This is a genomic window from Coprococcus sp. AF102-57 (genome assembly GCF_027686195.1).
GTDB lineage: Bacteria > Bacillota > Clostridia > Lachnospirales > Lachnospiraceae > Allocoprococcus > Allocoprococcus comes.
Map to the genome: position 1 here is coordinate 240 of NZ_JAQCSY010000026.1, position 46,392 is coordinate 46,631.

Sequence of the window (46,392 nt, forward strand, 5' to 3'; positions counted from 1 at the left end):
AAAACTATTTTGGTGAACTGTTTTATAACAGTGACCGAAAATTATAATAGCATAACTATATGATTTTGACAAGTGTTTTTTTGAAAAAAATAAAATTTTTCGGCTAAATTTTTAGCTTAAGGAGAAAATGAGGAATATCTGTGTCGGAAAGCTGAAAATTCATAAGATGAAAAAAAGAGCCGATACAAAACTGTATCGGCAGAGTAGAGAGAAGATATATATAAAAGGTATAGGTCAAAGACATATGCCTGATTTTTTAGGCGGACATCCTGATAATCTTACAGAGTTTATATCATATAGGATTACCGGCGTCCCTTAACTTTATGCATTTAGTATAACGGGAAATTATGGAAAGAATGTGACGGGCAGATAAAGAAATCCTGAAATATCTTAAAAACTTCTGAAGAAGAGATAAATTTCAGCAAAACAGTTGACGTATATAGATTACCGATATAATATGAAGGTACAAAGTATATAGATAATCGATATAAGGAGGGAGAAAGAAATGGCAGTTGATAAAAGTCTGATATCAGGGAGTACGACTCTTTTGATCTTAAGCCTTCTGGAAGAGAAGGATATGTATGGATATGAGATGATCGATACGTTGAAAGGAAAGTCAAACAATGTATTTGAACTAAAAGCGGGAACCTTATATCCGCTACTGCATTCTATGGAAGAAAAGGGATGGCTTACCGTATATGAGCAGGAGGCCGGTGGAAAGATGAGGAAGTATTACCGGATTACCAGAGATGGGAAAAAGCAGTATCAGGCAAAAAAGAAAGAGTGGAAAGAGTATTCGGAAGCTATTTTACAGGTGATCGGAGGTGTGTGTTTTGGAACGGCGTGATTATCTGGAATTGATGACCGGTCAGATCCGCTGCAAGAAAATGTGTCCGGTTATTGCAAAGGAAGTAGAAGATCATATTGAAGATCAAAAGCAGGCTTTTATGGCAGAAGGGATGAAGGAAGAAGAAGCTGAGAAGGCAGCTGTGGAGGAGATGGGTGATCCGGTGGAAGTCGGAGTGGAGATGGATCAGATCCACAGACCGAAGATGCCATGGAAAGTAATTTTTGTAATCGCTCTGATGCAGATTTTAAGTGGAATGTTTGCAGCTTTCTTTTTGAAACAGAATGAAAGTTATGGATATATCGCAGGAATCCGGCAGATATTCCGGCTTGCGATGGCATTTTCGGTTATGATCCTGGTGTGTTATATGGATTACAGCTGGATCGGGAAGCACGCAAGGCTTTTGGCAGGCAGTTATCTGTTGTTTATGGTTCTGATGAGACATTTTTTTACCCTTCAGATTAACGGTGCAGTAAGATGGATTGGAGTCGGCGGTTTCAGTGTAAGTCTTTCGCTGATGAGCTGGCTGTTTCTTCCATTGTATGGTGCAGTGTTGTATCGGTACCGGGGAGAAGGATATGGTGCTGTTCTTAAAGCCATAGTCTGGATGCTGCTTATCGCAGGGATTCTGATCACCTGTCCGGATCTTGTGATGGCAGGGACGGTTGGACTTTCCTGTGTCTTTATGCTGATGCTGGCACTGGAAAAGGGATGGTATCAGGTTGCGGTTACAAAGGTGATGACCGGAATAGGTATCAGTGTTGTTGGAGTTCCGGTTGGCATACTGGCATATTTTTTCTTCTTTGGTGCAGAATATCAGAAAAGCCGTATCCTGGCGATGTTTGCAGTGAATAAGTCACAAATGATGAAAGGGACAACGCTTGGGGCAGTACGGGAACTGCTGTCGAAATGTATGGCAGTTGGACGCGCCACCGGAGTAGAGGACTTTTGGACTGGGGACCGTATCAGTTCCGCGGATTATATGATGCTTGGAATTGCGGGGTATTGTGGAATTCTTGTGATGGTTCTTTGTATTGCAATAATTGCCGGTTTGCTGTGCTGGTTTTTAAGAAGCGCGCTGAAGCAGAAGAACCAGCTTGGTATGATGATGGGATTTGGCTGTGTGATGGTTCTGGCAATTCAGTTTCTGTTATCACTGCTGGCGAACATTGGGGTATCCAGGTTCGGTCAGGGAGCCTGGTGTCTGTTCTTCGGATATGGACGAAGTGGCCAGATGGTTTCAGCAGTATTGATGGGAATTTTGCTGAGTATTTACCGGCATCAGAATGTAACTCCTGAGCTTGTAGTTGAAAAAAGAGCGGTGGCGAGCTAAGATAGAAGAAAAAAGAGGAGGAACAAGATGCTGGTTTGTGATTATATTGTAGAGAGAATCGATGGAGATTATGCGATGCTGAAGCGGACCAATCTGCCAGAGGAAGAGGCAAAGATGGTAGCAAGAGCACTTCTTCCGGAAGAGATCCGGGAAGGAAGCCGCCTTCATTATGAATTACTTCAGTATACAATTGTTGAATAAAGGTATGGAAAATGTGTGTGCCCTGGGACTGGAAAGTGCCGGAGCACACTTTTTTCAAAGTGTAATTTTCTGTTTAGAAATTTTTCAGAAAATATTAAGGAAAATGGATGTGCATATTTAATAAAAAGAGAGTAAACTCTACTTCCGAGGTGAAGAATATGGATAAGATTTCGGTAGTAGTACCATGTTATAACGAAGAAGAGGCATTGCCTGTTTATTATAAAGAAATGTGCCGTGTAATGGACGAGATGAAGGATGTTGTATTTGAACTGATTTTTGTAGATGATGGTTCATCAGATGCGACGCTTGGTATCATGAAAGACCTGAATGAAAAGGATAGCAGGTGCAGATATCTTTCATTTTCCAGAAACTTTGGAAAGGAAGCTGCGATTTATGCAGGACTGAAAGCATCGGAAGGCGATTATGTTGCACTTATGGATGTAGATCTTCAGGATCCACCGACGCTATTACCTGAGATGTATGAGATCCTGCAGGAGGATGGATACGACAATGTAGCGACAAAAAGGGTCACAAGAACCGGAGAGCCACGTATCCGTTCTTTCCTGTCAGAAAGCTTTTACAAATTTGTCAATGCTATTTCAAAGACAGAGATTGTAGATGGAGCGAGAGATTACCGGCTGATGAAGCGGAAGATGGTGCAGGCAGTTCTGGAAATGAGCGAGTATAACCGTTTTTCAAAGGGAATCTTCGGCTGGGTTGGATTCCGTACAAAATGGCTGCAGTACGATAATATTGAGCGCTCTGCCGGAAAAACCAAGTGGTCCATGTGGAAGCTGTTTAAATATTCGGTGGAGGGAATTACTGGATTTTCAGTGGCACCGCTCTCACTGGCTTCGGTAGTGGGTGTACTGTTCTGCGTGCTTTCCTTTATTATGATCGCAGTAATCGTAATAAGGACGCTGGTCTGGGGAGATCCGGTATCCGGCTGGCCGTCACTTGCCTGTATTATTTTCATGGTCAGCGGAGTACAGCTTCTCTGTACCGGAATTGTAGGGGAGTATCTGTCAAAGACTTATCTTGAGACGAAGAAACGTCCGATTTTTATTTTAAAGGATTCCAGCGATGATAAGGAGCAGAAGCATGAAAGAACGTAGAAAAGGTCTGCTATGGGAAATGGCACTGATCCTGCTTACGGTTGCCGCCTGTCTGTACTCTACAGGCGCAGGAAATATTTTCGGGGCAAAGGTGGACTGGAGCAGTCAGCACAGTGTGTTCCCGGAATATTTCCGGCAGCAGTTTTATCGTACAGGGCAGTTTTTTCCTGAGTTTGCATTAAATATTGGCGGTGGTCAGAATATTTACAATTTTTCTTATTATGGATTGTTTAGTCCGGTCGTTTTGATCGGTTATCTTCTGCCGAATGTGAAGATGTCAGATTATATGATGGTGGCAAGTATTGTATGTCTGGCAGCAGCGGTTATAATTTTGTACCGGTGGCTGAAAAGCCGGGAATTTACAGCAGCGGTAAGCGGGATGACAGCGCTGATGTTTCTTTTCGCAGGACCTATGATCTATCAGTCGTCGCATCAGATTATGTTTGTAAATTATATGCCATTTCTTTGTCTGACATTTTTGGGAATCGACCGATATTTTGAACAGAAAAAATCCGATCTGCTGATCGGCGGAACCTTTCTGATGATTATGACAAGCTTTTATTTCAGCATCGGTGGAATACTGGCGCTTGGTCTATATGGAATTTACCGGTATGCAAGGACAAAAGAGCGGGCAGAAGAGATGATTACGGTAAAAGGATTTCTAGGTGACGGACTGCGGTTTGCAGGAAGGATTCTGACGGCAATCATGCTTGCAGGAGTTCTTCTTGTGCCGACTGCGATGGCTCTTCTCGGGAGAAGCGGAAGCAAGGGAGAAAAAACAGATATCTGGCAGCTTCTGACACCGCAGATCAATTTGGAAAAATTTCTGTATGGGGCATATGGACCGGGACTTAGCTGTCTGATGCTGATTATTTTGCTGACCGGACTTTTTTATAAAAAGGCTTATGAGAAGATCCTGTCGCTTGGTTGTCTGGTGGTACTGACAGTTCCGTTTTTTTCGTATCTGCTCAATGGTGCACTTTATATCAGACCGAAGTCGCTGATCCCGTTTTTGCCGCTTCTGTGCTATCTTACGGCAAAATATCTGGAGAAGCTGAAAAATCAGAAAATAGCGAGAATCTGGATGCTTCTTCCATGTCTGGCAATTATCATATATATTTATCTGAAGAAGGATGATGTGAAAAGCGAAGTCCTTTGGAAACTACTTTTGCTGGATGCGGTCATAACACTGTTGATCTGCGTGGCACAAGCGTATAGTGCATGGATTCGGAAGTATCTGACAGTAGCCGTTCTGGGACCGGTGATCCTGAGCCTTATTGTTACCGGAAGCTATTCCTGGGAAAAGAGTGGAAATCTGGAGAGCAGGAAAGCATATGAGGAAGATACCAGCCGGTCCATCGGGAAAGCTGTGGACAAGGCAATTACATCAGATAGTGGATTCTACCGGGTCGAGCAGGTTGGAAATGAAGAGGAAAATGCGGAAAATCTGAATCGTGTGTGGAACAGTGAGCAATATATTACATCCCTGTATTCGTCTTCCTATAATGCTGATTACCAGAATTTCCGTAAAAATGATTTTCAGGTAGAGCAGCCGTACCGAAATTTTCTGATGCAGTCGGTTTCGCAGAATCCGGTATTCAGACAGCTGATGGGAGTGAAATATCTGATCTCCAGTCAGAATATACCGGGATATGAGAAAAAGTGGATGACCGGGGGAGGGGATGTGTACTGTAATGAAAATGCAGCACCGATTGCCTATGAGACGGATCAGACGATGTCGGAAGCGGAATATGACAGACTGGATTTCCCATATAATCAGCTGGTATTTACCAGATATGCTGTGACAAAGGACGGAACTGTATCGGCAGGACAGGTGAAAGAAAAACTGGCAGAAGACATAGAGAAATGTGATTTTCGGATTCCGGAAAAGAATAACGGGATTTCACTGGTTGTCCCGACTGAAAACGGATATCAGGTGAAAATGAAAAAGCAACAGGAGTTCGAAGTGGCTGTCCCGGAACAGGAAGAGAAAGATGGAGTTCTGTTTGTACAGTTTCGAATCGAAAATAAAAAACCGAAAGAGGATATCGAAATATCCCTGGAAGGAGAGCGCAATAAACTTTCGTCAATCCAGCATGTGTATTATAACAGAAATACCGTATTTACCTATGCAGTAGGACTGGAAAAGGGGCAGAAAACGGTCTGTTTATCTCTTGGAAAAGGAGAGTATACGATTAAAGATATGAGTGCATATAACGGCGTATTAAATGAAGATACCGGCCTTTATCAGAGTGTATTCAGGGTGGATAAAGAGCAGACGAAAGGGAATCTGATCCAGGGGAGAATCAAAAGTCAGAAGGATGGAATGTTCATTACGTCCATTCCGTTTGATAAAGGGTTTGAAATGACGATAGATGGCGTAAAGGTGAAATGTGAAAAAGTGAATAAAGCGTTTCTGGGATTTCATCTGGAAGCAGGAAAACATAAAATCAGAATTTTATATCATGCGCCTGGAGTGACAGCAGGAAAGATACTGACAGGTCTTGGCGTTCTGATTGTGATCGCAGGGGCAGTAAGAAAGAAAAAATGCGCGGAGTGAATCTTTAAGATTCTGAAATAAAAAAGGATACAGTCTTAGAGCTGCATCCTTTTTTATTTGACAGAGAATTCCGAAGAAGCTTGCTTTTGCCATCCATGTATCTGCAGGTAGTAGTTTACTTCTGGCGCTTGATCTGAAAATGAACGGCATCATCAGACCAGATCTTATCGGTATATCGGATTTCGATGGTAGACCAGTTCAGTGGGACTTCCAGAGAAAGATATCCTTCCAGGGTTTCGCCGGGAGCGATCGTTCCATCGAGCTTTGGCTGGTCGCTTGTGGTTGCAAGAGCAGTAAATGCAGCTGCACTGTAGTCAAGTTTGGTATCGTCACAATAATTTTCAAAGCTTGCCATACTGCTGATGACCAGATCATCAGATGTCTGATTGACAATTGTCATGTGGACAAACATAAATTCATTGCCTTCTGTCGGGACAGACCAGTCATCTCCTTCGGATTCTACGTAGCTGTCCATCGTGATCTCAATGCCATTGTATGCGGCGGTCTCATTTTGCTTATAGATCTCTTTGGTGGCATCAGCTGTCTTCTTCGGTGTTGAAGTGCCGGAAGAATTGTCAGAAGAAGTGTGCATTTTGGAAAAAAGGAATATAACCGCAATAATGATCAGGATGAGAATCAAGATGATAAACGGCAGACTTTTTTTGTGTTTCTTTTTGGGGGTTGTTAGCTGGTCTGGTGAAGTTACATCATCAGAAGATACATCGGACTTTGTGCCTGCAGTATCGTTTTTGGAAACTGGCGTTGGTTTGGCAGCAGGTTCATCTTCCTGACCGGAGCTGATAACTGGTTCTGGAACTGGAGCATGCTCCTGTACGGAGGATTCATTTCCGGAAAAGGGTTTGTCTGTAGAAACTTTTTCAGTCTCTTTTTTTTCAGTGGCTTTCTTCTGAGCTTCTGCTTCTTCTGCTTCCGGAACATTTTTACGCATGCTGCGCATGGCAGCAGCTGTGCTGTGGTAGGTCTCCGGTCCGTTCAGGGGATCGTCGAAAAAAGCCTGCTGTCTGGCAGCCGGGCGCTTTTTTCTGGAAACAGATCCATGCTTATGGGCAGAAGATCTGGCACTTCGGGTATCTGTATCATCCGGAATCACAGCGGATGCCGGAAATCTTTTACGGCAGGTATCACAGAGATATTTGCCGGGACATTTTTTGCTGGGGCGGACTTTGTGACCGCATACAGGGCATTTCATTCTAAGTTAAGTCTCCTTTATGATTCAAGTGTTCTGTTTTTATTATAGGGGAAAATCCTGTCAAAAACAAGGAGGTATTCTTGTCGAACAGACAGAAAAGTGATATCATACTGACTAAGTAACGTGGCAGAAAGTCGAAGCTGTCAGATACAGGAAAACAAAAGAAAGCAGGGAATGATATGACATATCAGGAAATGATGGAAAACGCAAAATTATCTATGGGGCTTTACTGCAAAGCCTGTCCGGTTTGTGATGGAAGAGCATGTAAAAACCAGATACCGGGACCGGGCGCAAAAGGTGTTGGTGATACTGCGATCAGAAATTATAAAAAGTGGCAGGAGATCCGCGTGAACATGGATACGATCTGTGATGGCGGAGAGACAGACACTTCTGTGAATTTATTTGGAAAGGAATTTAAGATGCCGTTCTTTGCAGGACCGGTTGGAGCCGTGAATCTGCACTACAGTGACAAGTATGATGATGTTTCTTATAATAATGTACTGGTATCAGCCTGTGCAGATGCCGGAATCGCCGCATTTACCGGAGATGGAGTGAATGCAAAGGTAATGGAGGCTGCAACGGAGGCAATCCGTGAAAATGATGGATGCGGGATACCTACAGTAAAGCCTTGGAATCTGGATACTGTCCGGGAGAAGATGGAACTGGTGAAGAAGTCAGGAGCATTTGCGGTAGCGATGGATATTGATGCGGCAGGACTTCCGTTTCTGAAAAATATGAATCCGCCGGCAGGAAGCAAGAATGTACAGGAGCTTTCCGAGATTGTGAAGATGGCTGGAAGACCATTTATTGTCAAAGGCGTGATGACAGCGAAAGGCGCGAGAAAAGCAAAAGAAGCAGGTGCCGATGCGATCATCGTATCTAATCACGGAGGAAGAGTGCTGGATCAGTGTCCGGCAACTGCAGAAGTGCTGGAAGAGATTGTAAAAGAAGTGAACGGTTCTATGAAGATTCTGGTTGACGGAGGGATTCGCTCCGGTACAGACATTTTTAAGGCACTTGCACTTGGTGCTGACGGTGTACTGATCTGCCGGCCGTTCGTTGTAGCGGTCTATGGCGGTGGAGAAGAAGGTGTGAAGCTTTACATTGATAAGCTGGGAGCAGAACTCAAAGATGCCATGCAGATGTGCGGTGCACATTCTGTTTCAGAAATTACAAGAGATATGGTAAGATATTATCAGGACTAGAAAAATACATGCAGGAGGATAATACAATGGGAATGAGAGTGAACGCAGAGCTGCCATTACCGGCAGATCTGAAAAACGAATATCCGTTATCGGATAAATTAAAAGCTATCAAGGCGAAGCGGGATGAGGAGATCCGTGATATTTTTACAGGGAAATCAGACAAATTCGTGGTGATCATCGGACCATGTTCGGCGGACAATGAAGATTCGGTATGTGAGTATGTGAACAGGCTTGCAAAGTTAAATGACAGAGTATCGGATAAGCTGATGATCATTCCAAGAATCTACACGAACAAGCCACGTACAACCGGAGAGGGATACAAGGGAATGCTGCATCAGCCGGATCCGGAGCAGGCACCGGATCTGCTTGCCGGAATCATTGCAATCCGTAAAATGCATATCAGAGCCATGCAGGAGACTTATCTGACAGCAGCAGATGAGATGCTTTATCCGGAGAACAGAAGTTATCTGGATGATATTCTTTCTTATGAAGCGATTGGTGCGCGTTCGGTTGAGAACCAGCAGCACCGTTTGACTGCGAGCGGAATGGATATCCCGATTGGGATGAAGAATCCGACAAGTGGAGATTTATCGGTAATGCTCAATTCTGTTGTTGCAGCACAGGGACCGCACCGCTTCATTTATCGTGGGCAAGATGTGACGACAGGTGGGAATGATCTGGCACATGTGATCCTGCGGGGCGGCGTGGATAAATATGGCACAACGATTCCAAACTACCATTATGAGGATTGCAAGAGACTTCTGGATATGTATGAGCAGAAGAATTTGAAGAATCCTGCAGCGATCATTGATGCCAATCATTCCAATTCTAACAAGCAGTACAAAGAACAGCTCAGAATCGTAAGCGAGGTACTGCACACAAGAAACTATGATTCAAAGCTGAAAAAACTGATCAAAGGTGTAATGGTAGAAAGCTACTTGGTAGAAGGAAGACAGGATATCGGCGGAAATATGGTATACGGTAAATCGATTACGGATCCGTGTATTGGATGGGAAGATACAGTGAGACTGATTGATAAGATTGCGGAAGACTGTTAATTGTAAAAATACAGTGTATCAAGGTTGAAAAACTTTGATACACTTTTTTTTGCAGAAATGATTACAAAATTACAGTAAGATATATTTCCAGGGCAGATAGAATGTATGTTGTAAAAACATAAATTACGGGTTAATGAGAAAACTTTTCAAAAATTCCTATAGACAAAATCCCACTAATATAGTAGACTATAAATAGTTAGAAAAAGCTAACTAAAATAAATTTAAACAAACTCATACAAGAGGAAAACAACATGAACTGGATGCAGAAAGATGTACAGACATCTGCTCAGATGGAAATTGCATGGCAGTGTGCTCCGGTATTGACCGGTGTAAAGCCATCCAATATTCTGACCTTGAAAAATGTAAGTGAAAAGGAAGTTGCGGAAAGTCTGAAAGAGATGGGAATTTCATACAGCATGCTTTGCGACAGCGGAGTCCGAAAAGTATGGCTGATCTACAGAGAAGAAGAGATTCTTGAAATCCTTGGAAAAAAAGAATACAGCGAATTTCTTGATACACTTGGTTATCGGGGATTTGAGTTTCCACAGATGCTTCAGATCATGAATCTGAGATTTGAAGGATATCAGCATGGAAGTGCAGAGTTTCCACATGAACTTGGAATTTTCCTCGGATATCCACTTGCAGATGTGAAAGGGTTTATTGAGCACAACGGAAAAGATTTCCTTTATCAGGGATACTGGAAAGTGTATGAGAACGTAGAAGAACGCAAAAAAATGTTTTCTATCTACAACGTTGTAAAAGAGGAATTTATCAGGGAAATGCAGGCAGGGAAGGATCTGTGGCATGCAGCAAGAAGCGTGAGACAGCCATTTGACATACAGCCTGCATAAAGGAATAAAACCTGGTAGATGATAGAAAGAAAAAAGAAAGGAAGAATTTAAAAATGAGTGATATTTGTGTAGCATACTGGAGCGGAACAGGAAATACAGAAGCAATGGCACAGGCAATTGGAACAGGAATTACAGCAGCAGGGAAAAGTGCTGATGTAGTACCGATGGAAACTATTTCGCCTGCTGATTTAAAAGATCAGGCTGTCTGGGTACTTGGATGCCCTGCAATGGGAGCTGAAGAACTGGAAGACGGAACGGTAGAACCGTTTGTATCTGAACTGGAAGGATTTGCATCAGGAAAAAAGGTTGCCCTGTTTGGATCCTATGACTGGGGAGACGGCGAATGGATGCGTATATGGGCTGAAAGAATGGAACAGGCTGGCGCACAGATCGTCGGCGGAGAAGGACTTATCTGCCACGGAACACCGGGAGCAGATGCAATAGATGAGTGTGAGTCACTCGGCAGGGAGGTGGCTGGCTTATAAGAAATACGAATACCTTTTAAATAAAACAGAAAACCGAAAAAGCTAAATAATCAAATAAAATTATAATCAAATCAAAAACAAATAAAAATCAAAAATTAAAAGCTAAATAATCATCAAAAAAGAGCCGCTCCGTTTCTGCGGGGCGGCATACAAAAAAATCACAATCGTTATTAGAATGAATTAAGGAGATGGATAAGAATGAGCGTTGTAATTGTAGGAGGTCATGACAGAATGGTCTGTCAGTATAAAAAAATATGCAAACAGTTTAAATGTAAAGCTAAAGTATTTACGCATATGTCTGCCGATCTGAATAAGCAGCTTGGACAGCCTGACCTGTTTGTACTTTTTACAAATACAGTATCGCACAAGATGGTAAAAACCGCGCTTGATGAGGCAAAAAGAAGCAATGCGAAGGTGGTTCGCAGCCATACAAGCAGTGGTGCGGCTCTGACAGAAATTTTAACACAGGAAGCAGGAGCAGCAGTTTAAAGCATGAATTTATTTACCGGGATCATGATCCCTTTTATTGGAACGACGCTGGATGTGGCACTTGGATAGAATGCAGAGTGGAAAAGCGAAAAGAAATAAAATGAATGTGTCCTGGTATGAAAATTATCTGGGCACTTTTTATATGTGCCCAGCTTGGCAAATATAAAAAAGAGGTCTTTCTCACGAAAGACCTCTTACAGCGTGCGTTAGAGGATTCGAACCCCCGACCTTTTGGTCCGTAGCCAAACGCTCTATCCAGCTGAGCTAAACGCACATTTATATCGTGTGTTGAACTGTGTTGCTCAACAACAAAATCAAGTATACATCAGAAAAAATAATATGTCAAGTATTAAAATGAAAAAAGTTCAAAAAATCTTGACCTCATTTTTGAACGGGGCGATGAAAGCCGGTTTGCTGGTTCTTATTCGAGATAAGGACAGATCTGATTCCATTTGGTAAGCAGGCGTTTCTTTGACCAGGCTGCATTTGCCGGACTTGTGGATGGCAGACAGATTGCTTTTTGCTGAGTTTGTGGAAAACAGTATTTTTTATATAAGCGGTATGCAGTGCCACCGTTGGTGAAAATCTGCCGGATGGATGCCGTTTGAAGAATCTCTGAAAGGTCATTGGGAACGACATTGTGGATACTGCTGTCACTAGAGCCTTCGATATCACAAGAGGCGATCACATCCCAGACGGCAATGTGGTGTGCAAGGAGCAGTGATTTTTTTTCTTCTATGCCGACAGGAAGTGGTTCATCTGTAAGTGTGGCAATAAGATTCCAGAAACGGTTTCTTGGATGCCCATAGAAAAACTGACTTTCCCGTGATTTTACAGAAGGGAAGCTCCCAAGGATCAGAATGCGGGAGTCGGTGTTAAATACAGGATGGATTTCGTGAAGTACATGTGAAGATTCAGCCATAGGTATGCCTTCTTTCATAAATATATTCAATAAAAGGATAAGCGATACGGGAGTGAAAAGCAAGTGGGAAAAAGTACAGTCTGGGTTGCTGGTCACAGGTACTGTGAACAGTAACCAGTCTGGCAGAATGCACAAACCCTGGAATCCCTGTGACTGTCAGGAGATTATAGAAAATAAAAAGATCAGTGACTGATTTTGGAACAAAAAGTTTGTGAATTATTGAAAAAAGTTCTGCTTGTAAAGTGGCAGATGTCAGTGTATAGTGAAGTCATTCTAATTCGATTCTAATTTTATTTTATAGGAAATTGCATCCGGTATAATGAAATACTCTGAAGATACGCCGGGTGACATTCTCTGCTTTGAAACAGATCACAAGAAAAGTATATGATATCAGACACATGATTCGATGTGGCATTTTCAGGACAAGTTAATATGAATGAACAGACACAGGGAGGAACAGGATGGAAGAAAGAAGAGACTATGCGGTACTCCGTTTTGTGGATCAGAATGGCTGGAGTTATATGGTAAATGACTATGCAAAAGGCTGTTCTTTGATGGAGTATATCAAACAGGGGATCCGGGTGGAAAAAGAAACAGTATTTGAATGGATCAGACAGCTTTCAAAACAGCTGGAACAGTATTATCGTTGTGGAAATGAGGATGCGGCGTATGGATATGTGAACCCATATGCAGTGATCATAACCGGAGACGGAATGCTTTGTCTTCTGGATATCAATGAACCGGAAAACGAGGAACTTTTAAAGCAGATGAAGAAGAAAAAGCTTCGTATGCTTTTTGTAAGGAAAGAAAGGGTTCTTTCGCAGAAGACAGAACGGTCGGATGATCTGTATGGTTTGGCAAAGATAATGGAATTTACAGCAGAAAAATGTCTGGATCCAAAGGCATTTACACGGAAAGAAGAGCGAGTCTGGAAAAGAATGCTTGGAAAGTGTTATAGCAGTGGGAAAAATGCCATAAAAGTATTGAAAAATATGCAAAAAGAAATTGGTTTTCTGGAAAGGGAAATGGAAAGACCGAGGGATAATGTTTCGGCAAAAAAGATTTTGCTTGCAATTCTGGCGGTTTGTATCATGAGTGCAGCAATCATCGGAGGGACAGTGAAAAAGCCGGAAACAAAAGCGATTGCAGCGGATCAGGATCAGCCAGAGGCGGGAGTTCAGGAAGGAGTAAAGGAGAAAAAGGAGACAAAAGAGGTTGTGGAACAAAATGGGGACAGTCCTTATCTGGAAATGGGACTTATTTATTATGTAGCGTGGGAAGATTATGTGAACAGCCTGGATAGTCTCGATAAGGAAATGCAGGAGACAGAGTTTTCCGATGCATATCGGGTAGTCATAGCGAGTCTGGAAGAAGGGAGTATACAGCAGGAGGATGGATTAAACGCAGAAGATGCAGTAAAAAAAATATTAGATGAATTGGAGAAACGTGCAGAAAAAATACAGATGAAAGTGTATTTGTACCAATACCCGCTATTGAAGGTAAGTGTTCTGGAAGAGAGTGAAAAATGGCACAGGCTGACAAAGAGAATTGGTGAGGAGATGATTAGAAGACAGGCGTGGTACCGGTGGGATACAAATGGAGAAAAGGAGTGTGAGGTCAGAAAATATCTTGCAGAAAGCTATTTTAAACTTGGTGAGAATTTAAAAGCAGCTGAACAATATGAACAGATCAGAAAATTAGAATCGAATGAAGAAGAATTAGAAGAGATTTATGAAAAGCTGCAGTTGATTTATGAAGAAGCGCAGGAATATGAGAAAGTGTGGGAGATCAGCAGAGAGGCGGTTGAAGTATTACCGGATTCAGAAAGGCTGTGGATGAACTATCTGGAGCGTTATTGTGAGAATCCGGAAATGGAAAGAGAATTATGTGCAGAAGCAGTAAAAAAGGCCATCCAGGCAGTTCCTGAGCTTGCAGAATCAGAAGCGTTTAAACAGCTTCAGGGAAAATATAAAATTGTGATCGATGGAGAAAATATCCGGGTTGGAGAATAAAACGCTGAAAGAAATTTTTGAAAAAGTCCCATAAAAGGGAGGATGCCGGGTGACTTAAAAGCCCCCGGCATGTATTATGAAAAAGTTATTCTATTATTAACTTCTGCACGTCTTATTAAATGATTTGTTTGAAATCTTTTATCTTTTATGTTCTTCATTTGATGATTCTAGTATATAAAACACTTGTGAAGAAAGAGTGTTTAACAAATGAAGGTTTTTTGAAAGATAAATGAACAAATTGTGAACAAGACTATTTGCGGAATGCGAAGTATGGAAGCCCATCTTTCATAGGTACTTCTACACTTCCCTGGATCAGCGGGCGGGCATAAGCGATGAATTCATCTCCGATGTCGGAACCGTCTTTTGTGATCCATTCTTCAGGAACAGCTTTTTCTTTATTACAGATTTCGTTCACGTCTGCAGTTCCGAATTCAAGGATGTATGGGTCATCACTCTTACGGATAAAACTGATCATCTTTCCTGTTTCACCATCTAAAGCGGCACTTACAGCAAAACGGCCGGAAGCAGCGGCTTCGTCCAGATCTGTGGCAGATAAACAGGAGGAAGAGCATCTCTGGCAGACATTGAGTTCCACAGAGCGTACTTTGATACCAAGCTTTTCTTTTACGAGATTTTCAAGATACTTTCCGGAGCCAGTCAGCATTTTATGACCGAAAGTATCTGTGCCGACATCACTTGCAAGCTCGCAGACAAAGGTTCCGTTACCATCGTTGATTCCTTCGGAAATGCAGACAACGAGATTAGAAGTTTTAGTAAGCTTTTCTTTTACCTTTTCGATAAATGCATCCGGGGAGAAAGCAACTTCCGGAAGATAAATAAGAACCGGATTATCGCCTTCAAATTTGCGGGCAAGAACACTTGCGGCGGTCAGCCAGCCGGCATGGCGCCCCATGATCTCGACGATGGTGACAGATGGTTTATTATCATAGACAGAGGCATCAATTGCAATTTCGCGTACTGTAGAAGCAACATATTTGGCAGCACTTCCGTAGCCCGGGGTATGATCGGTCAGAACCAGATCGTTGTCGATGGTTTTTGGAACTCCGATGATGCGGATATCACTTCCGACTGTTGCTGCGTAGCGGGATAATTTACTTACGGTATCCATAGAATCATTTCCGCCAATATAGAAGAAATAACTGATTTCTTTTTCGGTAAATTTCTGGAAAAGTTCAGGATAAACCGGATTAGAAAGATCTTCCGGTAATTTATAACGGCAGGAACCAAGATAAGAACCCGGTGTGGTGCGGATACGTTCCAGTTCGCCATTTTCTTTTAAAGGTGCCATGTCCATTGTGTGATTGGCAAGAAAACCTTCGATACCGTTGATCATACCGATGACATTATCAATCTCCGGATTTGCCAGACCTTCTGAGACAACACCATAAAGACTTCCGTTGATTACAGCAGTAGGACCACCTGATTGTCCGACCAGTAAATTGTGATTCATAGTTGAAATCCTCCTCTTTATTCATAGTAATCATATAGCTTTAACTATAGCCGAAAAATGTGAAATTTACAATATCAGTTGGAAAACAAAAAAAATTAGGCTATACTAGGAACGTGAGCTTTAAATTGAGAAGGAGAATACACATGAAATATATATCGTTTGCGATTCCGTGTTATAACTCGGCAGCTTATATGGACCGGGCAGTGGAATCTATTTTAAAAGGTGGAGAAGATGTAGAGATCATCATAGTTAATGACGGATCAAAGGATGATACTTCAAAGATTGCACATGAGTATGAAGAAAAGTATCCAACGATCGTCCGTGCAGTTGATAAGGAAAATGGTGGACACGGAGATGCGGTCAATGCAGGTCTTGACCACGCAGAGGGAAAATATTTTAAAGTTGTGGACAGTGATGACTGGGTAGATGAAGAAGCACTGTACAAGATTCTGGATGTTCTGAAAAAGTTTGAAGAGGAAGAAAAGCAGGTGGATATGCTGCTTGCCAATTATGTATACGAAAAAGAAGGAATGGAGCACAAGAAAGTGATTGAGTACAAGAATGTGCTTCCACAGGAAGAGATTTTTGGCTGGAATGATGTGAAACATTTCCATCTGGGACAGTATATTCTGATGCATTCTGTTATTTACCGGACAGATTTCCTGAAATTATGTCAGCTCAGGCTGCCGAAGCATACATTTTATGTGGACAATATTTATGTTTACTATCCACTTCCGCATGTGCGTAAGATGTATTATATGGATGTGGATTTTTATCGTTATTACATTGGAAGAGAAGATCAGTCTGTCAATGAAAAGGTGATGATCAGTCGTGTGGATCAGCAGATTTTTGTCACAAAGAGTATGATTGATATGTATGATATGCGCAAGATTTCTAATAAAAAACTGCGGACCTATATGACTAATTATCTTGCAATTATGATGACGGTGTCTTCGATTCTTCTGATTCGTTCCAAAAATGCAGAGAATCTGGAAAAGAAACGGGAGCTGTGGCAGTATCTGAAGAAGAATCACTACGGAACTTATTGGAAGATCCGTTACGGAATCCTTGGACAGACCATGAATCTTCCGGGCAGATCAGGAAGAAAGATTTCGTCTCTGGCGTACATTGTGGCGAGAAGAATTGTCGGATTTAATTAAAATTCGTTCTTGACATTTCCGAAGAGAAGACTATAATAACTGTTAAAGAAAATATGGTTCACCAAAATTCGTTGATGAGAACAAAGTCATATCCGTCATTATTTTCAGAGAGCCTGTGGATGGTGTGAACAGGTAATAACCGGATAAGGATATCCTCTCTAAGAAGCGGGTCCAAAGCAGAAAAAGTATCTGCAAGTAGACTTTGCCGGGATCCACCGTTATATGGATAGCATATGTTGGTATGTGAAGTGCCGCAGATTATTATCTGTGGAATTAGGGTGGTAACGCGGATTTTATTCGTCCCTTTTCAGATTGATTCTGGAAAGGGACTTTTTTGTTGCTGTGTATACAAAAAAATCCTGTGAATTTTGTTATCGGAAGATTAGAAGAACAGTTTTGCGTGGACGAAAAGAAAAAGGAGGAAACTGTAATGAAAGCATTACAAAAAGCAAGCAAATTTTTATCAGACTATACATCATTGGTGGTAATCGCTATTGCAGTAGTCACATTCTTTGTACCGGCAATGATGGGATGGGTAAATAACCCATTGTTCGTTGATCCGGTATCCAACAAGTTCACCTGTCAGTCAATCATCATCGGAATCATCATGTTCAGCATGGGACTGACACTGACAACCGAAGATTTTAAGATTCTGGCACAGAGACCTTTTGATATCTGTATCGGCGCAATCGCGCAGTATCTGATCATGCCATTTCTTGCATTTGCACTGACGAAAGTACTTCAGCTTCCGGATGGAATTGCACTTGGTCTGATCCTTGTAGGCTGTTGTCCGGGTGGTGTATCCTCCAATATCATGTCTTATCTGTGTGGCGGAGATGTGGCATTTTCCGTAGGAATGACTACGGTATCCACAATCATTTCACCGGTTATGACACCGCTTATGGTTTCACTTCTTGCAAGCGGAACGCATATTACGATTAAAGGACTTCCGATGTTTGTATCTATTGTTGAGACCGTTATTGTTCCGGTAGCTTTTGGATTTTTACTGAATTATCTGTTTGGAAAGAAAAAAACATTTACAGAGCTTCAGAAAGTGATGCCTGGAGTTGCAGTACTTGGACTTGCATGTGTAGTTGGCGGAGTGGTTTCTTCGCAGGGAGACAAATTCTTTGAATCAGGAGTTGTAATTTTTGTGGCAGTATTTCTTCATAATGGACTTGGATATCTGCTGGGATACGGCGCAGGAAGACTGACTGGTATGAATACTGCAAAGAAGAGAACAATCTCCATCGAAGTTGGAATGCAGAACGCCGGACTTGCTACCAACCTTGCAACCACAACGGCACAGTTTGCGGTGGCACCGGAATCCGCAATTATCTGTGCTGTATCCTGTACATGGCATTCTATTTCAGGAACACTTCTCGCAGGATTATTTGCAGCATATGATAAGAGAAAAGCAGGAAAGCCTGCAAATAAAAAGCAGGCTGCAGAAAATGTAGCATAAAATATAGAAATAATTTCGGAATGGTCATCATAAAATATCAGGAATAACTTACAGGGCGTAAGAAGATATGGAAGATCAGAAACTGGAAAATCTTTTAAATCTGGCACTTGGAGCGACGGAAGAAGAAAGAGAAAAATCATTGAACCTGGATGTCGGGTATCATCCGATTGACAGGGAATGGGAATTGATTATTAAATATTCGGGCAATCTGGATCAGGTAAGAGCCTTGGCAATCCAGGTGGTTGAACTTCAGAATGAGTACGCGATCATTCGGATCAGCCAGTCCAGGATTGATTTACTTTCAGATATTCCTGAGGTAGAATATATAGAGAAACCGAAACGTTTATTTTTTCAAATAGCAAATGGGAAGCGGGTATCCTGTATCAATGAGGTGCAGGATACCCGCTTTCTTGATCTGCGTGGACAGGGTGTACTTGTGGCGATAATTGATTCGGGGATTGATTATGCGAATGAAGATTTTCGGAATGCAGATGGAACGACGAGAATACGGGTGATGTGGGATCAGTCATTAAGACCGAATGCGGATGAAGAGAAGAATCCACCAAAAGGTTATCGGATGGGAGTGGAATTTACCGAGGAGCAGATTAACAGGGCACTTGAGGCTGACTCGTCAGAGGAAAGGAGAAGAATGGTACCAAGTCAGGATATATCCGGTCATGGGACTGCAGTTGCAGGGATTGCTGCCGGAAATGGGCGAGGAAGCGGAAATCTGTATGCCGGTGTGGCACCGGAGAGTGAGCTGATTGTGGTAAAAATGGGGTCGCCTATGCCAGACGGATTTCCACGGACGACAGAACTGATGCAGGCGATGGATTATGTGGTGAGGAAAGCACTGGAATTTCGGATGCCGGTGGCGATCAATCTGAGTTTTGGAAATACATATGGTTCTCATGACGGCAGGAGTCTGGTAGAACGGTATATTGATGATCTGTCGAATTTCTGGAAGAGTGTGATCTGTGTGGGGACCGGAAATGAAGCAGCAAGTGCCGGGCATACTTCCGGAGTGCTGCAGAAAAGAAAAGAAGAAAGAATACAGCTCGCAGTACAGGCAGATGAACCAACATTGAATATTCAGATCTGGAAAGCGTATACGGACGAAGTGGAAATTTCATTTGTATCTCCTGCGGGGACGCGGATCGGTCCAATACAATCTGTTCTCGGTTCGCAGAGATTCCGGATCGGGGAAACGGAGATTTTATTATATTATGGAAAACCGAGCCCGTATAATGTCGCGCAGGAGATTTATATTGATATGATTCCGGTGACAGATTATATTACGTCGGGAGTCTGGCAGATCATTTTGAATCCGACAAGGGTTGTGGAAGGGCAGTATGATCTGTGGTTGCCAAGTGAGAATGTATTGAACCGGGGGACAGGATTTTTGTATCCGGATGAAGAAGTGACTTTAACGATTCCTTCAACTGCAGATAAAGTGATATCGGTGGGGGCGTATGATGCGCTTACTTTTTCCTATGCATCTTTTTCAGGAAGAGGATATACCTGGCAGGATGAAAGGACGAAACCGGATCTTGTGGCACCAGGAGTGAACGTAAGGACGACAGCAGTTGGCGGAGGGGTGACAGTGGTGAGTGGAACTTCTTTCGCAACGCCGTTTGTGACAGGAGCATCGGCACTTTTGATGGAATGGGGGATCGTAAGAGGAAATGATCCGTTTTTGTATGGGGAGAAGGTGAAGGCGTATCTTCGGCGCGGGGCGAGAGAGTTGCCGGGATTTGGAAAGTATCCGAACCGTGAGGTGGGATATGGAGCACTTTGCCTGGAGAATAGTTTCCCAAAGTGAGAATGTTGTAGATATAAGGAAAACATGCTATGGCATATACAGTGTGTAAAGAGGAACAAAGAAAAAATAGAAAGCGTGGTCAAGCAGAAAAAATGAAGTACGAACATATCACAGAGGGGCGTTTCATAGACCGTCCCAATCGGTTTATTGCACATGTGGAGATCAATGGGCAGGTGGAAACGGTTCATGTAAAGAATACAGGCAGGTGCAGGGAATTTTTGGTCCCGGGTACACTAAAGCTTGTTTTTACTAAATAGTATTTTCTGTAATATAAAAAATATTGCAGAATATTTCTTATAAAAGTAAAATTCCGCATGGATTTGCTTTTCCACACAAAAAGTAAAATTTTGACTTTTATAGATATTAATTTACAATTCTATCCACTATTTTGAAAGATTCCCCAAAGCACTTTTGATAAAATATCTGCAGTAAATGAACTTTTGCAGAAAGGAGAGCATGCTTTATGGAACTTCAGAAATACGAACAGGAGCATCTGGATATACTGCGGCCGCTTCTTCCTGAGTGTACAGTACTTCTCAAGAAGAACGGCGATTTCCCCCTTGGCAAGCCGGGAAAGATTGCACTGTATGGTAACGGTGTGCGTAAGACGGTAAAAGGAGGAACCGGTTCCGGAGAGGTGAATTCCCGATTCTTTGAGACAGTAGAGGATGGATTTCAGAAAGCTGGGTTTGAAATTGTTTCCAGAGACTGGCTTGATGCCTATGACGAAATATATGACAAAGCGCAGGCTGGTTTTACAGAAGAAATCCGAAGAAGGGCGCAGGAGCATCATACACATCCCGTAATCGAAGGGATGGGAGCTGTCATGCCGGAGCCGGAATATGATCTGCCACTGAATGTAAAAGGTGAGACAGCCATTTATGTCCTTGCAAGGATATCAGGAGAGGGAAATGACAGGGAAGCGAGGGAAGGCGATATTTTCCTGACAGAAAGCGAGAGACGGACAATCCTTGAGCTGAAACGGCAGTACAGAAGGTTTATGCTGGTTCTGAATGTAGGAGGTCCGGTAGATCTTTCACCTGTCATGGAAGTGGAGAATATCCTGATTCTGTCGCAGCTTGGAGTGCAGACAGGAAGCGCTCTTGCGGATCTTGTTCTTGGGAAAACATATCCCTCCGGCAAATTGACGACTACATGGACAAAATGGAAGGATTATCCGGATTTTGCGTCATTTGGAGAACAGGATGATACCCGGTATCAGGAAGGAATTTATGTGGGATACCGATATTTTGACAGTGTGGATAAAGAGGTACTGTTTCCGTTTGGATACGGTGTCTCCTATACAAATTTTGAAGTCCGTTTTAAGGGTCTGAAACTGGATAAAATGACTGCCGAAATAGGTGCAGAAGTGGTGAATATAGGTGATTTCTGTGGAAAAGAGGTCGTACAGTTATACGTTTCTGTGCCGGAAGGAAAGCTGGATCAGCCTTATCAGACTCTGGCTTCATGGAAAAAGACAGAAGAATTAAAACCGGGGGAGAAACAGACAGTTGAACTTTCATTCTTACTGACGGATCTGGCATCTTACGACGAAGAACAGGCGGCATGGATTCTGGAACAAGGGGAATATACCCTCCGAATGGGAAACAGCAGCAGAGATACGGAAGTCTGCGGTGTCATATCAGTACCGGAAACTTTGGTTATAAAATCAGTAAAAAACTGTTTTGGAAAACCGGATTTCACAGACTGGAAGCCGGAAAGAAAGAGAAAGGACAGAGTAGGAAAAAAGATACAATCTTTGGAAGCAGATATTTTCAGCGTGGATATAGTGAAAGTAGTCTATGAGCATAAAGATGAGCCAATGCCGGAGATGGAGGGATTTTCCGATGAAGAACTGATTAGCCTGAATGTGGGTGCTTTCGTTGCAGGAGGCGGAGTGACAGGCATCATCGGTAATGCTTCTATGTCGGTTGCAGGCGCGGCAGGCGAGACGGCAAAAGTGGGAGAAATCCCCGTGATCGTTATGGCAGACGGACCGGCAGGACTGCGGCTTTCTCAAAAGTGCTTCCGGGATGAGAATGGAATACATAGTCTGGGGAGTACAATGCCGGAGACAATGCAGAATCTTCTGACCGAGGATGAGCGCGCATATATGAACAGCATGATTCCGCAGCCCGGAGAGGACAGTGAGATCTTTGAGCAGTATGCGACGGCAATTCCCATCGGCACCGCGATCGCCCAAAGCTGGAATCCATTGCTTGCAGAACGCTGCGGGGATATCGTAGGAAGCGAAATGGAGCGGTTTGGCATTCATCTGTGGCTGGCTCCAGCTCTTAACATCCATCGGTCCATACGATGCGGCAGGAATTATGAATATTTTTCAGAAGACCCGCTGATAAGCGGCGTATTCGCGGCAGCACTTACGAAAGGGGTGCAGAGCCATCCCGGATGTGGGGTTACCATCAAGCATTTTGCGGCGAATAATCAGGAGACAAATCGGTATAACAATAACAGTATAGTCAGTGAACGTGCGCTGAGGGAAATCTATCTAAAAGGGTTTGAAATCTGTGTTCGTCTGGCACAGCCTAAAGCCCTGATGACATCTTATAATCTGTTAAACGGGAAGCATACCTCTGAGCATAGAGAACTTCTTGAGGATGTGCTCCGCTGTGAATTTGAATTTGACGGCATTGTAATGACAGACTGGGTAACATCCTCTGATATATTAAGTGCTGATGCGAAATATCCTGCACCCGAGGCATACAAGGTGGCTCTCGCAGGAAATGATCTTTTTATGCCGGGAAGCCAGCAGGAAATTGATAACCTTACGGCAGCTCTCAAGAACGGTCATATTACAAGAGAGGAATTGATAAAAAATGCCACCAGGATCTGCCGGATGGCTGTGGAACTCGCAGGCGCTTCAGTTTGACCGGCCTTTTGTCTGTTTCCGGTATTGGAGCGGTGTGACACCGTATTGCTTTTTGAATACATTCTGAAAATAGGACTGGCTGGAAAAGCAGAGATAGCTGCTGATTTCAGCCAGACTTTTTTCACTGTAGGTCAGAAGACTTTTTGCTTCTTCCAGCTTGCAGCGCATAATGTAAGCGCCCATCCGGATGCCGAGTTCACCTTTAAAGTGTTTCATCATATAAGAGGCACTGCGCCCTGTATGAGCGGCGGCAGCTTCTACAGAGATAGGCTCATTTGTGTGGTTCCGGACATAGGTCATACATTGATAGACATCCGGGGAGATACCTTCCGGGATGCGTGTTTCTCCGGCACGCTGACAGAAATCCAGAAGCATGACATACTGGAGCTGATTGATTTTCTCAATTGTGCGCAGTTGTTCACACTCTTGAATGTAATAGTCTATGAGCTGGTATGTTTTTTCGATATCCACACCGCCCGGGATTGCACCCATGATACCGGCTTTTACTACAGCGCTGATAAAGAGGTTTTTGGCATGCCGCAAGGGTGCGCCTGCCATCTTCCCTTCCTTGAGGGGAGCACGGGTGGCAGAGAGAAATTTCTTCAGGGCGTCTGTATTCCCATTCTTGATTATCTGATACAATTCCAGTTCAAAATAGTAGGTGTTATGAACATTTCCTTCTTCCTTATCTTCTACCATTTGATCCGTCTGTTGGTTAAAGCGCTCCAGTGTGAGCTTGTCATTTTCCAGAAAGAGCCGTTCTGCGGAGACAGTCTTGTGGTTGAAGCACTGATGGAGAAATACCAGATAATTGGCAAACTGTGCCTGACCAAGCAGGGGGATTGCATAGAGCAATTCTGCGTACTGTTCCCTGTTTTCTAAAGAGACTCCACTCTCTCTGGAGGAATAGCGAATTAGTTCTTCGGTGACAGGAACGTTGAATACCGGGCCGAGAATCAGATTATAGTCGGTATTCTCGATTAAAAGGCGTCCGTAGCCGATATCCGGAGAATCACTGCAAAAGGTCGGATTATGATCGCTCATGGGAAAGAGATCCTCACGGTAGTATGCAGGAGATGTGCCGGTGATATCATTAAAAGAAGTATAGACTGCATATTTGCCTTTCAGTAATGTGACCGGGATTTTTGTCGCCGCATAAAAATTCTTACACATAGATAGATAATCTGTTTCCATAGGCCATTCTCTCCTTAAACTAAAATTATATATTCTATTTTACAATAATTAAATGAATATTACAATATTTATAAATTGCCATGTGATAGTCTGACATCAGAAAGGTTGCTGTGCAAGAAAAATGATAAGGTAGCAGGAGCCGGAAGAGATAGGAGGAAGATCAGAATGAAACAACGAATCAGGATACACAAGGCAGAACCGAATACGGGAGTCCTCAATTACTCTCATCTGCTGGATGCGCCTGCGGGAAAACATGGGTTTGTCGAAGCGAAAAAGGGGCATCTTTATTTTGAAGATGGTACGAGAGCGCGGTTTTTAGGATTCAATGTGGCGGCGCGTTCCAATACGCCGGATCATGAGACGGCGGACAGAATGGCAGAACGGTTCGCCAGCATGGGAGTAAACATCATCCGTCTCCATGCGGCGGACGCCCCAGTGGGAGAGAAGCCGGGAAGCTGGAGCAGCTGCAGGGAAGCGCCTCTTCTGGACTATGCATCCGGTACCAGCAGGAAATTCAACCCGGATGGGTTGGAACGGTTCGATTACTTTGCGGCGAAACTGAAAGAGAAGGGCATCTATCTCCATATAGACCTGATTGTAGCGAGAAAGTTTGAAGAGGGAGACGGCATGGAGTATCCGGGCGGCGCACCCTCCTGTATCAAACGGTACTGTCTGTACAACCAGCGGATGATTGAACTCCAGAAAGAGTATGCAAAGGAGCTGCTCTGCCATGTGAATCCCTATACGGGACTGGCGCTTATCGATGATCCGGCGGTAGTGACAATCCAAATCAACAACGAGGACACTGCTATCAAGGGGAATATGGGTGGCGATGCAGGGGAAGAGATGAAACCCTACCGGGCAGAAGTACAGGAGCGCTTTAACGACTTCCTGCTGATGAAGTACCACACACGGGAGCATCTGAAAGAAGCGTGGACAAAGGACGGTTGCTGCGCGCTGGGGGAGGAAGAAGATCCGGCCCGGGGAATCGTCCGGGGGATTGAAGGCAGTTTCTATCAGCCGGTCAGCGACCCAGAAGGAGAGTGGGATGCACCGGAAGGACCGGCAAGATATGCCGACTTTATGGAGTTCGGCATCTATATGAACCGGAAGTTCTATCAGGATATGAAAGACTATATCCATTTCCTCGGGGCAAAAGTTCCTGTCGTTACCAGCAATTTAATTGCCGGGGCAGCGGATGTGTATGGGCATACAGACGGCGACTTGATGGAGAATAACAGCTATTTTAATCATCCTCTCCTTCCAGTAGAGAATAATACATACCTGGTGGCCGGCCCCATGGAATATGTCTCTACGAATCCTCTGACTATGCAGACCGGCGTGGGATCGGCGGCAACGACCCTTTTAAGTCTGGGATCACTGGCGATTGTGAAAGGAAAACCTTTTATGCTCAGCGAGTGGAACGAGTATGGTGAGCATCCTTTCCATTCCACGGCGTTTGTGCAGATGGCAGCATATGCCTGCTTAAACGACTGGGACGGACTGATTCTTTATAATCACCATACCTCCGAGAACTGGGATGACCAGCCGGCAGATGAGATATTGAATGTATTCGATGTATATAACGATCCGGCGGTAATCTGCCAGTGGGGATTCATGGCGTCTGTCTTTTTGAAAGGGCTTGTCTCCGTAGCAAAACACTGCGTAGATGTTATATACACACAGAATGACCTGAAAACACTGCCCCTTTTCCATGCAATGCCGACCACCTTTTTCCCATATATTACGTCTATGCGCAATGTATTTCTGGATGGAGGAGACAGTTATCAGGGTAATGCGGACATAGCGGTAAATGCCGGATTTTTAAACGGCGCTGATCTCTCAGATGCGGAACATGGCGTGTACTATGCATGGTCTGAATACAGGGATGCGTTCCGGCGTTATAAAGAGGAAAACCGCCTGGCAAATGCTGCGAAAGACACGAAAGAAATTCAACCGGGAGTGCATCTTGGAGAAAAAGCACTTGTGTTCGACCGGATCAGAGAGACATCGGGCAACGGAGATTACCGGACGTTTGCCGAAATCATGGACAGTGCGATGAAAGAGTGGGGTATTCTGCCGGAAGATACCGGCTATGTGGAAGGAAGGCTGATTTCAGACACAAAAGAAATCGTTTTTGACCCAGATCACGCACGCTTCTCTATCCACACACCTTACTGCGGCTATTTCAGCGGCGCGCCGGAAGAAGAGATTTCCCTTTCTGACAAGATCTGTGTGGAGGTGGAAAACGAAAGGATTACACTGGCTCTGATCGCAAAAGATGAAATTAAGATGGATGGCGCGTCAGAATATATTTTGACGGCAATGGGGACAACCGGTATGGACGAGACAACATTTGGTAAAGGACCGGAGCTGATGGGGATTCCGTTTGCCGCTGTGGAGTTCAAAGGCAAACTGTACGCAGAGACACTGGAAGGCTGCATCCGTGTGAAAGCGGAGAATGCGAAACTGGAGGTGTTAAATCCGATCGGGGAAGTAATTGCCGAAATGAATGGAGAAAAAACAGGAGATGAAATACGGTTTGCAATGGACGGTTCTGTTCCGGGCATCCAGTACAGACTTGTGGTCGGTGAATAAGCATAGTTCCCAAGGGAGTACTTTGAGATTACAAAATAAGAAAACAGGAGATTGAAAGAAAGATGAATTATGAGTCAAAGAAAAGTGCAGAAAATGGTCTGTATGAGTTTACGCCGGACGGGAACGGCTGCCAGATCTATCATGCGGAAACACCGCGTTATTGGTATAATTACCTGTGGAATGAAGAACGCTACTGCGCTCAGATATCGCAGGTAGGACACGGGCGCAGTTATTATCTGAGCGAAAAAGCAGATATGTGTATGATCAACCGGGATGATGCCAGATATGTATATTTAAGAGATGATGCAGACGGAACATGCTGGAATATCGGGAAGGGGCCGCTTAACACAGAGGTGGAAGACTACTGCTGTACACATAGTATCGGGCACACGCAGATTTGTTCAAAGAAAAATGGAATTGAGGGATCCTGGAGGATTTTCGTGCCGAAGAAAGGGTTTCATGAGGTATGGACACTGAAACTTCGCAATACAGCAGAGCAGGAGAAAAGGTTAAGCATGTTCTCTGCGGTCAGTTTTTATCTGGAAGGCTTCTCTTATCCCAGATACTACGAAATGTACCGATGCATGAAGACAGAATTCAAACGGGAACTGAACGGAATCTACTGTGATTCCGCCCATCCCTTCGCGCCCCATGAACTGTATCATGGGTTTCTGGCCTCATCCGAGCCGGTTTATGCATGGGACGGTGACCTGACAAAGTTCTGCGGGTCTACAAGCACGCTGACATTACCGGATGCTTCCGCCTGCGCCCTGTTCCAAAGACCGGATATTGTCGTGCAGGGAAAAGACTGTACAAATTCGGAAGCCTCGCTGTTCATTCTTGGCGGGGTGTTGCAGCATAAGATCACGCTGATGCCGGGAGAGGAGAAAGAGATTCAGGTGGTATTCGGGATCAGCTCTTCCTGTGAAGAGGCATGCAGTGCAGTAAAGCGGTATGCAGATGCAGAATCCACAGAACGGGAGTTCGCAGAGGCGGAGGCGTATAACTATGAGAAGATTAGCTCTTTGTCTGTGAAAACACCAGACCAGAAGATTAATCATATGATGAACAACTGGGTAAAAAAGCAGGCAGATTTCTGTATCGTAGGAAAGAAAGGTGTCCGTGACAACCTGCAGATTTCTGTAGCGCTGTTGAATTACCGTCAGGAGAAAGCAAAAGAAGAAATCCTGGAATGTCTGCGCCATCAGTTTCAGGACGGGCACGGAGTGCTTACATGGTATCCTTATGATGACACACGCTACTCAGACCAGCCATTCTGGATCATCTGGGCGGTATGCGAGCTGATTAAGGAGACGGGGGATCTGTCAATTCTTGATACGGAGATTGAATGGCAGGACGGCGGAAAAGCATCCGTTCTGGAACATGTAAAGGCTGCGGTTAATCGCTTAATTCTTGATAAAGGGGAGCATGGTTTGGTGAAGATTTATTTCGCCGACTGGAATGACGCCTTAAATATCACGGATGATCAGGAGGCGGAGTCTGTGATGCTGTCCCACCAGTTCTGTCTGGCTCTGAGAGAATTAAAGAGAATGATGGAGTATGCGGGCGATACAGCGTATGCCGGATTTATCGAGAAGGAATATGAACAGCTTAAGGAAGATATCAACCGCTATGCATGGGATGGGAAATGGTATGCGAGAGCCTTAAGCAGCAAGGGAAACGTAGGAACGCAGGACAGCGCCGGAAGCAAAATCTATTTGAACGCACAAACATGGGCTGTGCTGGCAGGAGTCGCGGATGGAGACAGGCTTTCTCAGGTGCTGGAGGCTGTTGATAGTATGGAGCAGGATTTCGGCTTTCCATTAAATCTGCCGCCGTACCCGGAGTATGATGCCCATGTGGGAAGGATGTCCGGTATGCTGCCGGGACTTTTTGAGAACGGTGGAGTGTACTGTCATGCTACCGGCTTTAAGATCCTCATGGACTGCTGTACGGGCAGGGGAGAAAAGGCACTGAAAACGCTGAAAAAGATTATGCCTGACAGCGAAGAGAACCCGTCGGCGAAGTCCGGGGCAGAACCTTATGTATTTACCAACTGCTATTCCACGAACCCGGGATATTACGGAAAATCCTATCAGTCATGGACAACAGGAACTTCCGCATGGTGCATGATGGGGCTGTATGAAGGTATTCTGGGTGTAAAACGGGATTATGAAGGGCTTAGGATCAGTCCCTGCTTTCCGGAAGAATGGGAAGAGGCAGAAGTGACGAGATACTTCAGAGGTGCGGATTATCATATTATCATCCGCAATCCCGAACATATTAAGAATGGAAAAGCCGAGGTTTATGCTGACGGTTCAATCTGCGATTCCGGGCTGATACCAGACTATCAGGATGCTAAGCAGCATAGGATAGACGTTTTAATAAAACGAGGATGAAATTTACAATTTTGTAAATTAATTTACAATAATTATCTATAGAAAAACAGTATAGTAAACCTATCATCAATGATACAGGAGGAGAGGAAAGATGGCAAAAGACAAAAACGCACCCCGTTACGACAAGCAGGGCGCAAGGCGCGTAATGCGCAAAAGAGATTATTTGGCAGATCTCGGCGGACAGCTCGCATTAGGGCTGATGGCGAATCTGGTCGGACAGCTCAATTATTTCTACACGGACAAGGTAGGACTAGCTGTCGGAAGTGTTGGTATTGTATTGGCAATCTCAAAGGTGATTGATGCATTCACGGATGTGATTGCGGGGAATTTTATCGATCATTCAAAAGGAGGCGACCATAAGTATTTCAGATGGATCCTGCCACAGATTATTCCGGCAGCCTTGATTATGGTTCTGATGTTTACCGTACCGATTCAGGCAGGACAGATTCCGGGCGTAATCTACGCGCTGATTACGAATCTGGTATTGTCCGCAGGTCTTTATACCTTTATTGCGACCCCGTTTGCGGCAGTTATGACTGTACGAAGCAGAAGCTTGAGCGAGAGAGGAAGTATCGGGCTGTTCCGTGCGGTTGCCAATTATGGCGCTGGAATGCTGATCTCCATTCTCACGATCCCGGTGACAAATATGCTGGGCGGCACACAGTCCGCATGGATCAAATACGGCGTGGTACTTGGTGTACTGGTATTTGTTCTGTTTGCAATCTGCTGCCATAACGGCCGCAAAGCCAAATTTGCATGTGATTACGAAGAAGAAGAAACCGAGGGAGCTGCTGAAGAAGAGGAAGAGCCGGTTCCTTTCAAAGAAGCAATGACAATGCTTCTGAAGAATAAATACTGGGTGATCATCCTGCTCTTTAACTTGACCACAAGTGTTACGAGCGGTATCGCGGCATCTGGCAGTATATACTACTGTAAATGGATTTTCGGAAATGATAATCTGGTCGGAATAATCGGAGCAGCAGGTATGTTGGCTACCGTAGTGGGATTCATCTTATCCAAGCCGATTATTGCCGGACTTGGAATCAAGAGGACAATCTCCATCGGGCTCTTAGGAGCGGCGATACTCGCAGGCATTCGCTGCTTTATACCGACGAACTTTACAGTTTGTGTGGTGACCGGTCTATTAGGCAGCTTTGTACAGATTCCGATGATGAGTCTGTATGGCGTGCTGACATCCATGACCATTGATTACAATGAGTGGAAATATGATAAGAAGCTGGTGGCAATGTCGGGCGGAGCAATCGGCTTTGGCAGTAAGGTTGGAAATGGCCTTGGTGCAGCAATACTGTCGGCGTTCCTGGCAATCGGTGCATATGATGCCACGCTGGAAGTCGCAAGTACATCCATGATATATTCCATCTATGGATTCTCAAATTATCTTCCGGTTGTGATCAACCTTGTGATGTTTGTAATCTTCCTGAAATTCGATCTGGAAGAAAAGCTGCCGAAGATGCGCGAGGAAATCGCTGCGCGCAGAGCAGGAAAGACCATTGAAAAATAAGAAACAGATATTATTAAGAAGCAGGCAAAGCTGAAAGAAACATTGTAATTATGAGAGCCGGCGCTTCCGTCGGAATCGGAGCGCCGGCTTGAGTTATAGGCGGAAAATAGTAATAGGGGAATGGACAGGCAGGAAGGAGAAGACAAGAATGAAAATTTATGATTTCAGGATAGAATACAGGGAACAGCCCAAAGGACTGGCTGTGAAGATTCCCCGCTTTTCATGGAAGATCGCATCAGGTGACAACAATGTGGTGCAGACAGCATGGCATTTGATTGTGAGCAGTGCAGAAAAATGCTTCTGGGACAGTGGAAAGATTGAGAGTGATCAGTCTGTGCTGGTTCCTTATGCCGGACAAGCGCTTACCAGAGAACAGGAGTATCAGGTTTCTCTCGAAATCTGGGACAATTATGGAAATAGAGCAAAAGCAGAAACAGCTTTTACAACAGGTATTTTTGATACCGGAGATTTTCAGGCCAAGATGATTACGCATGATTTCCCTCCTGAGGAGATGGCTTGTCCGGTATTCTTCCGGAAATTTTCTCCGGACAAGGAAGTGTCATCTGCCTGCCTTTACGCCACGGCGCTTGGTGTCTATGAAATTACCCTGAACGGAAAAAGGGTAGAAGATTATTACATGGCACCCGGCTGGACAAATTACCATAAGATTTTGCAGTATCAATATTATGATGTGACAGACAGGCTGCAAGGGACAGGACAGGAAAATGTCCTGGAATTGACCGTGGGCAACGGCTGGTATAAAGGGATTCTCAGCTTTGACTGTAAGCCGGACCGGTATGGGGATCGGACTGCTGTTTGGGCAGAGCTTCATGTGCGTTATACAGACGGGACAGAAGAGGTAATTACTACGGATGAGACATGGCATGTGCGTACCGGCCAGATTCGTTACAGTGAGATTTACATGGGAGAGACAATTGATACAAATGCCCCTAATATCAGAGAGGGAAAAGTATCTGCCGTGCCAGAAGCCGTATTTCATCCGACTGTATTGACGCCGCAGCTAAATGAACCGGTGCGGGTGACTGAGCGCTTGAAGGCAAAGAGGGTTTTCACGGATTCCAAAGGGAATATACTTGTAGATTTCGGCCAGAACCTTACAGGTCTTGTAGAAATCAGAATCCGGGGAGAAAAAGGCCAGAAAATCACTGTCCGCCATGCGGAGACTCTGGATCAGGACGGTGTATTTTACCCGGACACTCTGCGGACGGCAAAATCCGAGGACACCTATATCCTAAACGGGGAAGAACAGGTTTTGATGCCCCACTTTACATTTCATGGTTTCCGGTATGCTGCCGTGGAGGGAATAGAGAATCCCCGACCTGAGATGTTTACAGCCTGCGTAACGCATTCGGACATGAGAAAGACCGGAGAGTTCCGATGTTCCAATGAAAAAGTGAACCAGCTTCAGAGCAATATTTCCTGGAGTCTGCGTGATAATTTCTTTGATATCCCCTCCGACTGTCCTCAAAGGGATGAGCGGCTTGGATGGATGGGAGATGCGCAGGTATTCTCATGGACAGCAGCGTTCAACCGGGAGACGGCTCTGTTTTTTACAAAATGGATGAGGGATATATCGGCGGCGTCTTCACTGGAACGGGGAGTGCCTCATATAGTACCGGACATACAGGGAACTTACAGTTCCGCGGCGTGGAGCGATGCGGCAGTGATTATACCATGGGTAGTCTACCAGACGTATGGAGACACACGTATTTTAGAAGAATCATGGAAATGTATGCACGAGTGGGTAGATTATATTCACAATCATGTAAATGAAAACGGGCTGTGGATGACCAATTACCAGTATGGTGACTGGCTGGCACTGGATCGTGAGATGGGAGATAAAAGCGTTGGAGCTACAGATGTTTACTTTGTGGCAAACGCTTACTATATATACGTCACAGAGCTTGTGGCAAAGACGGCTCATGTGCTGGGAAAATATGAAGAGGCGGCATATTATGAAGTGCTCCATGAAAAGACGCTGGACTCTTTCAGGAAAGAATATTACACCGCAAGAGGCAGGATCGTCAGCGAGACTCAGACTGCATGCGCGCTGTCTCTCTATTTTAACCTGGCATATGAAAAGGATAGGGAAAATATTGTACAAATGCTGGTGAGCAATATAGAAGATCATCAGAATCATTTGACCACAGGATTTGTAGGGACGCCGTATTTATGTCATGCCTTGTCTGAGAACAAAGCGCATGATACGGCCGGACTCCTGTTTGTGAGAGAGGATCTGCCATCATGGCTGTATGCTGTGAATAAGGGCGCGACGACGCTTTGGGAGAGGTGGGACGCCGTCCTGCCGGACGGCACCATGCAAGATCCGGGGCTTAATTCTATGAACCACTATGCAAATGGAGCGATCGGCGATTGGATGTATCGGAAAATCGGCGGTATAAACCAGACGAAAGCCGGATACAGGAGATTTTATGTAAAACCGATGTTTGTAAGGGGAATCGAAGAGGTAAGGACAGAGCTGGAGTCTCCTTACGGAAAGATTGTTTCCTGTTGGAGCTGCCGCAATGGAAAGATCCGTGTGGAGGTCAGCGTACCTGCCAATACGAGGGCGGAGCTGTTCCTGCCGGAAAAAGAGGAATCCTTTGAGGTGGGATCGGGAACATATGTGTATGAATATGACACAAACACAAGTTTAAAAGAGCTGAAATTCACTTTGGACAGTACACTGGGAGAGATTCTGGACGAACCTCTTGGCATGAAGATGATGGAAGAGATGCTGCCGGAGCTTGTACACAATCCAATGATCGAGTATGCAAGGCAAATGACTCTGGCTGAAGGAATCAGCTCTGCCCCAGAGGTAAAAGCGGTTTATGAAGCCGTACTAAAAGAATTGAATGCGCAGATGTAAAAGGAGAAGAAAGTAAATGGTACAGCAGAAGGTAAAATATACAGACACCGAGAGAACCCCGGCTGAACGGGCACGGGCACTTCTCGAAGAAATGACTTTAGACGAGAAGATGGCGCAGCTTGGCTGCATTTTCCCATTTGGCGACAGCTATGATGATATGGAACAGCAGGCTTTGGAGATGCCTTACGGGATTGGACAGGTGAGTACTCTGGAAATGCGCAGGATAGGCACGCTGGAAGAGGCCGCTGGATGGCAGAGGAAGATGCAGGAGACTGTGATGAGACAAAGCCCTCATCATATCCCGGCAATCTTTCATATGGAGGGACTGTGCGGAGCATTTATTCAGGAAGGAACCAGTTTCCCCTCCGGAATCGCCAGAGGCTCAGGATGGGATCCGGAGCTGGAAGAGAAGATAGCCAAAGTGGTGGCAAAACAGGAAGCAGCCTGCGGCATCACTCACATTCTGGCACCAGTGCTGGATATTTCGAGGGATTCCCGCATGGGAAGACAGGGAGAGACCTACGGAGAAGACCCGGCTTTGGCGGCAGCTCTGGGAACGGCATATACGAAAGGAATCCAGACAACAGAGGCAGGCGGCAGAAGACCGGAAAGTGTGGCCAAGCATTTTCTCGGATTTCACAATTCACAGGGTGGTATCCACGGGACAAACAGCGATACGCCGTCCCGCCTCATGGAAGAAATATACGGCAAGCCTTTCCAGTCTGCGATTTCTGAATCCGGGCTGAAAGGAGTGATGCCCTGCTATAATTCCATTGACGGGGAACCGGCTTCCGTTTCACACAGGCTGCTCACGGAAATTCTCAGAGAAAAGATGGGGTTTGACGGTCTGTGTGTCAGCGACTACGGCGGCATTAACAATGCCCACGAAGTCCAGCGGATCGGGGAGACTATCGGAGAAACAGGGCTTCTTGCCATGGAAGCAGGGATGGACATAGAGATGCCGAAAGCGACCGGTTATGGTGAGGAACTCAAAGAAATGTTCCGAAGCGGACAGGCGGATACAGAACTGTTGGACCGAACCGTTCTGCGGGTGTTGGAAGCCAAGTTCCGCATGAGTCTGTTTGAGCATCCGTTCGCCATGGATGGTGAGTCCTGTCAAAAGATTTTTGAAGAGAAAGAGGGGGCGGAGTTATCTCTCCGGTCAGCAAGAGAGTCCATGGTACTCCTGAAAAACAACGGGATACTTCCTTTGTCAGGTAAGATAAAGAAGCTTGCCCTGATTGGACCTCATGTAGACTGTGCCCGTAAGTTCTTCGGCGGATATACCCATCTGTGCATGATGGAGTCGGTCTACGCTGTTGCAAGCTCCATCGCAGGGGTAGAGGGCAGCCCGGAGTCCGGGCAGATCAGCGGAGCAATGCTGCCAAATGGTGAGCCGGTGAATTATGTCCCAGGTACAAAGATCCAGTCAGACGAAGCGGAGCTTTTTGATGATATCCTGCGCCTGCAGAAGCCGGACTGCAGAAGCCTGTTAGAAGAACTGAAGGAGCGGATGACAGACACGGAGATTCTGTATGCATACGGGTATCCGGTTGCCGGAAAGGATCAGGGCAGATTTGAAGAAGCGCTGCAGGCAGTCAGGGAAGCAGATGCTGTGATCCTGACTCTGGGAGGAAAGCACGGCACATGCTCTATGGCGACCATGGGCGAAGGTGTGGACGCTGCCGACATCAATCTGCCGGAATGTCAGGATGCATTTATTCAGGCTGCCGCTGCATGTGGTAAGCCTTTGATTGGGGTTCATTTTGATGGAAGACCAATCTCCAGTGACACAGCAGACCAATATCTGGATGCCATCATAGAAGCCTGGAACCCAGCGGAAACGGGAGCGCAGGCTGTGGCGGATGTCCTGCTGGGTGCATATAACCCGGGCGGTAAGCTGCCGGTATCCGTGGCATATCACGCCGGACAGATTCCAATTTATTATAATCACCCGAACGGTTCTGCATGGCACCAGCAGGAGAGTATCGGATTTGTCAACTATGTGGATCTTCCCCATACACCGCGATATTGCTTCGGGCATGGATTGTCTTATACACGGTTTGAGTATTCAGAAATTCATATATCGGCAGCAGAGATTGGAGCAGAAGAATCGGTACAGATCAGCTGTGTGGTAAAGAATGCAGGAAACTGTGCCGGGGATGAGGTAGTACAGCTTTATCTCAGGGACAGATTCGCAAGTATGACACGTCCGGTGAAAGAGCTTGCCGGATTTAAGCGGATCCATATGGAGCCGGAGGAGAAAGTACGAGTGACATTTACAGTGCAGGCGGATCAGTCAGCCTTTCTTGACAGGCAGATGCGCTGGAAGGTGGAAAAAGGGGATATAGATGCAGAAATTGGAAGTTCTTCTGAGAATATCCGGTTAAAAGGAACATACCGAATCACAGAAGATAAATGGATCAATGGAGTGGAAAGGGCATTTTATGCGAAAGCACGGGAAGTAAGACTATAAATCCGTTAGATTTACAGCAGGCCGGCTGTCAGGTTCGGCAGGAAATGAGAAAACAGGAGAGGATAAAAAATGGATAAAAAAAAGATTGCCAGAAAAATAGCAGAAGAATCGATTGTTCTGCTTAAAAATGCGAACCATATACTCCCTTTAAAAGAGAAGAAAGAGATTGCATTTTTCGGAAGGACACAGATAGGCACTTTGTATTCCGGAAATGGATCCGGTGGTGCTAATATAGCCGGGTGCGGCACAATTCTGGAAGAATGTGAAAAGAGAGGGATAAAACCTGAATCGCAGCTGAAAGGATTTTATGAGTATAAAGCAAGTGCAGAACAGGTAACGGAAGAGGATGAGTTTGACTGGACGAAGGTCAGCGAAATGGTAAACAGCGGAATCATGTACGAAATATTCGGAAAATACAAGGCTCCGCTTGATGAATATGATGTGCCGGAGACACTTATCTTTCAGGCGGCGGAAAAAACAGACACAGCAATCTTCGTGATCGGCAGAAACTCCGGCGGAGAAGAGTGTGACCGTCATCTGCCGGAGGATTATTACCTGACCAGATCAGAAGAAAGCCTGTTAAAGGATATTTGTACCCATTTTGCTAATGTAGTGATAGTCCTGAATGTAAACGGACTGATTGATCTGTCGTGGGTGAAAAAATATGCGAGCATAAAAAGCCTTCTGTTTATTGGAATCCCGGGGGAAGAAGGGGCTTCTGCGCTGGCTGGCATTTTGACAGGGGAGATTAATCCTTCCGGGAAACTGGCGGTGACTATAGCGGAACACTATGAAGATTATCCGTCGGCAGATCATTTCTCATGGGATAAGGAGCATCTGGAGAATATTCTGGACTATGAGAGTTACGGTCTTTCGTCAGAAGAAAACGGAAGTACAGGTTTTACGAAGAGTCCGGTAACCGTGTATTGGGAAGATATTTATACTGGATATCGTTATTTCGATACATTCGGAAAACAGGTGCTTTACCCCTTTGGTTATGGACTATCTTACACTGCATTTGCGATCAGCGATGCATTGGTCAAGAAGCAAAACGGCGGTATTCTGGTGACAGCCGATGTGAAAAATATTGGGGAAATGTCGGGGAAAGAGGTAATCCAGATTTATCTGTCTAAGGTATATCCAGCAGAGGGCGTGGAGCGTCCTTATCAGGAATTGAAAGGATTCGAGAAAACGTCTGACCTCGCTCCGGGTGAAAAAGAGCAGGTTAAGATCTGGATCCCATGGAGAGAACTGGCGGTTTATGATGAGGAAAGAGCCGCTTGGGTCATCGAGTCAGGCGATTATCTCCTGAAGATGGGAAAATCATCAAGAGACACCTTTACGGTGGGAATGGTATGCCTGCGGGATACAGTCCTTACAGAACAGTGTGCGAACCGTCTGACTATCTCGGGATGCAACAGAGGAAAGCTTTCGTTCCTGACACAGAAAGACTGCACAGGGTGTCAGCCGGAAGACGTATATGAGAAAAAACCTGATGGAGGCGTGACCGAGACGGAGGTAATTTCTGTAACGGAAGAGGATATTCTTGCAGGAGGGGAGAGTATACAGGCTGAAAAAGAAGCGCAGCAAAGTCTGCCGGAACTGTCCATCGAAGAACTCGCTTCTCTCTGTGTGGGTTATGGACCGGGCACCCCATTTGCGGCTGTGGGTGACCGTACTGACCCGTCTGCAATTTTTGACGCAGATGGGAATCCGCTGACGATAAACAGCCATCCGACAGGATATCCGGGATATGTTTCCCCGGCGATTGCGGAAAAAGGGATCAAATCCATTTTTTATAAGGACGGCCCTGCCGGGATCGGCGGTATTGCCTGGCCGACAGAAATGCTCATTGCGTGCTCCTTTGACAAAAAAATGTGGCAGATGTTCGGGGATGCAGTAGGAAAAGAATGTGAAGAACAGCAGGTAAATGTCTGGCTTGCTCCTGCTGTGAATCTCCACAGGAATCCGCTGTGCGGAAGAAATTTTGAATATTTTTCTGAAGACCCGTACCTGACGGGAGTCTGTGCCTGCGAGATCACAAAAGGCGTACAGAATGACCGTCCGGTTATTGTGTGCCCGAAGCACTTCGCGGCAAATGAACAGGAGACATTCCGCCGCGGAAATGCAGGGAAAAATGTAGATGCAGTGGACTCAATCCTGACAGAAAGGGCACTTAGAGAACAGTATTTAAAGCCGTTCGAGATGTTAGTCAAAGATGCCGGGATCGCATGCATCATGACCTCCTTCAATAAGATCAACGGGTCATTTTCCGGCGGCAGCCATGACCTGTGCACACAGATCCTGCGTGAGGAATGGGGATTTGAAGGGGCTGTTGTAACGGATTGGGGAGATATGGATATGGTTGTGGACGGCGCGGACGCTGTTGCGGCAGGAAACGATATCGTAATGCCCGGCGGTCCTCCGGTAATCCGCCAGATATTAAAAGGATACGAAGAAGGCAGAGTGACGAGAGAAGAATTGGAACAGGCAGTGCGTCATCTGCTGATTATGATAAAGAGAATCAGGCTGGCAGATTGATGGTTAGGGTAACGAGTAAATGTGATAATAGGATGTAGATGAAACAGGTAGGTATATGGAAGAAAAAATGTATCATACAGTGAAAAGTTCAGGAATCATGAATATCGTGGCAGGAGCATTTGCGATCGCAGTTGGGATTTCTGCGCTTATAAGTGGAATACGCCTTTGGCTTGCCCGTACTAAGATTCTTTTCTAAAGAAAGGGAAATAATGGAATGAAGCACATGGCAGAGATAAGAAATGACAACGGAATTTCAACATTATATGTAGACGGTTAACCCTTTCAGGCATTTGCAGGCGAGGTACATAATTCCGCTGCGTATGATCCGGAAAGGATGGAAATAGAAATCTGGGAGAAGATGGAGCAGAGTAATCTGAATACGCTGATCGTGCCGGTGTATTGGGAAACGCTGGAGTCGGAAGAAGGAAAGTTTGATTTCACCCTTGTGGATGCGCTTATAAAGCAGGCGGACAAATATAAAAAGAAATTGATCCTGCTCTGGTTCGGTCTCTGGAAGAACGCAGAGTCCGCTTACGTGCCGGTATGGATGAAGAAAAACAGTGAGACATATTTCCGTGTGGAATTGTATGGCGGCGAGAGATTGAATACAATCTCACCATTGTGCACAGCGGCGGTGGAGAAAGATGTCAATGCTTTTTCGCGCCTGATGGAACATATCAGAGAAACAGATGAGAATTCTGCGGTTATCATGGTACAGGTGGAAAATGAAGTAGGGCTGCTGGGAACAGAAAGAGATTATTGTGCGCAGGCAGAAGAAGTGTTTGGCGGATCCGTGCCGGAAATGCTCCTTCCAGAGCAGACAGAGAAAGAACGCGCTACATGAAAAGAAGCCTTTGGTGATGACGCGGAGGAAGTTTTCTCTGCATGGTGCTTCGCAAGCGCTTTGGAGCAGATTGCATCTGCTGGAAGGGAGAAACATCCGCTTCCCTGCCTTACGAACGTATGGCTGAAGCAGTTTCCGTGGTATCCGGGTTCCTATCCGTCCGGAGGACCGGTAGAGGATATGCTGTGGGTATGGAAAGCAGCGGCGCCTTCACTTTTTACCATCGGTCCGGACATCTATGTGCCATATGTCTCTGACATCATGAAGACGTACAGCCGGCCGGATAATCCGCTTTTAATCCCCGAAGTGCGGAAAGATGCGGTTACAGCTTCCTATGCCCTTTATGCATTCCTGCATTTTCATGCGTTATGCTATGCGCCTTTTGGAGTGGAAGATCTGTGGGCAGACCAGCCTTCGGATCTTCCGGCAGAAGTGATAGACGCTCTGAAACTGGATCCGCTTTCCTTTAATCTGAGTGGGACTAAAGAGACATTGGGCGAGGTGTACCGGCTGCTGGAAGAGATCAGACCGCTGTACTTGAAATACCGTGGGACAGAACATATGAAGTGTTTCCTGAAACAGTCAGATGGAGAGCAGGGATGCTATCTGAAGTTTAAGAACTATGATATAGAAATACAGTATCTCCCGAGGACAGACGGTGCACCGGCAGCCGCAGGAGTCGTCTTTGAACTGGATGAAAATACGTTTCTGATCATAGGAATGATGTGCAGTATCCGTTTCCATACGAAACCCGGGGATCATAGGAGAGTAGACTTTCTCACAAAAGAAGCAGGGACTTTCCATGTTGGTAAATGGGTATGTGAGCAGAGACAGAACGGCGATGAAAAAATCGTATCAGTCTTATATAATATGCCGGGATGTTTTAGAATAGAGACATTTAAATACTAATTTTCTATACTTTAAAGAGAGATATACAGAGGACTGGAGTATGGCAAATTGTTTATTACAGCATTAGATGATCTTGAATCAAAGAGAAAGGGATTTTATTCCGGCGTTGATGACTACATGGTAAAGCCTGTGGATATGGATGAGATGGCGGCATATGTAAACGGAGAGGAAGTTCCAATTCTTCCCAGAGAGTTTAATGTTTTATATCGGAAGTGAAAGAAAATGTTGTATGTGTGACAGTTCGGGATTCTGGTTGCGGAATGGACAAAGAAACTGCAGAGAGCAAAAGTCCAGATTTCATATTTCATTAACAAAAATCGTGAAGTTGATAAACAGCTGTATATGCCACAAGTGGGAATTGGGATTGTGTTGATTCTGGCTTTTATCGGAATTATGAACTATATGAACACCAATGTCATTTATTTCAAGCCCGACAATTACTGCGGATAAAATAGAACGTTTTATTCAGATTCTGAAGCCAAGACAGGAAGCAGGAGTAAAAGTAAGTGTAATTCTAACAAAGCCAGAAAATAGATGCTATGGGAATACAGATTTTTATCTGATTTTGATAGAAAAAATGAAAGAAACTGGAATTCAGGTAATCATGGTAGATGAAGATACAGAGTGTTTTGCGATTATAGATCAAGAATTAGTTTGGCATGGTGGAATGAATTTGTTAGGCAAAGTGGACGCATGGGATAATCTGATAAGAATTAAATCAGAAAGCATTGTACAGGAATTGATGGGAATGATACTGAAAGAATTTTGTGACAATGACGTAACATCCTCCCCAGTTACTTTGTGACAATTATATAACGTCCTCTATACAGAAATATGCGGTTTTAAGCCATTTTTGTGGCAAAAAAGCCGCATATTTTTTGTAGCAATGACTTGACATCCTCGGGGGCACTGTGTGTCCGGGATAGTCTGCCGGGGTGAGGAGAGTAGGTATATACGATTATGTGTAAGAAAAATCTGATTTGCATAAAAATGAATTGACATGTGTAAACAAAAATGCAATAATATGTGTAACAAAAAATGCAAAAAAGGAAGTTGTTTATGAGAACAAATACATATATCAGATTGGAAATGCTATATAAAAAGTATAAAGGATATGTGGAAACACGAGAAATTCTGGAAGAAGGTTTTTCAAACCGCCAGATCGCTGTTTTGGTTAAAGAAGGATATTTGGAGAATGTGACACATGGACATTATTGGCTATCCGGTGGGCAATGTAAGAAGCCTCAAGACTATAAATGTATTGAAGTATGTCTTAGCAATCCAAAGGCTGTTATTTGTATGGACAGTTCTCTTTATTATCAGAAGGTTAGTACAAAGGAACCAGAGTATTTATCGGTTGCGACAGAGCGAACAGACCGTAGTATATTAAAAATGAATTTTCCGACGAGGCGGCATTATTTTTCTGGACGAAATTTTCAAATTGGTCAGAGAAAAAGAGAGACAGAATTTGGTAGTTATAATATCTATGATGTTGAACGGAGCCTTTGTGATATACGGCGTTTAGAGCCAGAAAATTCATTTGAAATCATGGATTATGTAAAAGAGAGTGAGCAACAGTATAAACGTCTGATGAAATATGCAGAGTTGTTTGGAATAAAACAATTTTAAAGGAGAAATATGGATTACATGTATGATGGCATAGATATTTTGGATGAGAATCTGGAAAGTGCCAGAAAAAGACAAATGTTCAGAATACTTGTCTATTATCAAAGGTTATGTCTGTATTCGGGCGGTACAATAGCAGGTGAAAAGAAGCTAGATTCAAATAGCTTACAGACACCTTTATTTTGGGATCAGGAAAGTGCTTTGGAGCAGAGGATATACGAAAAAATGAAAAAATGGGAAATAAGACATCCCATAATGGGAATTGTGATATGTACAATACTAGGGGGAATATTGATTAGTCTGATAGCAGGAATTATTTTAGAGGGAATTATGATGGTATGACAAGAACTATAAAAATATGAAAGAGAAAAGGATTCTGCAAATGTTTTTGGATTCTAAAGGTGAGAGAAAAGTGATAAAGAATAAAATTATTAAAGTACAGGATATTTTAATTACAGTTGCCAGTGAGGATTTTGATGATTATATCTGTATTACGGATATGGCGGCCGCGAAAGGTGGAGATTCAAGAGCAGCGGATGTTATAAGAAATTGGTTGAGGAATAGGATGACGTTGGAATTTCTATGTACATGGGAAGAAATTTATAATCCGGAATTTAAAGTGTTCGAATCTGAACACTTTAAAAAACAGGCTGGATTATTAACATTTACACCTAGTGTTTCTGAATGGATAGAAAAGACAAATGCAAAAGGGATGTATGTAAAAAGAGGTCGCTATGGAGGTACATTTGCACATAAAGATATCGCATTCGAGTTTGCTTCTGCAATCAGCCCGGTATTTAAGTTGTATTTGATTAAAGAATTTCAAAGATTAAAGGAAAATGAAAATAACCAGAAAAAAATAGAGTGGGACGCAAAAAGATTTTTATCAAAAAATAATTATCTGATACAGACAGATGCGGTTAAGAATTATATTATACCGAGTGGAAATTACCGGACAAATTTAGAATGGCTTGCATATGCAGATGAGGCAGATATTTTGAATGTTGCACTGTTTGGTTTTACTGCAAAGGCATGGCGTGAATCTAATCCTGAACTTGCGAAGAAGAATAATGCTCGTGATTTTGCGACAATTAATGAATTGACGGTTCTTTCAAACATGGAGACTCACAATGCACATATGATTAGAGAAGGAAAGTGCAGACAGGAAAGATTTGCTATCTTGAAAGAAATCGCCGAATACCAGTTGAAAATACTAAATGAAGCAGATCAGGTTAAAACACAGATAGGTTCACAGGAATGATGAAAAAAGCTTCCTATGCAAAAACTTTTGTCAGGAAAGGAATTTGCATAGGAAGCGTTTTGGGTAGCAATAGTGTAACATCCGCAGTACGATTTTATGACAACAATATAACATCCTCCTCTGAGAAAAACAAAGAAAACAACGGTTTTACAGACTTTTTCAAGAGGAAAAGCCAAAAAAGTTTGTAGCAATGACTTGACATCCTCGGGGGCACTGTGTGTCCGGGATAGTCTGCCGGGGTGAAATGATTTTAGAAATATATAATGCGGAATCAAGAAGTGAGTATAATATGTATTGCGATAAGCATGAAAAATAGTTATAGTTAAAGGTAAAAGACGTGAATGGAGAGGAGCGGTAAAATGACGATAGAAGAAGTATTGGCAGTCGAAGAAATGCAGGTATTTGACAGGAAAAGTGTCAATATTGCTCCCAAAGTATTGGCAATACCAATTATTGCATTTGCAAATGCTGATGGTGGCACAGTTGCCATTGGAATATCTGACAAGACACGCAGGATAGAAGGTGTCGATTATGACATCTAAAAGTTGAATGAACTTCTTCGGGTACCGTTTGATTTTTGTGTTCCGACTGTGAAAGTAGAAATAGAAAAAGTCCAGTGTATTGATTTTAAAGGAAGAGAGAATCATGTTCTTCTTATGCATATTGAACCAAGTATGGAAGTACATGCGAATCAGGCAGATGAAGTGTTTATGCGTGTTGGAAATAAATCAAAAAAGCTCGCTTTTGAAGAACGAATGCAGTTGATGTATGATAAAGGAGAACGATTTTTTGAAGATAAACCGGTTCCGGAAGCTGATATAGAGGATATTGATTTAGCTTTTGTAGAAAAATATATTGCTCAAATCGGCTATTCCAAGACAGCAATGGAATATTTGAGGGAAAATAAAGGATTTATAAAAGAAAAAATGGGAAAGTGCAGATAAGTTCTGCGGCAATATTGTTATTCGGTAAAAATCCGCAGTTATATTTCCCAAGAGCACGTGTACGTTTTATTCGTTATGAAGGGACAGAAGAACGTGTCGGGACACAGATGAATGTTATCAAGGATGTCATTTTTGAAGGAAATATACTGAAGATGATAACAGATGCAGTTGCATACCCAGATACACAAATTAAGGAAAAAACTTATCTGGGCGAGGATGGGTTATTTGTAACAGAAGAAGAATATCCGAAGTTTGTCCGACAGGAAATTATTGTAAATGCTGTTACACATCGAGATTACAGTATTAGAGGAACTGATATTCAGATAAAAATGTTTGATGATAGGATTGTTGTGGAAAGTTACCGGGACTTGTGAAAACAGACAATATCTGACATACATATTTTTCTAGGAATCCAAAGATTGCAGAATTTTTGAAAGCATATAGCTTTGTAAAGGAATATGGCGAGGGTGTTGACCGTATGTGCAAAGAGTTAGAAGCGGTAGGTTTACAAGATCCTGAATATAGACTGAATGCTTTTATGCTCCAGACAACAATCAGAAACAGTACTTTAACTGATAAAAAACCACGGTTTGGTTGATAAAAAACCACTGTTTCAAGTTATTGACGATGCAGTCTGCAATAAGATTTTGGCTCCTACCATTTCGGAAAATATGAAAGAAATTGTTGAGGCTTTTGACATGAATCAGATTTTTGGTCGTAAGGAAGTAAAAAAAAACTTGGATATGGTGATTATAAAGCAGGCAAAGCAATAGAGGTTATGCAAGTATTGAACATCGTAATTCCTGTAGAAGGAAAAGGAAAGGGAAAGTATATTTTAAAAGAAATGTAGTGGTTAGTTTCATTGGTCTCAAAACAAAAGTGGGATTAGTGAGACTGATGTGAGAATCTTATGTGAAGAAGTATGAACTATAAAGTGGAGGAAGAATATGGAACCTACGAAAAAGGATTGGAAACTGTACAGAGAACGAATTGGTGACTGGGAGAAACAAGTATGAAGAATTTAAGATAGAACGTATAGATTAGTATTTCCATACGCTCTATCTCACATTTCATATTAAATTTTTGAATTCTACAAACTGAAAGTTGTCAAGATATAATAAAATTATTTTTGGGCCACATAAAGAAATCTATGTATTCTGCCTTCTATTACACCATTCTTTTCTAACACTTCCTGAGCATGGTATAAGTTTAACAAACACTTCTTTACATCAAAATTAGGGAATTCCCATTCAATAATATGTGCAAACCAAACGAGAGCACCTACATTCCAAAATTTAATTGGACGATACACTTCTTCTGCTTCAAGGGTTGTAAACCCCTTTTTTTCAAATGCTTGTTGTACTTTATGCAAATATTGCTTAGGAAATGGTAATGGTGGTATTTCGTTTAATAATAGCTCAACAAGTTCCCTATCATTTTCTGCCCCTACCTGTTGCGTAATAAAAATTCCTTTGGGTTTTAATACTCGCCATATTTCATTTTCGTTGAAAGCTCCATGACGATTTATTACAATATCAAATGTTTCGTTATTAAAAGGAAGTTTTGTAAGTCCATCGGCTTCCCTAAAATCTACCCCCAGTGGAAGTAATTTTTCTTTGCATAATTCGACATTGGGTGAGTATGCTTCTGTTGCACTCAAATGACAAAGAGGGTGTTTTAATGAAAGAAGGAACTCTCCACCACCTGTATCAATGTCTAATAGTTTCATTTCAGGCAATAAATAGTGACGAATAATTTTACTATAATCCCAAGGTAAATCGTTTTCTTCTTCGTATTTTCCATGTATATGAGAAAAATCCCACCCATGAATATGTGCAACCTTTTCTTCTTCCAACCATTCATTTAATAACTGTTCTTTATTCATTGTATAACTACTCCTTTTCGTATTGTTATTTATGTTTTACGATAGGGTGCAGTTACCTGATAACATAAGTTTTTGACCTCGATGCAACCTGTTACCAGATTTTATAACTGCACCGAGTAATTACCTCGAACAAACTGCATAATTGCTTCACCGCCTTTCAGAAATTCAACCATTAAACAAATTCAAGTTGAACAAAATCGCTGCGCG

40 protein-coding genes, 1 tRNA gene and 1 other annotated feature are annotated in these 46,392 nt (G+C 43.8%); of the genes, 35 read left to right on the forward strand and 6 right to left on the reverse strand.

What is annotated here, in order from left to right; all coding sequences use genetic code 11:
- Positions 1-505: 505 nt before the first annotated feature.
- The 5 genes from PGZ10_RS14115 to PGZ10_RS14135 all read left to right on the forward strand — a co-directional run bounded on the left by PGZ10_RS14115 (position 506) and on the right by PGZ10_RS14135 (position 6,056).
- Entirely contained in the window at positions 506-847 is a 342-nt protein-coding gene (locus tag PGZ10_RS14115; protein WP_008373042.1) for a PadR family transcriptional regulator, read from the forward strand.
- On the forward strand, positions 834-2,180 hold the full coding sequence (locus PGZ10_RS14120) for an FtsW/RodA/SpoVE family cell cycle protein (protein WP_270541680.1): 1,347 nt from the start codon (positions 834-836) through the stop codon (positions 2,178-2,180). The genes PGZ10_RS14115 and PGZ10_RS14120 overlap by 14 nt, the downstream gene beginning before the upstream one ends.
- A gap of 27 nt (positions 2,181-2,207) precedes the next feature.
- On the forward strand, positions 2,208-2,381 hold the full coding sequence (locus tag PGZ10_RS14125) for a hypothetical protein (RefSeq protein WP_055247602.1): 174 nt from the start codon (positions 2,208-2,210) through the stop codon (positions 2,379-2,381).
- A gap of 158 nt (positions 2,382-2,539) precedes the next feature.
- Positions 2,540-3,496 (forward strand): glycosyltransferase family 2 protein, encoded by a 957-nt coding sequence (locus PGZ10_RS14130; protein WP_118218556.1) that lies wholly within the window; start codon positions 2,540-2,542, stop codon positions 3,494-3,496.
- On the forward strand, positions 3,483-6,056 hold the full coding sequence (locus PGZ10_RS14135; protein WP_270541682.1) for a YfhO family protein: 2,574 nt from the start codon (positions 3,483-3,485) through the stop codon (positions 6,054-6,056). Before PGZ10_RS14130 ends, PGZ10_RS14135 begins: the two co-directional genes overlap by 14 nt.
- A 115-nt stretch (positions 6,057-6,171) precedes the next feature.
- On the opposite strand, the gene PGZ10_RS14140 is transcribed toward PGZ10_RS14135, so the two are convergent.
- Positions 6,172-7,266: a DUF4352 domain-containing protein gene (locus PGZ10_RS14140; protein WP_270541683.1), complete on the reverse strand. Its 1,095-nt coding sequence runs from the start codon at positions 7,264-7,266 to the stop codon at positions 6,172-6,174.
- Between the two features lie 179 nt (positions 7,267-7,445).
- Here PGZ10_RS14140 and PGZ10_RS14145 point away from each other — a divergent pair, with 179 nt between their 5' ends.
- The 5 genes from PGZ10_RS14145 (at position 7,446) to PGZ10_RS14165 (ending at position 11,354) form a co-directional block, all read left to right on the forward strand.
- Positions 7,446-8,471 (forward strand): alpha-hydroxy-acid oxidizing protein, encoded by a 1,026-nt coding sequence (locus tag PGZ10_RS14145; RefSeq protein ID WP_173690604.1) that lies wholly within the window; start codon positions 7,446-7,448, stop codon positions 8,469-8,471.
- A gap of 26 nt (positions 8,472-8,497) precedes the next feature.
- Positions 8,498-9,529, forward strand: a complete 1,032-nt coding sequence (locus PGZ10_RS14150) for a 3-deoxy-7-phosphoheptulonate synthase (protein WP_055156021.1) — start codon at positions 8,498-8,500, stop codon at positions 9,527-9,529.
- Between the two features lie 251 nt (positions 9,530-9,780).
- Positions 9,781-10,380 (forward strand): DUF3793 family protein, encoded by a 600-nt coding sequence (locus PGZ10_RS14155; protein WP_055247610.1) that lies wholly within the window; start codon positions 9,781-9,783, stop codon positions 10,378-10,380.
- Positions 10,381-10,433: 53 nt separating this feature from the next.
- Positions 10,434-10,865 (forward strand): flavodoxin, encoded by a 432-nt coding sequence (locus PGZ10_RS14160; RefSeq protein WP_270541684.1) that lies wholly within the window; start codon positions 10,434-10,436, stop codon positions 10,863-10,865.
- Between the two features lie 198 nt (positions 10,866-11,063).
- The gene (locus PGZ10_RS14165) at positions 11,064-11,354 is read left to right on the forward strand and encodes a DUF2325 domain-containing protein (protein WP_008369822.1); all 291 of its coding nucleotides are present in this window, start codon (positions 11,064-11,066) and stop codon (positions 11,352-11,354) included.
- Positions 11,355-11,554: 200 nt separating this feature from the next.
- Here the strand turns inward: PGZ10_RS14165 and PGZ10_RS14170 are convergent.
- Positions 11,555-11,628: transfer RNA gene (locus PGZ10_RS14170), tRNA-Arg, on the reverse strand.
- A 147-nt stretch (positions 11,629-11,775) separates the two neighbouring features.
- Positions 11,776-12,276, reverse strand: coding sequence for a DNA-deoxyinosine glycosylase (locus PGZ10_RS14175; protein WP_270541685.1), 501 nt, complete (start codon positions 12,274-12,276; stop codon positions 11,776-11,778).
- A gap of 461 nt (positions 12,277-12,737) precedes the next feature.
- Here PGZ10_RS14175 and PGZ10_RS14180 point away from each other — a divergent pair, with 461 nt between their 5' ends.
- Positions 12,738-14,288 (forward strand): hypothetical protein, encoded by a 1,551-nt coding sequence (locus PGZ10_RS14180; RefSeq protein WP_117834694.1) that lies wholly within the window; start codon positions 12,738-12,740, stop codon positions 14,286-14,288.
- 250 nt (positions 14,289-14,538) lie between these two features.
- On the opposite strand, the gene PGZ10_RS14185 is transcribed toward PGZ10_RS14180, so the two are convergent.
- Entirely contained in the window at positions 14,539-15,759 is a 1,221-nt protein-coding gene (locus PGZ10_RS14185; protein ID WP_270541686.1) for a 6-phosphofructokinase, read from the reverse strand.
- Positions 15,760-15,902: 143 nt separating this feature from the next.
- Here PGZ10_RS14185 and PGZ10_RS14190 point away from each other — a divergent pair, with 143 nt between their 5' ends.
- The 5 genes from PGZ10_RS14190 to PGZ10_RS14210 all read left to right on the forward strand — a co-directional run bounded on the left by PGZ10_RS14190 (position 15,903) and on the right by PGZ10_RS14210 (position 23,096).
- Positions 15,903-16,919: a glycosyltransferase family 2 protein gene (locus PGZ10_RS14190; RefSeq protein WP_022220025.1), complete on the forward strand. Its 1,017-nt coding sequence runs from the start codon at positions 15,903-15,905 to the stop codon at positions 16,917-16,919.
- A 62-nt stretch (positions 16,920-16,981) separates the two neighbouring features.
- Positions 16,982-17,227, forward strand: a binding site (T-box leader).
- A gap of 122 nt (positions 17,228-17,349) precedes the next feature.
- Positions 17,350-18,384, forward strand: coding sequence for a bile acid:sodium symporter family protein (locus PGZ10_RS14195; protein WP_008369831.1), 1,035 nt, complete (start codon positions 17,350-17,352; stop codon positions 18,382-18,384).
- Between the two features lie 67 nt (positions 18,385-18,451).
- Positions 18,452-20,206 carry a S8 family peptidase gene (locus tag PGZ10_RS14200; RefSeq protein WP_270541687.1) on the forward strand — a complete coding sequence of 585 codons (1,755 nt, stop codon included), beginning with the start codon at positions 18,452-18,454 and terminating at the stop codon, positions 20,204-20,206.
- A 92-nt stretch (positions 20,207-20,298) separates the two neighbouring features.
- A complete protein-coding gene (locus PGZ10_RS16875; RefSeq protein ID WP_242655673.1) occupies positions 20,299-20,463 on the forward strand; it encodes a sugar fermentation stimulation protein in 165 nt (54 codons plus the stop codon).
- Between the two features lie 206 nt (positions 20,464-20,669).
- Positions 20,670-23,096: a glycoside hydrolase family 3 protein gene (locus PGZ10_RS14210; protein WP_055160597.1), complete on the forward strand. Its 2,427-nt coding sequence runs from the start codon at positions 20,670-20,672 to the stop codon at positions 23,094-23,096.
- On the opposite strand, the gene PGZ10_RS14215 is transcribed toward PGZ10_RS14210, so the two are convergent.
- Positions 23,088-24,290 (reverse strand): helix-turn-helix domain-containing protein, encoded by a 1,203-nt coding sequence (locus tag PGZ10_RS14215; protein WP_270541688.1) that lies wholly within the window; start codon positions 24,288-24,290, stop codon positions 23,088-23,090. The genes PGZ10_RS14210 and PGZ10_RS14215 overlap by 9 nt on opposite strands.
- 165 nt (positions 24,291-24,455) lie before the next feature.
- Between PGZ10_RS14215 and PGZ10_RS14220 the strand changes: the two genes are divergently transcribed.
- The 19 genes from PGZ10_RS14220 to PGZ10_RS14310 all read left to right on the forward strand — a co-directional run bounded on the left by PGZ10_RS14220 (position 24,456) and on the right by PGZ10_RS14310 (position 45,073).
- Complete coding sequence (locus PGZ10_RS14220; RefSeq protein WP_242999973.1) at positions 24,456-26,888, forward strand: hypothetical protein; 2,433 nt, start codon at positions 24,456-24,458, stop codon at positions 26,886-26,888.
- Positions 26,889-26,950: 62 nt separating this feature from the next.
- Entirely contained in the window at positions 26,951-29,287 is a 2,337-nt protein-coding gene (locus PGZ10_RS14225; protein ID WP_055160585.1) for a GH36-type glycosyl hydrolase domain-containing protein, read from the forward strand.
- 91 nt (positions 29,288-29,378) lie between these two features.
- A complete protein-coding gene (locus PGZ10_RS14230; RefSeq protein ID WP_006859599.1) occupies positions 29,379-30,809 on the forward strand; it encodes an MFS transporter in 1,431 nt (476 codons plus the stop codon).
- A 148-nt stretch (positions 30,810-30,957) separates the two neighbouring features.
- Entirely contained in the window at positions 30,958-33,699 is a 2,742-nt protein-coding gene (locus tag PGZ10_RS14235; RefSeq protein ID WP_195488922.1) for a family 78 glycoside hydrolase catalytic domain, read from the forward strand.
- A 16-nt stretch (positions 33,700-33,715) separates the two neighbouring features.
- On the forward strand, positions 33,716-36,175 hold the full coding sequence (locus tag PGZ10_RS14240) for a glycoside hydrolase family 3 N-terminal domain-containing protein (protein WP_270541689.1): 2,460 nt from the start codon (positions 33,716-33,718) through the stop codon (positions 36,173-36,175).
- 69 nt (positions 36,176-36,244) lie between these two features.
- Positions 36,245-38,716, forward strand: a complete 2,472-nt coding sequence (locus tag PGZ10_RS14245) for a glycoside hydrolase family 3 protein (RefSeq protein WP_195488397.1) — start codon at positions 36,245-36,247, stop codon at positions 38,714-38,716.
- A gap of 55 nt (positions 38,717-38,771) precedes the next feature.
- Positions 38,772-38,912 carry a hypothetical protein gene (locus PGZ10_RS14250; RefSeq protein ID WP_006859593.1) on the forward strand — a complete coding sequence of 47 codons (141 nt, stop codon included), beginning with the start codon at positions 38,772-38,774 and terminating at the stop codon, positions 38,910-38,912.
- 138 nt (positions 38,913-39,050) lie between these two features.
- On the forward strand, positions 39,051-39,560 hold the full coding sequence (locus tag PGZ10_RS14255; RefSeq protein ID WP_442872547.1) for a beta-galactosidase: 510 nt from the start codon (positions 39,051-39,053) through the stop codon (positions 39,558-39,560).
- A 60-nt stretch (positions 39,561-39,620) separates the two neighbouring features.
- Complete coding sequence (locus PGZ10_RS14260; RefSeq protein ID WP_270541690.1) at positions 39,621-40,469, forward strand: DUF5597 domain-containing protein; 849 nt, start codon at positions 39,621-39,623, stop codon at positions 40,467-40,469.
- 48 nt (positions 40,470-40,517) lie between these two features.
- Positions 40,518-40,685 (forward strand): hypothetical protein, encoded by a 168-nt coding sequence (locus tag PGZ10_RS14265; RefSeq protein ID WP_008369901.1) that lies wholly within the window; start codon positions 40,518-40,520, stop codon positions 40,683-40,685.
- A 196-nt stretch (positions 40,686-40,881) separates the two neighbouring features.
- On the forward strand, positions 40,882-41,274 hold the full coding sequence (locus PGZ10_RS14270; protein WP_204576149.1) for a hypothetical protein: 393 nt from the start codon (positions 40,882-40,884) through the stop codon (positions 41,272-41,274).
- 254 nt (positions 41,275-41,528) lie between these two features.
- Positions 41,529-42,098 carry a type IV toxin-antitoxin system AbiEi family antitoxin domain-containing protein gene (locus PGZ10_RS14275; protein ID WP_008369904.1) on the forward strand — a complete coding sequence of 190 codons (570 nt, stop codon included), beginning with the start codon at positions 41,529-41,531 and terminating at the stop codon, positions 42,096-42,098.
- Positions 42,099-42,107: 9 nt separating this feature from the next.
- A complete protein-coding gene (locus PGZ10_RS14280; RefSeq protein ID WP_156337639.1) occupies positions 42,108-42,437 on the forward strand; it encodes a hypothetical protein in 330 nt (109 codons plus the stop codon).
- A gap of 73 nt (positions 42,438-42,510) precedes the next feature.
- Positions 42,511-43,356: a KilA-N domain-containing protein gene (locus PGZ10_RS14285; RefSeq protein WP_055262332.1), complete on the forward strand. Its 846-nt coding sequence runs from the start codon at positions 42,511-42,513 to the stop codon at positions 43,354-43,356.
- Between the two features lie 359 nt (positions 43,357-43,715).
- Entirely contained in the window at positions 43,716-43,898 is a 183-nt protein-coding gene (locus PGZ10_RS14290; RefSeq protein ID WP_242856302.1) for an AlbA family DNA-binding domain-containing protein, read from the forward strand.
- Between the two features lie 3 nt (positions 43,899-43,901).
- Positions 43,902-44,300 carry a hypothetical protein gene (locus PGZ10_RS14295; RefSeq protein WP_242860796.1) on the forward strand — a complete coding sequence of 133 codons (399 nt, stop codon included), beginning with the start codon at positions 43,902-43,904 and terminating at the stop codon, positions 44,298-44,300.
- A complete protein-coding gene (locus PGZ10_RS14300) occupies positions 44,291-44,674 on the forward strand; it encodes a hypothetical protein (RefSeq protein ID WP_008369911.1) in 384 nt (127 codons plus the stop codon). The genes PGZ10_RS14295 and PGZ10_RS14300 overlap by 10 nt, the downstream gene beginning before the upstream one ends.
- A gap of 56 nt (positions 44,675-44,730) precedes the next feature.
- On the forward strand, positions 44,731-44,898 hold the full coding sequence (locus tag PGZ10_RS16880; RefSeq protein WP_242860797.1) for a hypothetical protein: 168 nt from the start codon (positions 44,731-44,733) through the stop codon (positions 44,896-44,898).
- Positions 44,891-45,073, forward strand: a complete 183-nt coding sequence (locus PGZ10_RS14310) for a hypothetical protein (protein WP_082438309.1) — start codon at positions 44,891-44,893, stop codon at positions 45,071-45,073. Before PGZ10_RS16880 ends, PGZ10_RS14310 begins: the two co-directional genes overlap by 8 nt.
- Positions 45,074-45,423: 350 nt before the next feature.
- Here the strand turns inward: PGZ10_RS14310 and PGZ10_RS14315 are convergent, their stop codons facing one another.
- Positions 45,424-46,185, reverse strand: a complete 762-nt coding sequence (locus PGZ10_RS14315) for a class I SAM-dependent methyltransferase (RefSeq protein WP_055247629.1) — start codon at positions 46,183-46,185, stop codon at positions 45,424-45,426.
- Positions 46,186-46,392 lie beyond the last annotated feature (207 nt).

Bases quoted from the DNA above. Each gene is read 5' to 3' on its own strand.
- PGZ10_RS14115 (WP_008373042.1), top strand. From the start codon at position 506: ATGGCAGTTGATAAAAGTCTGATATCAGGGAGTACGACTCTTTTGATC.
- PGZ10_RS14280 (WP_156337639.1), top strand. From the start codon at position 42,108: ATGGATTACATGTATGATGGCATAGATATTTTGGATGAGAATCTGGAA.
- PGZ10_RS14175 (WP_270541685.1), bottom strand. From the start codon at position 12,276: ATGGCTGAATCTTCACATGTACTTCACGAAATCCATCCTGTATTTAAC.
- PGZ10_RS14200 (WP_270541687.1), top strand. From the start codon at position 18,452: ATGGAAGATCAGAAACTGGAAAATCTTTTAAATCTGGCACTTGGAGCG.
- PGZ10_RS14125 (WP_055247602.1), top strand. From the start codon at position 2,208: ATGCTGGTTTGTGATTATATTGTAGAGAGAATCGATGGAGATTATGCG.
- PGZ10_RS14190 (WP_022220025.1), top strand. From the start codon at position 15,903: ATGAAATATATATCGTTTGCGATTCCGTGTTATAACTCGGCAGCTTAT.
- PGZ10_RS14135 (WP_270541682.1), top strand. From the start codon at position 3,483: ATGAAAGAACGTAGAAAAGGTCTGCTATGGGAAATGGCACTGATCCTG.
- PGZ10_RS14145 (WP_173690604.1), top strand. From the start codon at position 7,446: ATGACATATCAGGAAATGATGGAAAACGCAAAATTATCTATGGGGCTT.
- PGZ10_RS14275 (WP_008369904.1), top strand. From the start codon at position 41,529: ATGAGAACAAATACATATATCAGATTGGAAATGCTATATAAAAAGTAT.
- PGZ10_RS14250 (WP_006859593.1), top strand. From the start codon at position 38,772: ATGGAAGAAAAAATGTATCATACAGTGAAAAGTTCAGGAATCATGAAT.
- PGZ10_RS14245 (WP_195488397.1), top strand. From the start codon at position 36,245: ATGGATAAAAAAAAGATTGCCAGAAAAATAGCAGAAGAATCGATTGTT.
- PGZ10_RS14180 (WP_117834694.1), top strand. From the start codon at position 12,738: ATGGAAGAAAGAAGAGACTATGCGGTACTCCGTTTTGTGGATCAGAAT.
- PGZ10_RS14210 (WP_055160597.1), top strand. From the start codon at position 20,670: ATGGAACTTCAGAAATACGAACAGGAGCATCTGGATATACTGCGGCCG.
- PGZ10_RS14225 (WP_055160585.1), top strand. From the start codon at position 26,951: ATGAATTATGAGTCAAAGAAAAGTGCAGAAAATGGTCTGTATGAGTTT.
- PGZ10_RS14215 (WP_270541688.1), bottom strand. From the start codon at position 24,290: ATGGAAACAGATTATCTATCTATGTGTAAGAATTTTTATGCGGCGACA.
- PGZ10_RS14315 (WP_055247629.1), bottom strand. From the start codon at position 46,185: ATGAATAAAGAACAGTTATTAAATGAATGGTTGGAAGAAGAAAAGGTT.
- PGZ10_RS14140 (WP_270541683.1), bottom strand. From the start codon at position 7,266: ATGAAATGCCCTGTATGCGGTCACAAAGTCCGCCCCAGCAAAAAATGT.
- PGZ10_RS14130 (WP_118218556.1), top strand. From the start codon at position 2,540: ATGGATAAGATTTCGGTAGTAGTACCATGTTATAACGAAGAAGAGGCA.
- PGZ10_RS14220 (WP_242999973.1), top strand. From the start codon at position 24,456: ATGAAACAACGAATCAGGATACACAAGGCAGAACCGAATACGGGAGTC.
- PGZ10_RS14235 (WP_195488922.1), top strand. From the start codon at position 30,958: ATGAAAATTTATGATTTCAGGATAGAATACAGGGAACAGCCCAAAGGA.
- PGZ10_RS14185 (WP_270541686.1), bottom strand. From the start codon at position 15,759: ATGAATCACAATTTACTGGTCGGACAATCAGGTGGTCCTACTGCTGTA.
- PGZ10_RS14150 (WP_055156021.1), top strand. From the start codon at position 8,498: ATGGGAATGAGAGTGAACGCAGAGCTGCCATTACCGGCAGATCTGAAA.
- PGZ10_RS14155 (WP_055247610.1), top strand. From the start codon at position 9,781: ATGAACTGGATGCAGAAAGATGTACAGACATCTGCTCAGATGGAAATT.
- PGZ10_RS14230 (WP_006859599.1), top strand. From the start codon at position 29,379: ATGGCAAAAGACAAAAACGCACCCCGTTACGACAAGCAGGGCGCAAGG.
- PGZ10_RS14240 (WP_270541689.1), top strand. From the start codon at position 33,716: ATGGTACAGCAGAAGGTAAAATATACAGACACCGAGAGAACCCCGGCT.
- PGZ10_RS14195 (WP_008369831.1), top strand. From the start codon at position 17,350: ATGAAAGCATTACAAAAAGCAAGCAAATTTTTATCAGACTATACATCA.
- PGZ10_RS14290 (WP_242856302.1), top strand. From the start codon at position 43,716: ATGACGATAGAAGAAGTATTGGCAGTCGAAGAAATGCAGGTATTTGAC.
- PGZ10_RS14165 (WP_008369822.1), top strand. From the start codon at position 11,064: ATGAGCGTTGTAATTGTAGGAGGTCATGACAGAATGGTCTGTCAGTAT.
- PGZ10_RS14270 (WP_204576149.1), top strand. From the start codon at position 40,882: ATGTCATTTATTTCAAGCCCGACAATTACTGCGGATAAAATAGAACGT.
- PGZ10_RS16875 (WP_242655673.1), top strand. From the start codon at position 20,299: ATGAAGTACGAACATATCACAGAGGGGCGTTTCATAGACCGTCCCAAT.
- PGZ10_RS14160 (WP_270541684.1), top strand. From the start codon at position 10,434: ATGAGTGATATTTGTGTAGCATACTGGAGCGGAACAGGAAATACAGAA.
- PGZ10_RS14255 (WP_442872547.1), top strand. From the start codon at position 39,051: ATGGAAATAGAAATCTGGGAGAAGATGGAGCAGAGTAATCTGAATACG.